At 39.4% G+C, this 57,671-nt stretch carries 56 protein-coding genes (2 of these 56 cut by a window edge); 43 read left to right on the forward strand and 13 right to left on the reverse strand.

From position 1 onward, the window contains the following. The 4 genes from infC to Q0976_RS14860 form a co-directional block, all read left to right on the forward strand. Positions 1-279, forward strand: partial view of a translation initiation factor IF-3 gene (gene infC, locus Q0976_RS14845; protein ID WP_298776254.1) — the 3' portion only. It extends 264 nt beyond the left edge of the window; 279 of the gene's 543 nt are visible here — the last part of the coding sequence; its start codon lies off the left edge, out of view; its stop codon occupies positions 277-279. Between the two features lie 86 nt (positions 280-365). Then, the gene (gene rpmI, locus Q0976_RS14850; RefSeq protein WP_012155497.1) at positions 366-560 is read left to right on the forward strand and encodes a 50S ribosomal protein L35; all 195 of its coding nucleotides are present in this window, start codon (positions 366-368) and stop codon (positions 558-560) included. Positions 561-578: 18 nt separating this feature from the next. Continuing rightward, positions 579-938 (forward strand): 50S ribosomal protein L20, encoded by a 360-nt coding sequence (rplT, locus tag Q0976_RS14855; RefSeq protein ID WP_012325107.1) that lies wholly within the window; start codon positions 579-581, stop codon positions 936-938. A 692-nt stretch (positions 939-1,630) separates the two neighbouring features. Continuing rightward, on the forward strand, positions 1,631-2,077 hold the full coding sequence (locus tag Q0976_RS14860) for a hypothetical protein (protein ID WP_299494644.1): 447 nt from the start codon (positions 1,631-1,633) through the stop codon (positions 2,075-2,077). Between the two features lie 64 nt (positions 2,078-2,141). On the opposite strand, the gene Q0976_RS14865 is transcribed toward Q0976_RS14860, so the two are convergent. The 3 genes from Q0976_RS14865 to Q0976_RS14875 all read right to left on the reverse strand — a co-directional run bounded on the left by Q0976_RS14865 (position 2,142) and on the right by Q0976_RS14875 (position 6,890). After that, entirely contained in the window at positions 2,142-3,185 is a 1,044-nt protein-coding gene (locus Q0976_RS14865; RefSeq protein ID WP_299494645.1) for an alpha/beta hydrolase, read from the reverse strand. A 105-nt stretch (positions 3,186-3,290) separates the two neighbouring features. Continuing rightward, positions 3,291-5,486 carry a SulP family inorganic anion transporter gene (locus Q0976_RS14870; protein WP_299494646.1) on the reverse strand — a complete coding sequence of 732 codons (2,196 nt, stop codon included), beginning with the start codon at positions 5,484-5,486 and terminating at the stop codon, positions 3,291-3,293. 177 nt (positions 5,487-5,663) lie between these two features. Further along, on the reverse strand, positions 5,664-6,890 hold the full coding sequence (locus Q0976_RS14875) for a phosphatidylinositol-specific phospholipase C domain-containing protein (protein ID WP_299494647.1): 1,227 nt from the start codon (positions 6,888-6,890) through the stop codon (positions 5,664-5,666). 369 nt (positions 6,891-7,259) lie between these two features. Here Q0976_RS14875 and Q0976_RS14880 point away from each other — a divergent pair, with 369 nt between their 5' ends. Further along, positions 7,260-7,805 carry a chorismate mutase gene (locus Q0976_RS14880; RefSeq protein WP_299494648.1) on the forward strand — a complete coding sequence of 182 codons (546 nt, stop codon included), beginning with the start codon at positions 7,260-7,262 and terminating at the stop codon, positions 7,803-7,805. Between the two features lie 91 nt (positions 7,806-7,896). Further along, a complete protein-coding gene (locus tag Q0976_RS14885) occupies positions 7,897-8,460 on the forward strand; it encodes a pesticin C-terminus-like muramidase (protein WP_299494649.1) in 564 nt (187 codons plus the stop codon). Between the two features lie 176 nt (positions 8,461-8,636). Here Q0976_RS14885 and trpA read toward each other — a convergent pair whose 3' ends face one another. The 6 genes from trpA to Q0976_RS14915 all read right to left on the reverse strand — a co-directional run bounded on the left by trpA (position 8,637) and on the right by Q0976_RS14915 (position 15,355). Continuing rightward, entirely contained in the window at positions 8,637-9,446 is an 810-nt protein-coding gene (gene trpA, locus Q0976_RS14890) for a tryptophan synthase subunit alpha (RefSeq protein ID WP_299494650.1), read from the reverse strand. Then, positions 9,439-10,638, reverse strand: a complete 1,200-nt coding sequence (gene trpB, locus Q0976_RS14895; protein ID WP_299494651.1) for a tryptophan synthase subunit beta — start codon at positions 10,636-10,638, stop codon at positions 9,439-9,441. The genes trpA and trpB overlap by 8 nt, the downstream gene beginning before the upstream one ends. An 82-nt stretch (positions 10,639-10,720) precedes the next feature. Then, positions 10,721-12,112 (reverse strand): bifunctional indole-3-glycerol-phosphate synthase TrpC/phosphoribosylanthranilate isomerase TrpF, encoded by a 1,392-nt coding sequence (gene trpCF, locus Q0976_RS14900; RefSeq protein ID WP_299494652.1) that lies wholly within the window; start codon positions 12,110-12,112, stop codon positions 10,721-10,723. Then, on the reverse strand, positions 12,109-13,182 hold the full coding sequence (gene trpD / locus Q0976_RS14905; protein ID WP_299494653.1) for an anthranilate phosphoribosyltransferase: 1,074 nt from the start codon (positions 13,180-13,182) through the stop codon (positions 12,109-12,111). The genes trpCF and trpD overlap by 4 nt, the downstream gene beginning before the upstream one ends. Continuing rightward, positions 13,179-13,778, reverse strand: a complete 600-nt coding sequence (locus tag Q0976_RS14910; protein WP_299494655.1) for an aminodeoxychorismate/anthranilate synthase component II — start codon at positions 13,776-13,778, stop codon at positions 13,179-13,181. The genes trpD and Q0976_RS14910 overlap by 4 nt, the downstream gene beginning before the upstream one ends. After that, entirely contained in the window at positions 13,775-15,355 is a 1,581-nt protein-coding gene (locus tag Q0976_RS14915; protein ID WP_299494656.1) for an anthranilate synthase component 1, read from the reverse strand. Before Q0976_RS14915 ends, Q0976_RS14910 begins: the two co-directional genes overlap by 4 nt. Before the next feature lie 651 nt (positions 15,356-16,006). Between Q0976_RS14915 and Q0976_RS14920 the strand changes: the two genes are divergently transcribed. Continuing rightward, entirely contained in the window at positions 16,007-20,686 is a 4,680-nt protein-coding gene (locus Q0976_RS14920; protein ID WP_299494713.1) for an RHS repeat-associated core domain-containing protein, read from the forward strand. Between the two features lie 195 nt (positions 20,687-20,881). Then, the gene (locus Q0976_RS14925) at positions 20,882-25,633 is read left to right on the forward strand and encodes a hypothetical protein (RefSeq protein ID WP_299494658.1); all 4,752 of its coding nucleotides are present in this window, start codon (positions 20,882-20,884) and stop codon (positions 25,631-25,633) included. Between the two features lie 114 nt (positions 25,634-25,747). Here Q0976_RS14925 and Q0976_RS14930 read toward each other — a convergent pair whose 3' ends face one another. Next, positions 25,748-27,199, reverse strand: coding sequence for a hypothetical protein (locus tag Q0976_RS14930; protein ID WP_299494659.1), 1,452 nt, complete (start codon positions 27,197-27,199; stop codon positions 25,748-25,750). A gap of 333 nt (positions 27,200-27,532) precedes the next feature. Between Q0976_RS14930 and Q0976_RS14935 the strand changes: the two genes are divergently transcribed. The 32 genes from Q0976_RS14935 to Q0976_RS15090 all read left to right on the forward strand — a co-directional run bounded on the left by Q0976_RS14935 (position 27,533) and on the right by Q0976_RS15090 (position 53,146). Next, positions 27,533-29,014 carry a carboxypeptidase M32 gene (locus tag Q0976_RS14935; RefSeq protein WP_299494715.1) on the forward strand — a complete coding sequence of 494 codons (1,482 nt, stop codon included), beginning with the start codon at positions 27,533-27,535 and terminating at the stop codon, positions 29,012-29,014. Between the two features lie 195 nt (positions 29,015-29,209). Then, on the forward strand, positions 29,210-30,289 hold the full coding sequence (locus Q0976_RS14940; RefSeq protein WP_299494660.1) for an efflux RND transporter periplasmic adaptor subunit: 1,080 nt from the start codon (positions 29,210-29,212) through the stop codon (positions 30,287-30,289). Further along, positions 30,286-33,378 carry an efflux RND transporter permease subunit gene (locus Q0976_RS14945; RefSeq protein WP_299494661.1) on the forward strand — a complete coding sequence of 1,031 codons (3,093 nt, stop codon included), beginning with the start codon at positions 30,286-30,288 and terminating at the stop codon, positions 33,376-33,378. The genes Q0976_RS14940 and Q0976_RS14945 overlap by 4 nt, the downstream gene beginning before the upstream one ends. Positions 33,379-34,207: 829 nt before the next feature. Further along, positions 34,208-34,972, forward strand: a complete 765-nt coding sequence (locus tag Q0976_RS14950) for an AraC family transcriptional regulator (RefSeq protein ID WP_299494662.1) — start codon at positions 34,208-34,210, stop codon at positions 34,970-34,972. A gap of 152 nt (positions 34,973-35,124) precedes the next feature. Continuing rightward, positions 35,125-35,613 carry a UpxY family transcription antiterminator gene (locus Q0976_RS14955; protein WP_299494663.1) on the forward strand — a complete coding sequence of 163 codons (489 nt, stop codon included), beginning with the start codon at positions 35,125-35,127 and terminating at the stop codon, positions 35,611-35,613. A 21-nt stretch (positions 35,614-35,634) separates the two neighbouring features. After that, positions 35,635-36,240 carry a glycoside hydrolase family protein gene (locus tag Q0976_RS14960; protein ID WP_299494664.1) on the forward strand — a complete coding sequence of 202 codons (606 nt, stop codon included), beginning with the start codon at positions 35,635-35,637 and terminating at the stop codon, positions 36,238-36,240. 2 nt (positions 36,241-36,242) lie between these two features. Beyond that, positions 36,243-36,458 carry a RebB family R body protein gene (locus Q0976_RS14965; RefSeq protein ID WP_299494665.1) on the forward strand — a complete coding sequence of 72 codons (216 nt, stop codon included), beginning with the start codon at positions 36,243-36,245 and terminating at the stop codon, positions 36,456-36,458. A 40-nt stretch (positions 36,459-36,498) separates the two neighbouring features. Further along, positions 36,499-36,858, forward strand: a complete 360-nt coding sequence (locus tag Q0976_RS14970; protein WP_299494666.1) for a hypothetical protein — start codon at positions 36,499-36,501, stop codon at positions 36,856-36,858. Between the two features lie 107 nt (positions 36,859-36,965). Continuing rightward, a complete protein-coding gene (locus Q0976_RS14975; protein ID WP_299494667.1) occupies positions 36,966-37,523 on the forward strand; it encodes a hypothetical protein in 558 nt (185 codons plus the stop codon). A 306-nt stretch (positions 37,524-37,829) separates the two neighbouring features. After that, positions 37,830-38,069 carry a RebB family R body protein gene (locus Q0976_RS14980; protein WP_299494668.1) on the forward strand — a complete coding sequence of 80 codons (240 nt, stop codon included), beginning with the start codon at positions 37,830-37,832 and terminating at the stop codon, positions 38,067-38,069. Between the two features lie 46 nt (positions 38,070-38,115). Then, the gene (locus Q0976_RS14985; RefSeq protein WP_298769878.1) at positions 38,116-38,346 is read left to right on the forward strand and encodes a RebB family R body protein; all 231 of its coding nucleotides are present in this window, start codon (positions 38,116-38,118) and stop codon (positions 38,344-38,346) included. A 97-nt stretch (positions 38,347-38,443) separates the two neighbouring features. Beyond that, positions 38,444-38,659: a hypothetical protein gene (locus Q0976_RS14990; protein WP_298769880.1), complete on the forward strand. Its 216-nt coding sequence runs from the start codon at positions 38,444-38,446 to the stop codon at positions 38,657-38,659. A 30-nt stretch (positions 38,660-38,689) separates the two neighbouring features. Continuing rightward, positions 38,690-39,016 (forward strand): hypothetical protein, encoded by a 327-nt coding sequence (locus Q0976_RS14995; protein WP_299494669.1) that lies wholly within the window; start codon positions 38,690-38,692, stop codon positions 39,014-39,016. An 81-nt stretch (positions 39,017-39,097) separates the two neighbouring features. Next, positions 39,098-39,415, forward strand: coding sequence for a hypothetical protein (locus Q0976_RS15000; RefSeq protein ID WP_299494670.1), 318 nt, complete (start codon positions 39,098-39,100; stop codon positions 39,413-39,415). A 157-nt stretch (positions 39,416-39,572) separates the two neighbouring features. Beyond that, complete coding sequence (locus tag Q0976_RS15005) at positions 39,573-40,529, forward strand: sigma-54 dependent transcriptional regulator (protein ID WP_299494671.1); 957 nt, start codon at positions 39,573-39,575, stop codon at positions 40,527-40,529. A gap of 14 nt (positions 40,530-40,543) precedes the next feature. Continuing rightward, positions 40,544-41,053: a hypothetical protein gene (locus Q0976_RS15010; RefSeq protein WP_299494672.1), complete on the forward strand. Its 510-nt coding sequence runs from the start codon at positions 40,544-40,546 to the stop codon at positions 41,051-41,053. 2 nt (positions 41,054-41,055) lie between these two features. Then, positions 41,056-41,382, forward strand: coding sequence for a hypothetical protein (locus Q0976_RS15015; protein ID WP_299494673.1), 327 nt, complete (start codon positions 41,056-41,058; stop codon positions 41,380-41,382). A 4-nt stretch (positions 41,383-41,386) separates the two neighbouring features. Then, positions 41,387-41,755: a hypothetical protein gene (locus Q0976_RS15020; protein ID WP_299494674.1), complete on the forward strand. Its 369-nt coding sequence runs from the start codon at positions 41,387-41,389 to the stop codon at positions 41,753-41,755. Next, on the forward strand, positions 41,748-42,035 hold the full coding sequence (locus Q0976_RS15025; protein WP_299494675.1) for a hypothetical protein: 288 nt from the start codon (positions 41,748-41,750) through the stop codon (positions 42,033-42,035). The genes Q0976_RS15020 and Q0976_RS15025 overlap by 8 nt, the downstream gene beginning before the upstream one ends. A 398-nt stretch (positions 42,036-42,433) precedes the next feature. Continuing rightward, positions 42,434-42,673 carry a RebB family R body protein gene (locus Q0976_RS15030; protein ID WP_298769896.1) on the forward strand — a complete coding sequence of 80 codons (240 nt, stop codon included), beginning with the start codon at positions 42,434-42,436 and terminating at the stop codon, positions 42,671-42,673. Between the two features lie 70 nt (positions 42,674-42,743). Next, the gene (locus Q0976_RS15035) at positions 42,744-42,983 is read left to right on the forward strand and encodes a RebB family R body protein (protein WP_298769898.1); all 240 of its coding nucleotides are present in this window, start codon (positions 42,744-42,746) and stop codon (positions 42,981-42,983) included. A gap of 69 nt (positions 42,984-43,052) precedes the next feature. Then, positions 43,053-43,292, forward strand: coding sequence for a RebB family R body protein (locus Q0976_RS15040; protein ID WP_298769900.1), 240 nt, complete (start codon positions 43,053-43,055; stop codon positions 43,290-43,292). 122 nt (positions 43,293-43,414) lie between these two features. Next, positions 43,415-43,834, forward strand: a complete 420-nt coding sequence (locus tag Q0976_RS15045) for a hypothetical protein (protein WP_299494676.1) — start codon at positions 43,415-43,417, stop codon at positions 43,832-43,834. A gap of 174 nt (positions 43,835-44,008) precedes the next feature. Continuing rightward, positions 44,009-44,440 (forward strand): DUF4157 domain-containing protein, encoded by a 432-nt coding sequence (locus tag Q0976_RS15050; protein WP_299494677.1) that lies wholly within the window; start codon positions 44,009-44,011, stop codon positions 44,438-44,440. Positions 44,441-44,538: 98 nt separating this feature from the next. Continuing rightward, on the forward strand, positions 44,539-44,931 hold the full coding sequence (locus Q0976_RS15055; protein ID WP_299494678.1) for a hypothetical protein: 393 nt from the start codon (positions 44,539-44,541) through the stop codon (positions 44,929-44,931). A 317-nt stretch (positions 44,932-45,248) separates the two neighbouring features. Next, on the forward strand, positions 45,249-46,151 hold the full coding sequence (locus Q0976_RS15060; RefSeq protein ID WP_299494679.1) for a hypothetical protein: 903 nt from the start codon (positions 45,249-45,251) through the stop codon (positions 46,149-46,151). Between the two features lie 608 nt (positions 46,152-46,759). Then, entirely contained in the window at positions 46,760-47,485 is a 726-nt protein-coding gene (locus tag Q0976_RS15065) for a hypothetical protein (RefSeq protein ID WP_299494680.1), read from the forward strand. Between the two features lie 11 nt (positions 47,486-47,496). Next, positions 47,497-48,567 carry a lipase family protein gene (locus Q0976_RS15070; RefSeq protein ID WP_299494681.1) on the forward strand — a complete coding sequence of 357 codons (1,071 nt, stop codon included), beginning with the start codon at positions 47,497-47,499 and terminating at the stop codon, positions 48,565-48,567. A gap of 36 nt (positions 48,568-48,603) precedes the next feature. After that, positions 48,604-49,257 carry a hypothetical protein gene (locus Q0976_RS15075; protein WP_299494682.1) on the forward strand — a complete coding sequence of 218 codons (654 nt, stop codon included), beginning with the start codon at positions 48,604-48,606 and terminating at the stop codon, positions 49,255-49,257. Between the two features lie 361 nt (positions 49,258-49,618). Beyond that, positions 49,619-51,040: an ATP-binding protein gene (locus Q0976_RS15080; RefSeq protein WP_299494683.1), complete on the forward strand. Its 1,422-nt coding sequence runs from the start codon at positions 49,619-49,621 to the stop codon at positions 51,038-51,040. Positions 51,041-51,169: 129 nt separating this feature from the next. After that, positions 51,170-52,231: a hypothetical protein gene (locus Q0976_RS15085; RefSeq protein WP_299494684.1), complete on the forward strand. Its 1,062-nt coding sequence runs from the start codon at positions 51,170-51,172 to the stop codon at positions 52,229-52,231. Between the two features lie 57 nt (positions 52,232-52,288). Further along, positions 52,289-53,146, forward strand: a complete 858-nt coding sequence (locus tag Q0976_RS15090; RefSeq protein ID WP_299494685.1) for a hypothetical protein — start codon at positions 52,289-52,291, stop codon at positions 53,144-53,146. Between the two features lie 148 nt (positions 53,147-53,294). Here Q0976_RS15090 and Q0976_RS15095 read toward each other — a convergent pair whose 3' ends face one another. The 3 genes from Q0976_RS15095 to Q0976_RS15105 all read right to left on the reverse strand — a co-directional run bounded on the left by Q0976_RS15095 (position 53,295) and on the right by Q0976_RS15105 (position 54,768). Beyond that, positions 53,295-53,498 carry a hypothetical protein gene (locus Q0976_RS15095; RefSeq protein ID WP_299494686.1) on the reverse strand — a complete coding sequence of 68 codons (204 nt, stop codon included), beginning with the start codon at positions 53,496-53,498 and terminating at the stop codon, positions 53,295-53,297. Between the two features lie 88 nt (positions 53,499-53,586). Continuing rightward, positions 53,587-54,039 carry a hypothetical protein gene (locus Q0976_RS15100; protein WP_299494687.1) on the reverse strand — a complete coding sequence of 151 codons (453 nt, stop codon included), beginning with the start codon at positions 54,037-54,039 and terminating at the stop codon, positions 53,587-53,589. A gap of 51 nt (positions 54,040-54,090) precedes the next feature. After that, positions 54,091-54,768 carry a hypothetical protein gene (locus Q0976_RS15105; protein ID WP_299494688.1) on the reverse strand — a complete coding sequence of 226 codons (678 nt, stop codon included), beginning with the start codon at positions 54,766-54,768 and terminating at the stop codon, positions 54,091-54,093. Between the two features lie 339 nt (positions 54,769-55,107). On the opposite strand from Q0976_RS15105, the gene Q0976_RS15110 reads away from it, so the two are divergent. The 3 genes from Q0976_RS15110 to Q0976_RS15120 all read left to right on the forward strand — a co-directional run. Then, positions 55,108-55,620 (forward strand): GNAT family N-acetyltransferase, encoded by a 513-nt coding sequence (locus tag Q0976_RS15110; RefSeq protein WP_299494689.1) that lies wholly within the window; start codon positions 55,108-55,110, stop codon positions 55,618-55,620. 141 nt (positions 55,621-55,761) lie between these two features. Continuing rightward, positions 55,762-56,514 carry a GH25 family lysozyme gene (locus Q0976_RS15115; protein ID WP_299494690.1) on the forward strand — a complete coding sequence of 251 codons (753 nt, stop codon included), beginning with the start codon at positions 55,762-55,764 and terminating at the stop codon, positions 56,512-56,514. Positions 56,515-56,543: 29 nt separating this feature from the next. Beyond that, positions 56,544-57,671, forward strand: partial view of a hypothetical protein gene (locus tag Q0976_RS15120; RefSeq protein WP_299494691.1) — the 5' portion only. 543 nt of this gene lie beyond the right edge of the window; 1,128 of the gene's 1,671 nt are visible here — the first part of the coding sequence; it begins with the start codon at positions 56,544-56,546; its stop codon lies off the right edge, out of view.

Here is a 57,671-nt window from a genome sequence, read left to right on the forward strand (position 1 = left end):
AAGCAGAAACAGATACAGGTGAAGGAAATTAAATTCCGTCCCGGTACTGATGAAAATGACTATCAGGTAAAACTACGCAACCTGAAGCGTTTTCTAGATGACGGCGACAAAGCGAAAGTTACGCTGCGTTTCCGTGGTCGCGAGATGGCTCACCAAAACCTAGGTATGGATCTTTTGAACCGTATCAAAGTGGATTTGGAAGAGTTAGCAGTCGTCGAGTCTTTCCCTAAAATGGAAGGTCGACAAGCTGTCATGGTGCTCGCGCCGAAAAAGAAATAGTAAGGCAACCCTAAAAGTAGCAAGGATCTTTTTAAGATCTTTGCTCGCCTTGCGTTTTATTAATGTCCCAATGCGGAGTTTTAGCAATGCCTAAAATGAAAACTGACAAGGGTGTACAAAAGCGTTTTAAGAAAACCGCTAATGGTTTCAAGCGCAAACAAGCCCATTTACGTCATATTTTGACCAAGAAGAGCACTAAGCGTAAACGTCACTTACGTGCAAAATGTCAAGTAGCCAAGTCTGATGTGCCAGCAATCGCACGTCAACTACCTTACGCTTAATTAAAGGAGCAATGAACAATGCCTAGAGTTAAGCGTGGTGTAACCGCTCGTGCTCGTCACAAGAAAGTACTTAAATTAGCCAAAGGTTATTACGGAGCTCGCTCACGTACTTACCGTGTTGCAGTTCAAGCTGTAACTAAAGCTGGTCAATATGCTTACCGTGACCGTCGTCAAAAGAAACGTCAATTCCGTCAACTTTGGATTGCACGTATCAATGCGGCTTCTCGTCAAAATGGTCTATCTTACAGCCGTTTTATTAACGGTCTTAAGAAAGCCTCTATCGAAATCGATCGTAAGATCCTTGCCGATATCGCTGTTTTCGATAAAGTTGTTTTTACAACTTTAGTTGAAAAAGCAAAAGAAGCATTAGCTAAATAAGTTAATTCGACTTTAAATAAAGGGGCCTTATGGCTCCTTTTTTTATGCTTGCTTGCATTTAAAGCGATTGTGGCAGCCTGCTCTGTTAACCTTTGGTATATTGATTTAGCTACACATACTACTTGTTTGTAATGAACCTGAATTCGGGGTCAGCAGCGTTGCTCATTTAACCTCCTCTCGGTGTGATGGTTTCAACTATTCGCGTCAAACAATCGTGATTGCCATGTCTGTTCATTCATATCCATATGAACGCGGCATTTGTTCATCTGTAAACATCAGATGGTGAGAATGTCTGTTAAAGCAGGCGCAATCAACGACCTTGCCTATCGGATTTTTTAGTCCCGCTGAATGATCATTTATTTAATGTCATTGGTATTAGGTATGAAGCAGCGACTTGATCTCGACACAAATGTTGGCAATTAGCAAAAAGTAAAACAAATAAAAACAATAAAGTAAATTAAGTGTTTTATTTTAAGTGTAATTAAATTTATATCTGGCACTCATTATCCCGAGTTCAGGTTAATGAGCATTTCTAAGAAGGGAGGAGGAGTGGAGATGAATTAACAAAGATTAAAGTTAATTCATCAAGTGTGCATTCAGATACTTTAGTCAATGATAGTCATTATTCACCACTATTCACCACTATGTAATATCTGATGGTTAAATTAATGAAGTTTAAGGAGGCTAAACTGATGAATGACTTTTTCACCGCTATTGTGCCAAAAAAAGGACGCCTTGTAGGAGCGATATTGATTGTGTTGCTTTTATCAGCTTGTACAGCAACAGGATCGACTCAAACAAGGGCCAATAACACGTATAAAGGAAAGCCAATTCAATCGCTAATTGAGCGTATTGGTTTACCTCAGGAAGAGGTGCGTAGCAAAGAAGGTAATAATCAATTTAATTGGTTGATTAAGGAAACGATCCAAGTGCCTGTTACAAGTATCCATAATGGGCCACCGATCATTGAAGGCAGTGATGACGAAATCGATCAGGTTGGTAGCACGTCTTCTGAGCGCATTTGTCAGTTGTCGGTGATGACCGACCCCAATGGCATTATTCAAGATATTGTCGTGAAACAAGATACGCTAGGTACAGAGGCATTTCATTTTTCAATGTGTGAACAAGTATTAGAGTGAGATTAAACATTGAAGGGTAATCGATAATGTATCGATTACTCTTTAATGTTGGGTTTAATAGCTATTATTGAGCCTGTATAAAATGAAGTAAGGTGGGCATGAAACGGTCAAAGGCTTGTATATGGGGCACATGCCCGACATTATCTAGTTCGACTAAGGTGGCGTTTGGGATGATCTTAGCCGTTTTTTTGCCAAGTGTGGCGTAGTCTCCCATGGTTTTGACCACTTTTGGCGTGACCCTTTCTTTACCGTGTGCTGTTTTATCGCTTTGTCCAATAATCAGCAAGGTAGGCATAGTTAAGTTCTTGAATTCATAGACTACGGGTTGAGTGTAAAGCATGTCGTAGATTAAGGCTGAATTCCATGCATATCTAGGGTAATCAGGACTACTCATAAAACTAGCAATAATATCAACATAAGGTTGATATTCGGGTTTCCAATGACCTTGATAGTAGTTATTAATTTGGTATTGCATGATTTTTTCTGGTGTTTTAGCAAGTTCGATTTTATACCAATAATCAACACCCCCTTGCGGATAAGGGACTTTGGTTTTCCAATCTTCAAGTCCTAATGGGTTTTCAAGGATCAGTTTGGTCGTTGAATGTGGGTACATGAGGGCAAAGCGGGTGGCAAGCATTCCACCTAAAGAATGGCCCAACACCATGGTTTTTTTTATCTTAAGGCTATCTAATAAGGCTTTTGTATTTTGCGCTAACTGTTGAAAAGTGTATTGAAAATAAGTGGGTTTTGAGGATTTACCAAAGCCGATTTGATCGGGTACCAATACATCAAAACCATTTAAACTTAATTGTTTAATGACATCTTTAAAATACATACCATTAAAGTTTTTACCGTGCATGAGTAAAATAGTGTGGCCATTTGGGTTATCGGCTTTCACATACATGTAAGCCATTTTTAATTGTTGCTGTTGAACATTTACAGGCAAAAAGTGCACGGGGTAGGGATAAGCATAGCCTTCAAGGTTGATGCCGTATTGGTGATTATTAGCAATCACCTCTGTTGAGGTGGATTGGGCATTAACAGTATTGATGAATAATAGGGCAATAAGGTTGAGCCCCACCATCCCTATTCTTATTATTGTTATCATTGTGACAGCGATCCTTTTTAGGCTGATGTAAGGTGAATAACTCATTAGTGAACATGGTTGTTATAGCCTATGATTAGACTATTAAAAACGTGTTTATCATCGATATTATATTTTTGGCTGATGAAATGCATTAAACTTTACTTCACCCGTTTGAATATCATAATACGCATCAATAAGCCCTAACTGTTGGTTGTTTACTAATGTACGAATAGTTTGACTCTCATGATAAATATGCTCAGCGCTTAAGTAAACATGACGACGCATAACAGCATTGACATAGTCTTTATTTTGGCTAGTGCGTTTCTCTGTTGGAAGATCGGTTTCTTTAGCAATAGCAGGTTCTATTTTCTCGACTAGGCTTTGTAAATGCTCATCTTTGATGCTATCGATAGCGGCGCCAATCGCGCCGCATTGAGTATGCCCCATAACAACAATGAGTTTTGCTCCTGCAAAATGACTGGCGTATTCCATTCCTGCAATAACATCTTCACTGACAACGGTTCCAGCAATACGTGAGACAAAAATATCTCCGATGCTTAAATCAAAAATAAGCTCTACAGGGACTCTTGAATCAATACAAGTCAGTACAATGGCGAGCGGGTGCTGGCCATCTGCTGTGGCTTTTAATTGTTGGGGGTAATTTCGGTGGATCTGCTGATTTAATAAGAAACGTTGATTGCCTTCTTTTAATATGGACAACACTTGTTCGGGAGAAAGCTTTTGCTGGGAATCGATTCCTGTGACGCGAATGATGCTGTCTTGGGTTAGGTCTTCGTATGGGGGAGTAAAGCCTTCAAAATTAACGGTGATATTTTTTGTAGGCGCTGTTTTTTCTTTAAATTCTTTTAGGAGTTCAACAACGTCATGATCGATATAGTTAGTGCCACAGGCATCGATCAGTAATTGAGTTTTTTTGGGGTAACTATTTAGTGTTTTTGCGAGCATTTTTTTATGTAAAAAAGTCACTGATTGGGGTAATAAAATACGGGTAATAATGCCTTCGGGATAATGTTCTTCAACTTGTGTGATATGACAAATAGAATGGCGATAAAGAATAATTAAACTGCTAGCAATAAGCCCAATAACAATACCAGTTAACAAACTCCAGATAAGAATACCAGCCAAAGTTAAAATGAAAGGAATAAAGTACAGCCCACCATTTTGGTACATGGCTTTAAATACGGCAAAACGGCACAACTTATAACCCGTAAAAATTAGAATCATCGCTAATGTAGCCAGAGGAATATCTCTTAACCAACTGGTAATAAATAGTAAAGAAACTAACAGTAATAAGCCATGAAAAATGGCAGATAGTTTAGATTTAGCGCCCAGTGTGACATTAGCTGAACTTCTGATTATCACTGAAGTGATAGGTAAGCCGCCCAATAAACCTGAAATGCTATTTCCTATTCCTTGTGCAACTAACTCTCGATTTCTTGAAGCTCTTTTAGTTTGTTTACTGAGTTGCTCAGCAGCTTCTAGATTCAATAAGGTTTCTAAGGAGGCAATAGCCATGATCATTAAAGCAAAAATATAGATTTGGCCATTGGCCCAAAGACTAAAATCAGGAAACTGTAATTGGCTTAATAAGTCTTGAACACTATTAATTTTGGGGACGCGAACTAATAATTGGTCATCTAAATAAAGAGAGGGGGCGAAGCGACTAAAGCCCCAATTAATCAGTGTTGTTACTATGACCGCAATAAACGCACCAGGGAGAAATTTCGCTAAATTAGTGGGGATCTTGCTCCAAAGTATGAGTAAGATGAGTGTAATGATTGAAATGATTATTGCGCCAAGGTGAATGTGTTTGAGTAAGTAAAGCAGAGGAGTGAGATCCAACGCCATCCCTTGATAAGCATCAATCATACTGCCCCAAGGATTAGCAGTACCATCATAACCAAAAGCGAGGGGAATTTGCTTGATGATAATAATCATACCTATGGCAGTAATAAGGCCTTGAATAACATTAGAAGGCATGTAATTTGCCAATACCCCTGCTTTACAAAATCCCATGATGATTTGCAATATACCTGCAAACAATAAGGCTAATAGAAAAGCTTGAAAGCTACCTAATTGGCTGATGGCTGCAATGACTAAGGTGATCATACCTGCAGCAGGGCCACTGACACTGATGGCAGAGCCACTAAGCATACCAACAATAACACCACCGATCACCGCTGTTAAAATCCCCGCAAATAAAGGCACGCCTGAAGCAAGCGCAATCCCAAGACTTAATGGAAGGGCAATAAGGCAGATAACAATAGAGACAAAAAAGTCATTCTTAATGGTATTAAACATTGGAGTTCCAAGGGGAATAAGACTAAGGTTATTAAAAGTGTAGGATAAATAGACTTGTTTTGAAAAAAGCTAAGTGATAAATAATAGGGCATGACTAAAATAAAAATAGCGCCTAAATGGAATTAGGGCGCTATGATTAAAAAATTATACATTTATAGTGAGTTCATAGTTCATAGTTCATAGTTCATTAGGATTGAGACCGTTAATACGCCACTCTCCTTCAGTGATTTGATCGCTGTAATCCAGCCAAACTTGCGCATGACTTTTTGCTTCCTTAGCCGCTTTCAATTTCTCATTATCAAAACTGTTTGTTGGCACATCAAAATGGAATTGGCTACCGAGTGCCTGGCAAGCTTGTTCTCCTCCGTCCCAAGAACCTGTATTATCAGTTACTTGCCATAGCTTATTTTGGCTGTCATAACAGGCGTAGGCATAGTCATTACCACAGAATTGATCATCCCAGCGGCCATTACTCCATTGCAACGCACAATGTTGGCTGTCACCCACATTATTGGGTTCATTGACATCCCAGCTCCAAATGCCCGAAGCAAGGCGGTTATCCCTGACGACCATATCATCAAGATTTACGATGTTGGCGCCTTGCTGAAAAAAATCAGTGACATCAGAGTCTGTAATATAATTGTCACTGCCGCCAGTGAAAATATCGGCTATGGCTTTGTTAGTCGTTCTGTCTTCCCAAATACGGCCAACGTTACCCAATCCTGTGTATGCCGTATTTTTCCAATTGATTTCATTGCTACAACCGCCATCTCCCCAAAGAATGACTTTTTTCCCTGCCGCTATGACATCGGCTTTGGTTAAGCTATCTGGAATAGACTGGCAACCTTGACTCTGGTAAATCCATTGACCGAAACGCTCATTTATTTGATTAAATGCATCGGTGTGATGGCCTTCCATATGATCTTCAATGTATAAAATAATGACTTGATCTTCACTATCAGCGCTATTCAGCCAATTTTTTATCTCATTGAGTCCTTCAGTGAAATATTTATCATTCAGACTGCAAAAACCATGGCATAAAAGTAAACGTTTAGGATAGGAAAATAAGCTTTCCATCTTGGCTGTCCAGTGCACATCAAGTTCAATAAAGCGAGCGCCCATAAGCAGTTGTTCATGTAAGTTGTGTTTTTGTTGTGGATCGAGATAACGGCAACCCACTGAGAAATTGCAACTTGTATAAGATTCGGAATTATAACTATTGTGTGTGCCTAATATATTATTGTCGATAATAGGAGAATAAACATCAAGTAAGCGTTGTGATGCAAGTGCTTGTCCTTGCCAAGAAGCATTAAAATCTGAAATACTGTCAGCGTTGACATTAAAGCTGAGTTGACAGCAAGCCAGAATAGCAGCTGACATAAATGTAAAAAATGAAGATGTCATTGAGTCGATCCCTTATTGTATAACGGCTATTGATTAAGAAAAAATGGACTGTTAATTCGGACCTTATCGATAGCCGTTCCCTGTGGATCATTGACATAATCATGATTAACTTAAGGCTAATTTAATGACAAAGAAAACACCGAGTGCTAATGTAGTCATTACGCATTAACCTACCTGAATAAATGTTGATTTGTAATCAATATGTTTATTAATTGTTTTTAATGTATGATTTTTTTTAATGCATGAATCAATAAGAGATGTTGATACCTTATTTGTAAGGCTTGTTATATTACGGGACATGATTGCGCGCAGACAAAATGATATGGGATGATTTATCATAAGTTTCTTTATATAAAAAAAGAGGGTTAGATGAAACCATTATTGAAAATGATAATGAAACATTATGGCTTTTTTTGTTTAGTGCTTTTGTTTCCTTTTGCTGCCATGGCTAATGTTGATAATATTTTCCAGACCATTAATGAGCGGTTAATGTACATGGAAGACGTCGCCCTTTATAAGGCGCAGCATCATTTGCCCATTGAAGACATAGCACGGGAGAAAAAAGTGTTAGCCAGTGCAACACACGCGGCGAGTCAACTGGGTTTACCTGCGAATAAAGTGGAGGTTTTTTTCAAGGCCCAAATTGCCGTAGCAAAAGCGATTCAATACCGTTATCGTGCCCAATGGCTGGCGATGCCCACTTTAGCTACTCCAAAAGATTTGCAAACGCAAGTGAGGCCTGCGCTTATTCAGTTAGGTAAGCAGTTAAATACTGAACTGTCAGCGTATGTAAAACAAGGTGGTCATTTCGTGCCGAAACAATACCAATATTTCAGTGATGCGATTAAGGTCAAATACGTCACTGAAGCCGATAAAAAGTTGCTGTTTAATGCATTGATGCAGGTAACTCAATAATTGCTTTTATTATTATCTAAAAGGTAAGATTTTAATGTGAACCTTATTTAAGGGCATTTTATATGCCATCATGCGCTATGGAGATTGATACATGGAAGATTATACCAATATAGATTTTTCTTTTATTGAACAATTGGAAGGTTTTACATTAATAGGTTATGTACCAGATGCGCAGTCAAGTCAATCTGGTGTGACAATAGGCTCAGGGTTTGATATTGGCCAGCGCTCTGTTTTAGAACTGAAAAATGCATTTTCTGCTTCACTTTTTGAAAAGCTCAAACCCTATGCCACACTGAAAAAGATGGATGCTGTGATAAAGTTAGCAGCGCTACCGTTAACCATTTCAACGGTAGAAGCGCAAGAAATTACCCGTTATAGCCATTCAAGTACGATTAATCGAATAGCCAATGAATGGAATGCTAGTCGCTCTAAAATCCCTTTTGAGCAATTACATTGTATCTGCGCGACAGTTATGTGCTCTGTGGCATTTCAATATGGTTCCTTATCTAAGCCGACACCCAAATTTTGGCAACAAGTGACAACGGAGGATTGGCAAGGTGCGCTCAGTAATTTGAGGCATTTTGGTGATAATTATCCAACCAGAAGAAATAAAGAAGCGGATTTATTGCAATCGTGGCTTGAGGCTAGCGTTTAACCATTAACCATTAACCATTAACCATTAACTATGTTATGAATCGATGTGTGATGAAGCACGAATGAACCAAGCAACTGAATCAAGTAACGAAGATGAAAAATGGATAGCGCAATTTATTGAATAAATTGCGCTTACTGGAGAGTTTAAGAAAAATAATGTCAACTAGTATATTGACATTAAAGCTGTGTCCCCGCTTTCATATTACGAGTGAACTCGCCCATTTTTTCTAGTAGTTGAGCCTCATCATCTTTATATCGGGTGATGATTTTGACCACCGCCGAGCCTGAAATTGCGCCTGCTGCCCCCGCGCTAATGGCATCATGCACTTGAGAGGGCTCGGCGATCCCAAAGCCTAGGAGTGGCGGCGGGGCATAGAATTGATTGAGTTTTTGTAAAATATCGCCAATAGGCATGCCAGCCTTAGATTCCGTACCTGTCACACCTGCGCGCGATAGCAAATAGGTATAGCCTTCGCCTTTGCTGCTCACCGCTTTTAATGTGGTTTCATCGGCATTGGGCGGCGCGATAAAAATCGGGGCGATATTGTGAGCCTTGGCTGCCTTAATGAAGGGTTCGGCTTCTTCCACAGGCACATCGGCAATCAATACGGAATCGACGCCAGCCGCTTTTGCTTTGGCATAAAACGCATCGATGCCATTGGCAAACACCAAATTGGCATAAAGCAGTAAGCCCATTGGAATAGTCGGGTGCTTAGCACGGATTCTTGTGATCATCTCAAAACAGATCTTGGGCGTGGTATTCGCGCTTAAAGCACGTAGGTTGGCCGCTTGAATAACCGGGCCATCGGCTAAGGGATCGGAAAAAGGAAAGCCTAATTCCAATGCATCGGCGCCATTGTCAATTAAGGTATCAATGATTTTCAATGACAATTCAGGGCTAGGATCGCCCAAGGTCACAAAGGGGACAAAGGCACCTTGTTGCTTGTCTTTTAATGCGGCAAAGGCGGTGTGATAACGGTTACTCATGAGAATTCTCCTTTGCTTTTTCAGCTAATATATCCGATACGGTGAAGATATCTTTATCACCTCGACCCGATAAATTGACCACGAGTAGGGTTTCTTTGGTGGCCGCTTTTGCAAGTTTTAAAGTATAAGCGAGGGCGTGAGCCGACTCTAATGCCGGAATAATGCCTTCTGAGCGGGCAAGTAATTGAAAAGCGTCAAGTGCTTCATCATCGGTGGCAGATTCATAAGTGGCGCGACCTGTTTTGGCAAGGTGGGCATGTTGCGGGCCAACAGACGGGAAATCAAGTCCTGCCGAAATCGAGTAAGACTCTTCAATTTGGCCTTGTTCATCTTGCATCAACGGGGCTTTCATGCCGAAGAAAATACCTGTTTTACCATGCTTTAATGGCGCGCCATGCATGGGGGTATCGATGCCTTTTCCTGCGGGCTCAACGCCAATCAATGCAACGGACTCTTCATCGATAAAATCAGCAAACATGCCAATGGCATTAGAGCCACCGCCAACACAGGCGATGACCGCATCGGGTAACCTGCCCTCTTTTTCAAGTATTTGCTGTTTAGTCTCTTCACCTATCATGCGCTGAAATTCACGCACTATGGTGGGGAAAGGATGAGGGCCTGCTGCGGTGCCAAGCAGGTAGTGGGCGTTATCGTAACGGGCAGACCAGTCGCGCATGGCTTCATTGCAGGCATCTTTTAATGTGGCTGAGCCTGAGGTGACTGGAATGACTTCTGCGCCCATGAGTTTCATGCGAAACACATTCGGAGATTGACGCTCAACATCCTTGGCGCCCATGTAGATTTTACATTTTAAATCCAATAACGCACAGGCAAGTGCAGTCGCAACGCCATGTTGACCCGCGCCAGTTTCGGCAATGATCTCTTTCTTGCCCATGCGCTTCGCCAGTAGTGCTTGACCCAATACTTGGTTGGTTTTATGGGCACCGCCATGTAATAAATCTTCTCGTTTAAGGTAAATTTTAGCCAATGGATTAGGGCTTAAATTACGGGTTAACGTGAGGGCAGTGGGTCGGCCAGCATAATTTTTAAGTAGATCTGTGAACTCTGCTTGAAAGGCGGGATCGGCTTGAGCCTCAATAAAGGCCGTTTCTAGCTGCTTGAGGGCCGGGACTAAAATTTGTGGTACGTACATACCGCCATATTCCCCAAAATAGGGGTTTAACTTATTCATACCGTGTTCCTCATTGCATTCTTTAAATATTCTATTGTGGTATTCATCATGTGCTTTGATATTTCAATTCTGTACTTTTGCATTAATATTGACGTAGCGCGTTAAACACATTGGCAATTTTAATGGGATCTTTAATACCTGGGCTTTGCTCAACACCGGAATTAAAGTCTAAACCATAAAAGCCTTGCTCTGCGGCGTGTTTCGCATTTTCGAAAGTCAACCCGCCTGCTAGCATGGCCTCTTCTTTATGAAGTGCGGCTTTTTGCCAATCAAAGGTTTGGCCTGTGCCGCCAAACTGGCCTTGGGATTGACTGTCAAATAACAGTCTGTCGGCATGTGTGGGTAAGGTGACAGATAAGGCGTTATTGGCCGATACGGGCACAGCTTTCCAAATTTGAGTATGGAGTCCCAGTGCTGTTAATGCCACTTTTAGCGCTATGATGTCATCATTGGTTTCATTGCCGTGTAATTGTACCGCAAAAAGGTTGAGTGCTTGTGCAAAATGGGCGATGGTTTGTGCCTCTTCATTAACAAACACACCGACAAATTGCAGTTTGGGATCATTAGGCGTTAATTGACTCAGTAGCAGCTTTGTTTGTTCAAATGTGAGTGCTCGAGGGGATTTTTGAGCAAAAATGAGTCCGCCAAATACGGCGCCCGCTTGAGCGACGCTGCGAATATCGTCAATACGTGTGAGGCCGCAGACTTTGTTATTGCCCAGTAATAATAAACGGCAGGCCAGATCAATATCTTCTTGTGCCATCACAGAGCTGCCCACCAAGAAGCCGTTGACGAGCGGGGCAAGGCGTTTAACCTGCTCATGGGTATAAATACCGGATTCACTGATCACCACTCGATCGCTTGGAATACGTGGCGCGAGCTTTTCGGTGACGCTTAAATCTGTTGATAAGTCGCGCAAGTTGCGATTATTAATGCCAATAATCGGTGCGTTTAATTGAATGGCGCGTTCAAGTTCCTCTTCATTACTGACTTCCGTCAATACATCAAGCTGATAGCGTTTAGCCTCTGTGGCTAAGTCTTGATATTGCCCATCATCCAGTACAGATAGCATGAGTAAGATGGCATCGGCGCCTTGATGGGCGGCCAGTTTGATTTGATAGGCGTCAACAAAAAAATCTTTACAGAGTACGGGCTGAGTGACGCGGCTACGGACACGAGGAATAAAGTCCATATCGCCTTGAAAAAATTGCTCATCGGTTAGCACTGAAATGCCCGCCGCATAGCGAGTATACACATCACTGATGGTTTCAAGATTAAAGTCGTCACGAATAAGTCCTTTTGATGGGCTGGCTTTTTTACATTCTAAAATAAAGCCTGCATTAGGCGCGCTCAGTGCATCATATAAACTTCTATCGGAGATGTTTGGTGACAGTGTCTCTTCAGGAAAACGCTTCTTTAACGCGGTAATATGAGCGGTTTTGGTATCGACAATCTTGGTTAAGACATTACTCATGACAATACTTCCTTTGTGACTATGGCTGAGCCTGTTTGACTGGCATTGGCTAATTCAGTTAATAGGGTATAAGCACGGCCACTTTTGAGTGTGCTTAAGGCTAACTCTGTGCCTGCTTTTGGCGTGTCGGCAAGCCCCGCAATATAAAGGGCGCAGCCTGCATTCATGGCCACGGCGTGGGTGTGGGCCGTTTGGCCTTTACCTTGCAAAATAGCTTGAGTGTAACGGGCGTTTTCACTTGGGCTACCGCCTTTGATATCGGCTAGGTTAGCCAGTGGTATGCCAAGGGCTGTGGGCGTTAAATGATACTCGCGAATATGATTGTCTTTAAGTTCATTGACTAAGGTTTCGCCATGAATGGCGATTTCATCTAAACCACTGCCGTGAACCACCATGGCGCGTTTCACGCCAAGGGCTTGGAGGACTTGGGCAATGGGCGCGACTAAATCAGGACTATATACGCCAAGTAGCATGAAGTCAGGAGTCGCGGGGTTGATAAGTGGCCCGAGTACATTAAATAGGGTGCGCGTTTTCAGGGCTTTTCTGACCGGCATGGCATGTTTGATGCCACCATGATAGTGGGGCGCAAATAAAAAGCATAAACCTAAGGTGTTTAAACATTGACAGGCCACTTCTGGCGACATGGTTAAATTAATGCCAAATTGACTCAGTAAATCCGATGAGCCAGTTTTGCTGGTGGCGCTGCGGTTGCCATGTTTAGCCACGTTAGCCCCTGAGGCCGCGGCGACAAAGGCCGCCATGGTGGAAATATTAATGGTGTCGTGACCGTCGCCACCGGTACCCACAATATCGAGAATACCTTTTGCTTTAACTGCTTCATCCGGTGAAGGGAAAGCCTTTGCCACACTGCGAAGGGCATCGGCGGCGCCAGTGATTTGATCGATAGTTTCGCCATGAATTTTCATGGCGATGAGCATGGCAGCAATAGCTGCTTCACTCATGTTCCCATTCATGATCTCAGTAAAGAGTATGCGGGTTTCATCACGGGTTAAAGAGTGTCCTTGGTAGAGCTGCTCAAGTAAGGCTTGTTGGCTGAACGCTTGATTCATGAATTGGCCTCATTAGCTTGAGTCGAAAGAAAAGCTAAGGTTTGTGTCAGTAATTGACTGCCTAAGGTGGTCAGAATCGATTCTGGATGAAATTGAAATCCGACGGCGCGATGTGCTTGATGCAAGATGGCCATGGGCATTTCGTCTGTTGTGGCGATAATATCCAGGCAATCGGGGACTTGGGTTGCGACTAAACTGTGGTAACGGGCAACCGGCAGTGGTGACGGCAAGCCTGCAAATAGGGTTTGCCCTTGGTGAATAGTGGGACTTGCCTTGCCGTGAACCACTTCTTGGGCACGTTCCACTTTACCACCGTAATGCTCAATTAAGGCTTGATGGCCTAAACAGATCCCAAGCATAGGAACTTTGCCTGCAAGTAAGGCAATGAGTTGCATCATGGAGCCCGCATCATGAGGGGCACCGGGGCCGGGTGATAACACCAGTACGCTGGGTTCATTATCGTTGCGCAATTTATCTGCGATAAAATGTGCGTCGACATCATTACGGTAAATAATGACCTCATTACCGAGGCTGCGAAATTGATCCACTAAGTTATAGGTAAAAGAATCAAAGTTATCGAGTAAATAAATTTTCATTGTCCAGCTCCCATTTTAATGGCAGTGATCACTGCTTGGGCTTTTTGACGGGTTTCATCGGCTTCGGCTTGAGGATCGGAGTCAAATACCACACCTGCACCGGCTTGAATATGGGCGGTACCCTCTTTGACAAAGGCTGAGCGGATCACGATACAAGTATCCATATCGCCAAGACCGTTTAAGTAGCCCACGGCGCCACCGTAGCTGCCACGGCGACTCTGCTCGACGCTGCGAATAAGTTGCGCTGCACTGACTTTAGGGGCGCCGGTTAAGGTGCCCATATTCATGCAGGCTTGATAAGCATGCAGTGCATCTAAATCTTGGCGTAATTGACCTGTGACGCGACTGACTAAGTGCATAACGTGCGAGTAACGATCCACTTTTAATAGCTCTGGTACTTTTCGGGTACCACTTTGGCTGATGCGGGCAATATCATTGCGTGCTAGATCCACTAACATGATGTGTTCAGACAACTCTTTTTTATCTAATCTGAGATCCAGCTCTATGCGGCTATCAAGATCAAAGTCAATCTCTCCATCGGCTGTTTTTCCGCGTCTGCGCGTGCCAGCTATAGGGTAAATTTCCACTTGGTTGGTGCTGGCCTCATATTTAATGGCGCTTTCAGGTGATGCGCCAAATAAGGTGAAATCCGGCCCCTTGACGTAAAACATATAAGGACTCGGATTGGTAAGCCTTAATGCTCGATAGGCGCCGAGTGTATTGGGGCAAGGCAAGCTAAAGCTCCGAGAGGGCACGACTTGAAAAATATCACCGTTAATGATGTGGGATTTCAAATCTGTGACTTGGGCTTTAAAATCTTCGTCACTGACATTGACTTTTACCTCATCATCAATAGGTTTGAGCTCTGCTACTTGAGGCAGGGTTTGACTGAGCTGCTGTAAAGCATTTCGCCTTTTTGCCATTGTATTAATGGTGTTTGAATTTTCTTCTTGGTTATTGGGTGTAAAAACATGGGTGATAATATTGGCGTGTTGGGTTTGATGATCCACTAAAATCAAGGTTTCGGCCAGATAAAAGAGATAGTCTGGGCAGGTATTTTCACTATCAGGCACTGATGGCAGAGGCTCGACACTGTCAATTAAGTCGTAAGCGAGTACCCCCCCGAGAAAGAGTTGTTCAAATGCTGGGGCTTGCTTACTGTGCATGTGCTTTACTAAGGCACGTAATCCATCAAGGGGAGAGACAGATGTTAAGCGGGCATCTTCATCCTGCTGTTGGGTTACTTTGGTTAATGTGACAATTAATTGCTTGTCTTGGTGTGAAGTAGACTGTGTTGTACTTTGGGCAGCGAAGAAATCGTTGATGGGGTTAAGTAGTTGAGCACCATTGTCTGTTAATGCGCTAAACGATAACTGATAGCGGTCGCAACGGATCATTAAGGCACTATGGGTCAGCAGCATACTTTTAAGGTGCGCTTTGCTGTCAATTTCAGCAGATTCAAGCAACATAGTATGAGGCGCATCACCAGTGAGATGCTGATAAAGCATGAGGGGATCATCATGATAAGTGATGCTTTCACTGTCTGTAATGACGCTGGCTAAGGTTGAGGGTGTCATAAATATCATCCTGCTAAATCAAAAAACGGCTAAATTAAAAATAAGTTCAGTGTATGCATTTCAATTGATTACGATACCTCGTGTATTGCAGTCTGCTGGTTGAACACATCGCCTTAGCTAAAAATGCAAAAAAGCCCGCAATGTGTGCGGGCTTTTTGTTTAAATCTTGTCTCATTTTATGAGCACAGAGTTTCACACGACCCGCTAAGTTGGGAAGTGCCACCACCAAGAAATGTGTGAAGAAACGTTAAACTGTGTCATAAGGCTCACTATCAAAAATTGACTTTACAAAAAGTGATTAAAAAATGTCATTTATTGCGCTAAATAAAAAGATGGCGCTAACAATCACTATAAGAACATTTGATACCTTACTCTGTCAATTAAATCTTGTTTATTTTGGGGCTTCTTTTGATTTTTAGTGGCTGATACTGTTTTTACTTTAGAATTCAAACGAATTGTTAGCTTCTAATTTACATTTTGACATATTTCATCTTTTGAAAATCCATTGTTAACCAATTTAATTGTTTAAATGCAATTATATATTTCATTATCACTCTGTTACACATTAACGTTACATTAATAAAAGTTAATCATTATACTTAAACTCCTATGTCCTAATGGTTGTCACCCACTTGGTGGGGAGGGGGAGTGATGTTTAATCCAGAGTCCGTTCTTACACGTGTTATTGTGTCGAGTGTTATTTTTACTATGGTGCTGACTTTGTCTGTTTCGGGTCGAGCCATAGCAGTCGATAATACTGCAGAACTACCTTCAAATATTGAAATGATCAGTACCGGTACCACTCCCAGTGATTTGTTTGTGCCTCAAGCGGTGGGAAGCAGTGTCTCATGGACTGACACGCTAGGGCTTCCAGCATTAACGGCGGCGTCAACATCCCCTGTTTCTCCACTGTCATTAAGCTCAGCAATTAATGCCAAAGACGGTAGAGTGGTGACGTCACTGCAGCCATTACTCATCGCTCCAGCAGAGTTTACTGGGCCTTCATTGTTTTTTGTGGTGGCCAACTCCCCGACGCAAACCGGTGAAGAAAGTAGCATGGCTGAATCTGGTACGATTAATGATAGCCGCAGTTGGCAAGTCAATAAACCGCTTATTCAAGGTGAAACGTATTTTTGGAAGGTGATAGATTTGACCAATGGTGTGGACTCCGACTGGTTTAGCTTTTCAGTGGATATCCATCGGGGCGATTTTCAGCCCAGAGATGAGGTGGGACCGTTAACGGTGGGATTAGCATCGGGAGAGCTTGTGGCTAATTTTGTCAGCAGTGGTGTCTATAGTATGGCGGATACGATGCAATTATCATTGACGTATTCATCTGGTGAACGCAGTAATAGTTATCTATCAGAAGGTTGGAATATTGCAGGCTTGTCATCATTAGGTTATGTGCAGGCTCAGTTTGATGATGTGGATAGTGACGGGCAAGCCCATGCCATTAGCTTGATGAGTCTAGCGGGAAGTCGGTTGCGTTTTACCTTAGATGAAAAGACAAATCTATGGCAAGTAAAAACCAGTGGTGCACTTCCTTCAGGATTGTCAGGCAGTTTATGGGTGAACACAGACAGTGAGAATGTGATCACCTCCATTATTTACACGGATATTTCGGGTAATGTCTCTGAGTTTGATGCGAACGGATATTTAACAAGTCAGAGTAAAGTTGGTAAGTTGAAAGATGCCGTTTGGTCTGTTACTTGGACGAATGGTCGAATAGAAAAGATTTATGATCCCGTGAGTGGACGTTTCGCTGCGTTTAATTACACGACATTGGCTGATGCAGATGGACCCTATCGTCCCGGAGAAGGCTTTGTTAGACCCGCTAATGGAAAGTTGACTCGCTTTACTAATTTTGATGGCACTAAGATCACCTTGTGGTATGACAGTAATGGCAATCTAGCGCGCATGGCACAGGGTAATGGTGCGTTAGTGGATTTTGCTTATGACAGTGCGAATAACTTAACCAGTGTCAGGACTTCTGAGGCGGCAGATGCAGATTATTTCAGCGGATTATCCAATGACAGGCGTTATGAGATCCGATATGGAACTGAGAGTGAAAACTTAGGTAAGGTCATTAGCATAATGATGCCCGCAGATACACTGGGGGCAAACAGGTTAAGTCATTTATACCAATATCAGGCAAATACTGATAACAGTGGTAGTACCACAGTAACTCGGCTTGTAGGCAGTAAAAGCGTGCCGTTACAAACGGCATATTATGACCAGTACTGGCGAGTGACGCGTTCAACGGATTTAATGGATAATTTAACTTCAGAGTGGGTTTGGGATGAGAGCGACTTATTAACAGAAGTTAAGCGTGACATGGTGAGCGGTGAAAAATCACAAGTACGCATTAATTATAATAGTTTAGGATTTCAAACACAGGTAATGGGCCCGGCTCCGGCTTCTCAATTTGATGATGCGCCAATATCTACACGTCAGTACGATGAAGGGATTGCACCTTTGGTAATAAGAGCTTGGAACAATGCCGAGTTTTCAGGAGCACCACAGGATGTAGGGACTGGGCAACTCGATTTTGATTTAAACACATTATCTTATTTTACCCCCAGCAATGAAGGCTGGTCAGCCTTAATGAGTACGGTTTTCATCTCGCCAGTGAGCGGTGACATTGTGTTGCAGGGGACGTTATCTGAGTCGACAGGTCATTTCCAATTGTTAGTCAATGACGCTGAAGTGATTGATGGGTCGACAGTGGTGTTATCGAATGTTAGTGCAGGAGATGCAATCCCACTGAATATTCTTGTGTCAGGCAGTGATAGCCCCAGTGGTGCATTATCGCTTGAGTATACCACAGATGGTGAGCACGCTAGTGGCTGGCAAGGCATAACGGCCATGCAATTAACACCAGGTTTAGGTTTAGTGACCTCTGAAAGTAATAGTGAGCAATTATCGAGTAATGGCGGAATGACGACGTTAATGACAACACGCCAATATCAAGACCCTATGTTAGGGAACGTATTGAGTGTGCAAACGGAAGGTAACGAACTGTCATTGGCTTATGATGATGTGGGAGAGTTTGGACGTTTAAAGAGGCAAGCATTGAGTTCGGGGCTTGGGACGAATTTTACCTATTATGGCGCATATGACTCAACGGGAGAACCCAGTGGATTTTGCTCGGGGTTTGACGCGCAGGGCAGTGCGGGGCAATTGGCCAGTTTACAGATAGATTCTGCCGGTAAAGGGCCGATGACAATGCAGTATGCCTATGATAGAGCTGGGGTTAAAATTGGTGAGCAGTCCAGCGATGGTGTGCAGGTGTGTTACGACTATGATGAACGTTATCGGTTAAGTAATATGACGGTGAGTCAAGGGAGGGACACGCTTAAAAGTATCAAGATGGCTTATCACTTTTCTGGTAGCGAGTTAGTGCAGTTAATGGAGAGTAATATTGCTGCCGACAATACGAGCAGTCAACGTTTATCGCAAGTTGATTTAAGAGGCCAGTTAACGCGCAGTCAAGATGAATGGGGCAGTGTGTTTACGCAGGAGATGGATTTAGCGGGACAAACATTGACACAAAAAGTTTCCGGTATGCCCGAAGTGGGGGAAGAGTGGAACGTAGAGCTTGTTTTCACCTTAGATGATGCAGGAAAGCCCCTTACGATAACCCGAAGCAGTAATGGTAGTGTGGCACAAACGCTTGCAAGTATGAGCTATCAATCAGGTGAATTGAGCAGCGTTGATTATGGTAATGACAGTCAAGTGGTGTTTACTCGTAACGCTTATTCTCAAGTGGATTATGGGCAATGGTCACTGCCTAATGGGGGCAAGATAACAGATTACCGATTAATGGCACCAACGGGGCGTGTGTTAGAAGAAACATTGACACACTTTGATGGCAAGACTGCGGTGTTTAAGCACAGTTATGATAGGCAGTTACGCTTGATATCCACGGGGTTATCGGGCACGCAGGCCGCGTTAGGTTCGTCAGGGTATCAGTGGCAATATGATTTTAATAAAGGGCAAGCGGGTAAAGATGGAGCGGTGACGCAAGAGCTTATTTCATACCCTGATGGCAGCAAAGAGCAGCGAGACTTTAGCTATCACAATGCGGATGGGGTGACAGGGGTTGCATCCCAGGTATGGCCAGAGGGTGATGAGACTGATGATGCGCTGACAAACAAGAGTTTGCAGGTCAATTATGATGAGAGTGGTTATGCGATGACCTCAGTCGAGCGATCCGATGGCGCGATATTGTCACTCAATTATGATGAAAAAAATGATTTAATTCAGGCTGATGATAACTTAGGTAATCAAGTGATTTATACCCGAGATGCGCAAGGTCACGTGCTAGCGAAACAATCAAGTTTTGATGGTGTGGACAGCATGTTGTTATACAGTTTAATGGGCCTAAGCTTAGGACAAAATCGCTCGCCCCTTGTGCAAACGATAGCGTTACCCGGTGGGGCCGTGGTGTCAATGATGATGGATGAGTCCCGTCAAAACTGGGGGTATAACTCATTACAAGGCCATCGTTTGTTTGCTCTTGATGTGACACAGAATGAGACACTTGTGAGTGATATGAGCTTATTCAGTCCTTATGGTGAGCGTTTAGGTGGCAGTAATACCAATATAGAAGGGGCGCCTAATCTTGGATTTGACAGTGGCAGCGGTGTTGAAACTGAAGGGATGGTGTTTGATATGGCCTTAATGGGGGCGCGGGTGTACTTGCCCACATTACACAGTTTTACCACACTTGATCCGCAGTTAAATGGGGGGAGCAGTCCTTATAGTTATGCCAATGGCGATCCCATTAATCTACACGATCCTAATGGACATAGTGCGAAAAATAAGCATGAGAATACCAATATTTTAAGTGGTAAGTTTTGGAATGTGAAAAACCCTTACATGTGGGCGTTTATTGCAGGGGCGTTAGTGGGAGTTGTGTTAGGGGTTTTTGCTGTCGGTATTGTTGCGGCGGTGGTGATTGGTTTACTTATTACGCCAATTATAGCAGGAGGCATAGTGGTCGCGATTAGCTACTCGAATGGGGATCATAGCTGGAAAAGTTTGCTCACCAAGTTTGGTATCGCAGCAGGTTATACGGCACTGGGGGCTTTTGTAGGCTATGGTGTGGGTCGAGGAGTGCGTAAAGGCGTGGATAAATATCGTTATCGAGCTAGGGTAAATCGTCAACTTAATAATTGGCAAAATTTCATTGATAATAATACTCGGGCACGTTTTTCTACTCGGGATTGGAGAAGTTCTCGCTATAATTCACAATTAACCACGCCTAATATGACCAGGCAAAACTCGACGACTTCAAGATACAGCAGTATGGGCAATTACGGCATTTAACTGAGGAATATGTAGAGTCATTATATCATAATAATGACTCTATTAAATTCTTATGGAACTGTCTGTGTTTTATTCATTTTATGGGTTTTAAATTAACCCGTTAATCAACATTGTTTGAGAATGATTATGATATTTTTAAGTAGATGTTTTTTTATGTTTTTTATTATGGTTATATCTTTAATAGGTAATATAACTTTGGCAAATGAGTTAATTGAAGCGAATAATAAAAACGCAATGAGTTATTATTATATAGTTTCGCCTATCGATACTGATTGTAGTTTGGCATCATTTGAATCTGGCTGGATAATTGAAAATGAATGGCCGTTACCTGATGGGGTATCTGAAGGGTGTGATTATCAAGTGAGCGTTTATATTAATGGTGGATTAACCAATGCAGATATTGATGTTCAAGACATCATTCATATTGATATGAATCCGGCGACTCAAAGTATGATGGCAATGTCAACAACATCACTCAATAGTGATACTCATAAACAAGGCATGGTATTTTCAGTTTACAGTATGTTGCCTGAAGCGAGTGATACGGCATTAGAACAGTTAACTAAAATATACGACAGAAGTGGTGTTGATAAGGGGGATAGAAGTGAAACCGATGAGTTCCTATTGTATTTATCTGATAAAGAACTGGGCAATGACATTGCTGATTTATTAAACGCCTATCCATCTATTATTCCTGATGATTACACTCATAGACTGTCTATGGATATTGAAGAAATAAAAGATAATACTTTTGATTCTATGTTTTTTGATGATAATGAAAACCCTTTTTCTGGACGGGAGCATCATACACATTATTATTCAATGAAAATGAAACTCGATTACCCTGATATTATAGCAAGAGATAACTTTTATAATAATAAAATACAGCCCAGTGTTGATAATTTAGTTCAGTATCCAGGAAATAGTAAAGTGTTTGACTATGACTGGATATTAACAGGGCCTTCTTTAATTAATTATCCTTTTACCAATGCGTATTGGATAAAAGGCTATGCTTTTTTAAATGTACCTGTTTCAGGTAATTATACTTTTGGACGACGATCGGCTGGAGGCATGAATTTATCGATAGAAAATGTGCATGGGAAAACGATGCAATTGTTAAGTGAAGATGCATGGGCATTAGAGAATAGAGAAACTTATGGTTTTGATGATAATGCGACAAATTGCTCTGATTCGTTAATATATGGATATAAGAATTATACTCAAGAAGTTTGGATGGGACTCGTACACACTCGTTTAGGTGAAACTGAAGGGGCGTACTATGATATGGAACATTTGCCTTATCAACTTTATAGTTTTACGGGCATTAATTGCAGTAATGATTATCAAACGGTATGGGGTCAATCACAATACTTAGAAGCGGGCCAAACGTATTTAATGTCTTTAGGTGCTTGGTCTGGTTGGCGGTCGATAGAACTCATGCTGCAAGTGATTGGGCCCGATAATCAAGAAATAGGTTTGCCTATAAGTTGGTTGACAATACCTGAACCCAGCCTCTTTGATACGAATACGGCATGGCATAACCATTTAAACATAACTGAGAGTTTTGAGGTTAATGGTAATAAATCGCACATTACTGCTGCCAGTAATTATGTATGGGGCCAAGGAACCATTATCAGTCGGTTGGAATGGATAGCGGATAGCAGTAATGTGGATGTTCACTTTTATTTAGATAATGGAGAAGATATCTCAGAGGTATCAAGCATCACTTTAGAAACGGATATCGATGCCGATGTTGTTTCGATTGTCAATACGAGCCAGGGGGATTTATGGGCTGTATTGGTCGTTAATGCTCAAGGCGCTGCGCAATTATTTACGATACAATCTCCTTTAACAGAAAAACCTGTTATGGCTGAAATAACGCTTGAAGAGGAGAAGGTTTATTCAGGTATATTGGCGATAAGTGATTATGGTGAACGTCTTGCACTGGCGCAGTCAGACAGTATTGCTATTTATGAGGTGGATTCTAGTTCTGGTGTATGGGCATTATCGAGTCAAGTTGATGTTGAGGTTGAAACAGGCTCTGAAAGCCGTGGATTAGCATTTTTAAATTATTATCCTAATATGTTGTATGTTGCTAATACAGGTGGCTATATACAAAAATACCTTTATGACAGAGAGTTGAATTCTTGGCATAAAGGGGAGTTTAATGTGTTAGGTTCAAAGTTTGCGATATCGACAGATACCGGTGAAGCAATTGCAGTAATGAATACTCAAGGTGTAGATATCTATAAAATTGATTATGATGGAAATGAAATATACCAGTCCAGCATTAAACCAGTGCAAGACTTTGACAATCGCGATAGTGACATTGCGATTATTGCCGATAAACTAGCTTTACGTGCTACAGACAATGTTCGAATATACAGTGCAATTAATAATGACTGGTCGAAAATTAATCCAAATTGGTACTCGCTGGAAGAAGAAAATAATATATTTGATACTTCTCTGTTTTGGTTAGCTAATTCTGGAATCGCGGGTGATGTTATTCTTGGTCATATAAACGAAGAACAACATTTTGATTTATATCGAATAGGGGTGGATGCAATGTCTACCTATGATGAAATACTGTATTCGGTGGTTATTAATAATAATAGTGATTATCCTGTGTATTCAAGTCAGATGGTTATAGCTCCTGGGCAACAAGTAGAATTATTTACGAAGCGCTATGAAACATTATCAATGAACTCAGGCTTTTATTTATTAAATTATGATGATGGATATGAGGCCGTTAACAATAAATCAGCATACAGCATTCGGATTTATCATGATAGCCAAATTAATATAAATGCATCGAGTTCTACAGAAAATACAACTTATATATACTGCCCATCTCCTGAAAATATAAAAGTGAGTGCGTTAGAATATAATATTAATAAAAGCAGTCAAGATTTTGAAGTAACTGCCTATCCTTATTTAGGAGATAATGATAAGTTAAGTGAAGAGAAAAGATACTCTTTGAATAAAATTCCTTTAGTTAATGTTTCAAGTGTTTCTACTGTTTATAATAAGTCAACAGGAAAAAAAGACTTACTCGATTCAGGTGATAAATTGGAGTTTATTCAGTTTTTTAAATCATCACTGGCAGTGAATTGGAGTACAACAGGATATATGAACCCAGAGGAACCAGAACCAGAAATTTATAGTATAGATACGCCTTATTGTTTATTGGAAGGGATTGCTGTCATGGAAGGGGGGAAGAAGAAATTAATAGAATACAAATTCAATTTTTCAGATGAATATATTAGTAACCCCATTAGTATTGACCCTTATGCTGTTAGGAGTTCATGGGATAAAGTACGAGAGTTAAGTTTTAATCATTATTTATATAAATGCAGTAACTGTGCAATTAGTACAATAGATATTAATGCAGAACAATCTTATTTTACTCCACCGATTGTATTTTCCATTGTCCCAGAGATATCCTCCGTTGATGGATATCCTATTTTAGTCCTTAATGACAATTTTTATAATACGATGATTAGTGGTGGTATTGATAATTTTACTTTAATAGATTTTAATTATTTTAATTTTGGTCTTTCTTATTCTGGAAAAAACCTTAAATTAGCATTGGGAGAGACTGTTCAACTGACGAAAACAGTATCGAATTTATCAAATTCAGTGACGACCCATCCTAGTATGAAGGTGAATTTATTACAGTATGATAATACAACCCAAAGGTTGCATATTATTCTCAATGAGGTGAATGGCTCAAGCTCTATCGATTGGACTTTTGAGAGGAAGCGATTTGACCCTGACGATGGTGATGGTGATGGTATTGCCGATGTCAATGATAATTGTATTAGCGTGTTTAATCCCGATCAAAAAGACAGTGCTGGTTCAACGTTAGGCGATGTCTGTGAAGATAGCGATGGTGATGGCCTTTTGGATGCTGATGAGTTGAATTTATATGGGACAGATCCGAACAATAGTGATACAGATGGGGATGGGATAGCCGATAATATAGAAATTTTCATGTATTTAACCGATCCAAATGACAGTAATGCAGATAAAGATGGTGATGGACTAACTGATAGCGAAGAAGTGCTTATTTATAAGACTAGTCCAATCAGCAATGATACCGACCGTGATGGTATACCCGATTGGGATGAAGTTAAACTCACTAAAACTGATCCTTTAACCCAAGATTTATGTCATGGAGAAAAGCCAACGATTTGGGGAACATCTGGAAATGATAAGTTAACGGGTACTGGTGACAAAGATGTCATTATGGGATTTGGAGGTGATGATACCATTTATGGGAAAGGTGGAACGGATGTTATTTGTGGCGGCAATGGGAATGATTACATTGAAGGAGGAGATGGGGCTGATCTGATTGATGGTGGAGATGGGGATGATACGCTAAAAGGAAATAGCGGTGGCGATTTGATTTATGGTGGTTCTGGAAAGGATAAGATTTATGGTGGCAGTGGTCATGATTACATTTTTGGTGATGACGGGAAAGATACTATCGAAGGGGGAGATGACTGGGATTATATTGAAGGGGGTAAGGGTGATGATATTATAAAAGGTGACCATGGAAATGACTTGATTTATGGCGGTTCTCCAGGTGAGTTTTTGTATAAAGAAGATGAGCAGACCGAAGCGCAGTATCTTGAGGCGTTGAAGGTTAGAATGGATATTCTGGAAGATTCAGGCAATGACACGATCTCAGGTGGTCATGGCGATGATACGATTTATGGTGGTGATGGCGATGATTGGTTAGATGGTGGCGATGATAACGATGAGATTCATGGTGGTGATGGCAATGACACTATAAAAGGTGGTTCGAGCGGGGATTACCTTTATGGTGATGCGGGTGATGATATTATCAAGGGGCAAAGTGGTGGCGATCATATTTATGGTGGAGAAGGAATAGACTCATGTGAGGGCGGAGATGGCAGCGATCATAAATATGAGTGTGAATAATCAATAGGTATTTAACCTAAAAAAGATAAGCTAAAAGTAATGGCTTTCAGCTTATCTAATATCAAAATCTAAACGCAGCAATAAAATAATTTATGTGCTTTAAAAGGCATTTTATTAAGGATGGCTATTGGCATCAATCGGCGAAGTATTGGCATTAAACTCTGCTAAGTTACTAAAGCCATCATTGTCACTGTCAATCAGGGCATCATCGGGGTTTTCATCACTGAGTCCGTTTTTGGCTTCGAACCAATAAGGCAGAGAGTCATTATCTAAGTCCAATGGTGAACCAAAACTTAAGGTTACTGGAATCGTAAAGCTACGGGTGCTAGGATCGGAAAAGCTCGCATGATAAATCGACATTTTAGCCGTCACAGTGCCGGGTTTGATAATGGCATTGGTGGGTAAGTTATATTGCTTATTGGCTGAGCATTTATAAGAAGCGAATTTTTGATTGTATTGATTGTATAAGTCTAAATCGCAATTCATACCATTGATGCTGCCACTGATGTTGGGGAGCACTACTACACTGATTAAATCTTCATATTGGCTGCCTGGTGTGACGGTAAAGGATTGATTGACTCTTTGTTGTAGGGCAACGGTGCCACTAAATGTTCCCATTTTATATTGATAATATTGTGGTGCTGCTGTCCCTAGGCTCATACGGTAATGTTTGTTTGGATCTGTTGTGACACTCAAGTTAGGACGCACACGCACATCCACAATTTGTCCTGTAGTGACGCTTTGATTATTGTTTGTGCCTGCACCTGTGAGTAAAGGCTGCCAGATACCATTAGTATCGAGTGACTCGAAAATCCATTGATTGGGGTTTTCGGTATCATTTAATGCTAAATCGATATTGCCATTCGTGGTGGCTTGATAAACAAAGTAATCAATATCATTGCCACTTTCATGATTTGCTTTAATAAAATTCCTAGATTCTGCTAAATAAGTGCGCGTGGCATAGGTATCATTGACTTCATAGCTGTCAATATTGGTCGCCACTTCTGCGCCAAAATTAATTGTCGCGTTGGTGGCACTGACTGCTTGCATATACCAGTAGTACTCACCGGGCTCTGTGATGACTTTAACCACTTCGTCAGCATTCGCGGCATTGCTAGACGTTCCTAAGTTATAAATGGTGCCATCGATATCTTGATAAACGGATAGGGTAAAATCTGTTTGTGCGTCTTGCCCCACTAGAATAGCGGTGGTTTTTGCCTGTTCAGGTATTGTAAAATGATAACAATAGGTCCCACCTGTTTGGGTGCCATTGAGCGTATAAAGTACCCCAGTATTTAATGTTGTACATAAAGGGGTGTAAGCGAGTGGACTGACGGTATTAGCTCGCTGAAGGTTTTTTGTTTTAAAAATGGATGTTGAAATTTTTTCTGCAGCGAGTAATGCCTGAGGTGTTGAGGTCAAGTTGACTTGGGCATTAACAGGAAAAGCGGTTGTTGAATGATTGATGTTTTGTTTTGTTGACTGGCTATCAAGTAAGGGATGAGCTGAGCTGTTAAATGAGGCGAGTAAAGTAATCAATAATAAAGATTTTTTATAATAGAGCATGTCATTAATCTTCCATTTAATTATAGTCGTTATTACACCCGTTTAAGAACAATAAACGATATGATCTATTACCTGCTTAATGAATGTTATGAAGAAGATAAACTTCAGATCAATTTTCATCTTACTGGGTAAATATTAATCATGCTATTTTCTTATCTAATTATTGTGCGCTCGATTCCATTTTGCTCACTTTTGAGAGAGCGAAAAATCGTCATTTTAAAAGATGGTCAATAGTCACAGTGGTTAATAAAAATAATGACAGAGGATTAAAGTCTAGTGCGTATTTTTGATTTATGATAAAAAGAATTTATCTTGTTCTTACAGTATAAAATCATGAGTATTTATCAGCAGCTTACTGACAATTTTAAAAAAATATCACACTTTCAACATTTGCAAGCCATTTGTGGTTGGGATCAAGCCGCTAAAATGCCCAGCGGTGGCAATCAGGCACGTTCAGAGGCGATGGCGGAGCTGTCGGTTCATATCCATGCTTTATTAACAGCGCCTGAATTAGAAGAAGCTTTTGATAAAGCACAAGGTGAGTCTTTATCAGCCCATGAGCAAGCCAGTTTACGTGAAATGCAACGTCAATGGCAACATGCCAATGTGTTATCAAAAGAGCTTGTGCAAGCAAAATCAATGGCAGGGGCAAAATGTGAACATGCATGGCGTAGCCAACGGGGAGACAATGATTGGCAAGGTTTTGAGAAAAACTGGTCTGAAGTGGTCAAATTGTCTAAAGAAGAAGCGCAAATACGCGCAGAGGCCACAGGCTTATCAGCCTATGATGCCATGTTAGATATTTATGAGCCAGGGACGACTTCAGCCCAACTGGATAGGGTATTTGCTGATGTCAAAGATTGGTTGCCAAGATTGATTAATCAAGTGATTGAAAAGCAAAAGTCAGAGCACTTTATTCCCCCTTCAGGGACATTTGCAACTGAGCAGCAAAAAGCATTGGGTATTGAAGTGATGAAATTACTTCAGTTTGACTTTAATCATGGTCGTTTAGATGAAAGTGTGCATCCTTTTTGTGGTGGTGTACCTCAAGATGTGCGGATCACGACTCGCTATAATCAAGATGAATTTATGCAATCTTTGATGGGGATAGTGCATGAAACTGGGCATGCGCGTTACGAGCAAGGGCTGCCTCAAATGTATGCTGGCTTACCTGCCGGTAGTGCACGTTCCATGGGGATCCATGAATCACAATCTCTATTTTTTGAAATGCAAGTCGGTAGAAGTACCGCTTTTATAGAACACTTATCTCGTTTAGCGGGAAACACATTTGCTCAACATGACCAAGCCATTTTTGATAAAGACAATTTTCAAAAGCTGTATACCCGTGTCGAAAAAGGCTTTATTCGTGTCGATGCGGATGAACTCACGTATCCAGCCCATGTGATTTTACGCTATGAAATTGAACGTGATTTAATGAATGGCCATATAAAGCATACTGATGTGCCTGAATTATGGAATGAAAAAATGAAAGCTTATTTGGGATTATCAACGACAGGTAATTATAATCATGGCTGTATGCAAGATATTCATTGGACTGATGGTGCGTTTGGGTATTTTCCTTCTTATACCCTTGGTGCCATGTATGCCGCGCAATTTATGATGTCAATGAAACAAGAACTCGATGTTAATACTGTTATTAAAAGTGGTGATTTATCCCCTATTTTTAATTGGCTTGAGAAAAATATTTGGTCTCAGGGGAGTTTATTGACGACCAATGAGCTGGTGAAACATGCGACAGGAGATATATTGAATGCGGCTCATTTTAAACAGCATTTAAGTGATCGTTACTTATAATATTTTTTGAACAGTAATGGTCCAAAATAAGGTCAATAGGTTACTTAATCCTGATTTAGCCAGTAAAGCATCTTTACTGGCTTTTTGAATGTTTTTAGTGAGATTATAAATTGTAACCAAAAGTAAAAGATGTTGTTTCATTGAGGGATAAAGGTAAACTTAAAGGATATTAAAAGAGGGTGGTTTGGAAAGGGAATGAAAAAAATATTGTTTGTTATTGTGTTGGTACTGATGGGGCTTAGCTATCAGTTGATGAATAAAAAGGAGGTTGTACAAGCGAAAAGTCGACCTTTAGTCAATGTGGTTGTGGCAAAGGTTGGATTGGGACCGATTCGAGAAGAAGTTGAGGCGTTAGGGACGACTCAGGCCAATGAATCCATCATTGTGACATCGAAAGTCAGTGATGTGATCACAAAAGTGGATTTTAATGATGGTGACAAGGTTCAAAAAGGCCAATTATTGGTTCAACTACATGACCGAGGTCAAGCAGCTCAAGTGACGATTGCTAAAGTCCAGTTACACGATCATAAACGTGAATTTGACCGGATCCGTGAATTAGTGACGTCTCAAACTGTTGCAGGTTCTGAGCGGGATAGATTACAAACTGCCATTGATACAGCCAATGCCCAATTACTAGAAGCAGAAGCAGCATTAGCGGATAGACGGATTAAAGCTCCATTTTCTGGTGTGTTAGGCTTGCGCCAAGTCAGTGTAGGGGCATTAGTTTCTCCCGGTGATGAAATTACCACTTTAGATGATATTTCCATTATTAAATTAGACTTTTCTGTGCCCGAGCGCTTTTTACAAGCCATTAAAATTGGCCAGAAAGTGGAAGCTAAAGCCATGGCATATGGCGATGAGCCGTTTATCGGGGAAGTGACCTCAATTGATAGTCGCGTCAATCCTTCAACCCGCGCGGTGATAGTGAGAACAGACATTCCTAACAAAGATGGTCGATTATTACCTGGCATGTTAATGAAGGTCAAATTAATCAAAACGAGCCGTGATGCACTGATTTTACCAGAGTCTGCCATTATTCCTGTTCAAGACAGACATTATGTTTATGTGGTGGATAGCGAAGGCATAGTGAGTCGGCAATTAGTGGAGCTTGGGATCCGTAAGCGAGGCTGGGTTGAAATCGTTAGTGGGATTAAGCTTGATCAACAGGTGATAGTACGCGGCATTTTAAAAGTGCGCCCAGGTGATAAAGTGGTCGTTTCTTTCAGTGAGAATTTTAGCTTTTTAGAACAAGCTAAGGTTGAGCCCATCGCATGATACTCACAGATCTTTCGGTTAAGCGGCCGGTATTCGCTTCAGTTATCAGTATCTTATTAATTGTTTTTGGTTTGGTGGCGTTTGATAAATTGCCACTTCGAGAATACCCTGATATTGATCCGCCTATTGTCTCAATACAAACTAATTACCGAGGAGCCTCTGCCTCCGTTGTAGAAAGCCGTATCACGCAATTGATTGAAGATAGGATCAGTGGTGTCGAGGGTATACGTAATATTAATTCATCAAGCAGTGATGGTCGTTCCGATATTACCATTGAATTTGGCGTTGACAGAGATATCGAAGCGGCGGCGAATGATTTACGCGATCGAATTTCTGGCCTGCTCAATAATTTGCCTGAGGAGTCCGATCCACCTGAAGTCGAGAAGGCTGATGGGGGAGATGAAGTGATTATGTGGTTAAATTTGGTCTCAGATCAAATGAATACCATGCAGTTAACAGATTATGCAAGGCGGTATTTAGTCGATCGTTTCTCGGTACTTGATGGTGTAGCCAATATTCGTTTAGGTGGAGGTAAAGTGTATGCCATGCGAATTTGGATTGACAGACAAGCATTGGCGGCTCGTAATTTAACGGTAGACGATATTGAGTCTGCACTGCGAGAAGAGAATGTGGAATTGCCTGCTGGCAGTATTGAATCTAAAGATAGGCATTTTACGGTAAGATTGGAGCGCAGTTTTAACAATGCTGATGATTTTGCTAATTTGGTACTCAAAGAAGGTGAAGATGGCTATTTAGTTAAATTGGGTGATGTGGCTAAAGTGGAAGTGGGTTCTGAGGAAGAACGGATCATGTTTCGCGGTAATCGCGAGTCTATGATTGGTCTTGGGATCTCAAAACAATCGACGGCCAATACCTTGTCTGTCGCTCGTGCTGCCAATGCATTAGTGGATCAAATTAATCCAACGTTACCTGCTGGCATGTCAATCAAACGTTCTTATGATAGTTCAGTATTTATTGAAGCGTCAGTGAAAGAAGTGTATCAAACCCTGTTTATTGCCATGTTCTTGGTCATTATTGTCATTTATTTGTTTTTAGGCAGTGTTAGGGCCATGCTGATCCCCGCCTTGACAGTACCTGTGTCATTAATGGCGACTTTTATTGTGTTGTATAGTTTAGGTTTTACAATCAACTTATTGACATTACTTGCCATGATTTTGGCAATTGGTATGGTGGTTGATGATGCGATTGTCATGCTAGAAAATGTTCATAGGCGAATAGAGGAAGGGGACTCACCACTAAAAGCAGCCTTTTTAGGGGGCCGAGAAGTGGGCTTTGCCATTGTGGCGACAACGCTTGTACTCGTGTCGGTTTTTATGCCAATCACCTTTTTAGAAGGGGATTTAGGCAAACTGTTTAAAGAATTTGCAGTGGCAATGAGTGCGGCGGTCATTTTTTCAAGCATAGTGGCGTTAAGCTTAAGCCCAATGATGTGCTCAAAGTTATTAAAACCAACCCGTGAATCATCTTGGCTGGTACAAAAAATCGATGCGGGAATGGATACCGTGTCTAGTCAATATCGAAAAAGCTTAGCTTATGCGATGAAACACCCGTACTTTGTAACTTCCATTGTGCTGATTGCATTAGTGTGTAGTGGCTATTTAATGACAAAAATTCCACAGGAGTTTGCTCCAAGAGAAGATAGGGGGTCCTTGTTTCTCATTGTGAATGGTCCTGAAGGGGCGAGTTTCGAATACATTGAATCTTACATGGATGAAATTGAAAATAGGCTGATGCCTTTAGTGAAAGGTGGAGAAATCAAGCGTTTGCTGATCCGAGCGCCTCGCTCTTTTGGTACCAGCGCCAATTTCTCTAATGGGATGGCCATTATCGTGCTAGAAGATTGGAGTCAGCGTCGAAGTGTGGGGGAAATCATCAATGATATTCGCGGTCGATTAGCTGATTTAGCTGGAGTGAGGGCTTTTCCTGTCACCAGACAAGCTTTTGGTCGAGGAGTGGGGAAACCAGTGCAATTTGTACTCGGCGGCACCAGTTATGAGGAGCTTGCTCATTGGCGTGATATTATGCTTGAAAAAGCCAAAGATTATCCGAGTTTAGTAGGACTTGATGATGATTATAAAGAGACTAAGCCTCAACTTAGAGTCATTATTGATAAGGACAGAGCAGCATCGTTAGGCGTATCAATATCCCATATTGGGCAGACGCTTGAGTCGATGCTAGGCTCGCGTTTAGTGACGACTTTTATGCGGGATGGACGTGAATATGATGTGATTATTGAAGGTGAGCGTGATACGCAAAATACGGCCAATGATCTTGAGAATATTTATGTCCGTTCAGATAGAACGCAAGCGTTGATCCCTTTGTCTAATTTGGTCTCTGTTGAAGAGTTTGCCGATGCGAGTACGCTAAATCGTTATAATCGAATGCGTGCTATTACATTAGAGGCGAATCTTGCGGAGGGCTTCAGTTTAGGTCAAGCGTTGGATGATTTAAATGACATTGCCTATACCTATTTACCAGCAGAAGCGGTGATCAGTTACAAGGGGCAATCATTGGATTATAAAGAGTCTGGTGATTCGATGTATTTTGTGTTTATTCTGGCTTTAGGGGTGGTATTTTTAGTTTTAGCGGCGCAATTTGAAAGCTACGTGCATCCATTAGTGATTATGTTAACGGTGCCTTTGGCGACCTTAGGGGCCTTGATTGGTTTGTGGGTGACAGATCAAAGTTTAAATATCTATAGTCAAATTGGCATTATCATGTTGGTTGGCTTAGCGGCTAAAAATGGAATTTTAATTGTTGAGTTTATTAATCAGTTAAGAGATAAGGGATTAACCTTTACTGATGCCATTATTCAAGCATCGAGTCAGCGATTAAGGCCTATTTTAATGACTGGGATCACCACTGCAATTGGCGCGCTCCCCTTGGTTATGGCTGTCGGCGCTGGCGCGGAAACGCGTTTTGTGATAGGTGTTGTCGTATTATCGGGGATCACCTTAGCGACGTTTTTTACGTTATTTGTTATACCTGTGGCTTATTCTATTTTAGCAAAAGGCTCTGGTTCCCCTGAGCGAGTAGCGAAACAACTTGAGAAGGAATTAGCGCAATAACAGTTGCTATTGATAAAGAATGATTTAAAGGCGCTACGGCGCCTTTTTTATTTTATAAATCAATACTCTCGTGAGAGGCGAATTAACGGATGTATTGTTGGCACTATATTGTGAAAATAACCCTTGTGGTGGGCATAGTGATTTGAATAATTTCTCCTCTTTAATATTATTGCATAACTCAACTCAACTCAACTCAACTCAACTCAACTCAACTCAACTCAACTCAACTTAACTCAACTCAACTCAACTTAACTCAATTCAATTCAACCCAATTCAACCTAATTCACCCCAATTCAAGCCAACTCAAGTCAACCTAATTCAACTCAATTCAAGTCAACTCAATTTAACTTAGTCACCAATGAACAGGTGATATAGCGGGAGATTATTCATTTTAACGTTTAGTGAGCAAATATGAGTATCGATGTGAATGATATGGGGGTTAATAAAATCCATTGCCAATGTTTTTGATAGGCTCATTATTACATGAAAAGTGTAATATTTATTTTGTATAAACAGCGTTGTTTATTTTAAAAGCAGCACTCTCTTACTTTTGATTTTACATAAAACATTCACAATGTTAACATATTTTTATCATTTGTATTATCATTTACGCCTACAAAGGTATCATTTACGCTAATAGAGGAATTGATTGTAATAGCGCGTTAGTTTGTGAGCAGATCACGAATATTTAATCAATGTACTCATACTATTTTAGTTTAGTTCATGTATTGAAGCAGCGAAAATGATTGCAATTCGTATTTTTACTTTACTGAATACATAAGAGTAGTGTTGGCTTGAATAAATGTTAATATTGACGTAAGGGATGTTTATGAGTACAGAGAAGGACGAAGTTATTTTTCTAGGAAATAATGCTGTTACTAAAGAAAGGTGTTCATATTATCTTCATTGTTCAGGGTATAAAGTTAAATATCAATTGGAAATAGATACGAGAGCTGATTCTCGGTATATCATTATATTCGACTCCATTCATCCTGTAATGGATTTTGATTCAGTATTAGAATATTTAAAAGGTAAGGGCTCCGTACCTATATTGGCTCTTATTAACGATGAATTTATTCGGACTGATTTATATCATAAAGGTATTCAAGATTATCTTTTTCATCCGATGAACAACAAGGAGTTGGTTTATCGTATTGAGAATGGTATAGATTATTTTTATAAAAATAAGAATGAAGGCTGTAATCTATCAATTGAGATGAATAAGATGGCTGGTTATCTTCATGATATTGATTTTGAAAGTGCTGAGAAAAAATTAGTTAAAAGAACATGCCAATATCTTATTGACAATATCGATAAGAAATTTTGTTTAGACGGTGTAGCAAGGGCAATGGGTACGAATAGAAGCAAGCTTTCTGCATCATTTAGGCTCATATTAAATAAAAGTGTGTTTGAATGGCTGAGAAAAGAAAGAATGTTACTAGCAAAATATTATTTGGTGAGTACTCGAATGTCGATTCAGCAGGTTTCACTTGAGGTCGGTTATACGAATGCGGCTAATTTCTCTACATTATATAAAAAATCTTTTAATTTATCACCCAGGGAACAAAGAACGATATTGATGATAAATGAATAAAATCATTCGTATTCAAATGTTTTTTTTATCTTACATATTATATTAACTTATATTGTTATTTTATTAAAATTTATCTGTCGAATAAAGAATACAGAACATTATGGGACTGTGATGGCGGAGCTTGCATAATGATGAATTATGGGGAATGAATAGTGAAACAATGGTATGCTATTTATACAGTTGCAAATGCAGAAAAAAAATTGTACAACAGAGTGATAGCATCAGGCATTGAAGCTTATTTACCATTAGAGAGAATGATGCGTCAATGGAGCGATAGAAAAAAAGAAATTACCAAACCCATATTTAAATCTTATTTATTTGTTTATCAAAATACAGATGAGTACCATAAAGTGAAAAGCTTTCCAGGTTTTCTGCAATATGTCAGTTTCGGAAATAAAGTATCGACCATTACTGAGTCTGAAATGACATTGATGAAAGTTATTGTTGAAAATTTTAATCAAAAAGAAATTACTGGGAAGCTTATTAAGGGGGATAAAGTAAAGATCCTATCCGGTCCACTCGAAGGTTATATGGGCGTATTAACAAAAGTTCAAGGTAAAAGTAAAGTTGCTCTACACATTCATCAGTTAAAGCACAGTTTTATTTTAGACATATCAATGAATGATGTCATTAAACTTTAATGAAATTAAGAGGAAAAAATAATGAGTTTATTGAACTTGAAATATCAATCCTTATTAAAAGATTTATTAATTAAGCATGAAGGTTTAGTGTGTGAAATATATCAGTGTTCAGTGGGGAAAAACACGATAGGTGTTGGACGAAATCTCGATGCACAAGGCTTATCAATCAAAGAAGTGGAAGCGTTGATAACCAATAATGATCATAGAGTGGATATATTGCATAAAGATCATATGAAGATGGATGAAATGTGGACACTTGCTGAAATAGCCAGTGATAGTGAGCATGTTAAGGCATTATGTCAAGGCGGGATCACATTCGAGGAAGCCTTATATTTACTGGATAATGATATTGAGTTAGTGGAGTCTCAGTTATTAAAAAATATAAACTTTATTAATAAGTTAGATGATATTCGTAAAGTTGTTTTGTGTGATATGGCTTTTAATCTAGGGATGGCAGGACTGCTTAAATTTAAACGTATGCTAAGAGCCGTGGAATTAGGCAATTATCAAATGGCTGCAGATGAAATGTTAGCGTCAAAGTGGGCTAGACAAGTGGGGCAACGGGCAATTGATTTAGCGGATATGATGAGATCAGGCTCGAATGGAGCAGAACATACTAGGAGCTAAGCATGACAGCACTCGATAAAATGGTGGATGCTATTGCATTGATTAATACCATGAATGTGAGTATCGCCCCTGCGCTGTCCATGGGAAGTTTGTATATGAATATGTCTAATGCTATGGGGATGGCGGCAATGAATCATGTCTTTGCACAACAACAAACCCATATTAGCCAACAAGCGGCTTTAGTTGTTGGAATAAAAAAAATGTATGCTTTTAGTTAAGTTAACTTGATTGATGAATGCAATATTTTAAGGGGATATCATGAGTAATGAAGAAGAAAAAAATAATGCTCCTTCAGCAGAGCAATTATATCAACAATCTATGTCTTTAATTGATGAAGCAATAAAGTCTTGCGGAATAGAAGGGTTTGAAGGTGCTACTCTCGCTATTCCTCAAGTTATTCAAGGAAACGATATCAATACACACCCTATACCACAAGTTTCAGATCAAACATTTTTTAATCAAGCTAATCGTTTATTTGGTGCGCAAGAAAATTTATTCAATGAACCAGAAGAGCTTAATAAAGAAATGACTTCTGATAACAATGAGTATTCTCAAGATGGTTCGGAAAGTAATGATCCTGGGTTAAATTCAATTAATGATATGTTCAATTCTATTTAATTAAATGATATTTAAAATAGGTTATGGCACACAAGAAATATTTATTACCAGTAGAGCAATTAATGATAGAGTATGGAACTAATTTATATTTCACTGAAAGTGATAATATGAAATTATTATATAGGGATTTACCTTGTACATTTTATTCTATCATTAATGTGTTGAACAGATCTATTATTGACTCTCAATTTAATAATGTGGTGTTTAATTTATTGGCAAAAGGGAATGTTACTGATATATTAAATGTCATTCCTAATGATAATGTTCATTGGCAAAGAGTGTTCGTTAATTGTATGGGAAATAATATCAATAACCTCGTATCAGAATTGGTGTGTTTTTCAATGGATAAATGTTTTTATATATTATATGTGACATTTTTTAATGATGATTTTGTTCGTGTAAATCATGATCTAAAACTTAGAGATGATGGTTGTGATAGACATAGTATCTATTTTTCATTGTTGAAAAATTTAATATCGAATGTGGTGATCCATGCTATTGAAAATAAATATACCAGTGTTATTGCTGATGTTTATAATCCGAATATAAAGAAAATGTTTCATCAGATAGGATTTAACGAGGTGAATAAAGCGGTAAATGATTATATTATGCCGTCATTTAGAATGAAATTAACTGACTTTTATTTAGTGAAACGTGAAAAGTAGTCATCAAAAAAATTATTTATGTTTATGATGTCAATCATTTTTAACATCAACCATAATACTTCAAATGTGTAAAGTTTAATAAGTTTAATAAGTTTAATAAGTTTAATAAGTTTAATAAGTTTAATAAGTTTAATAAGTTTAATAAGTTTATTCATTTTCTATTTTTCTATTCATTGGCAAATTGAATAGGAAGTGTGAACAAGCCAATGGCTAATAAGACTGTTAACACTTGATTTAATCATAGTCACAATTGAGTGTCTTTCAGAGTAAAACAAACGATAAATTAATCTTAATAGGAGAACGAGTATGGCAGAGGCAAAACAACCAGAAGCAGTGAATGGCGCCATCATTGACGCTGTTTCAGCCACGAATACTAAAGTGCTTGCAGAAGCGCCAGCAATGGCTATGGGCAGTTTATACCAAACCATAGGCAATTCAGTGGCGATGGCGGCAGCAAATGCGGTTTATGCGCAGCAACAAGCCCATGTGACTTGCCAAGCCGCAACAACGTTAGGCATAACAAAAATGTTTGAACAAAATAAGTAAACCACATTATTGGTAATGTATATTTCATGATTTTCGGAGAGGTATTATGGCACAACCTGAAACGGTGAACGGTGCAGTGATTGACTCTGTCAGTATTGCTAATACCAAAGTGCTTGCAGAAGCACCGGCTATGGCAATGGGGAGTTTGTATCAAACCATTGGCAATTCAGTGGCGATGGCGGCAGCAAATGCGGTTTATGCGCAGCAACAAGCAAATGTGACTTATCAAGCGGCAACAACATTGGGGATCACTAAGCTGTATTCAGCGAATAAGTAAACGATAACGTCCCCATTGATTATTACAGGTGCAGAAAAGCATATTGATGTAGAGGTTATCTGCACCTTCATATTAGAAATAAATAAGGTTAATTAATATGAGTCAAGATGAAAACCAGTATATCGCATCTTCAAAAGCGATTAATGATGAAGTTCAAGAACAAAGTGCAGCGACATTAAGAACATTATCATTGGGGGGCTTAGTGAATGCGTTATCACTGAGTATGTTAAACAATACCTCCAATCAATATGCATCGCAAAACTTAGGCAATTCAGCCATGGTGGCAGCGTGTGAAAAAATCTTAGGCAGTTGAATGATAATTTGCATGTAAGGAGTGAAATTAATGAGTGATTCAGAAAATAATACTCAAGGCGTATCGAGTTGTGTGAGTGGGTTGTTTAAGCCATTAAAAGAAGATACTTCAAATGGCAATACCTGGGCATTTTGTTTCAATAAAATTCAGAATCAAATTAGCTTAAATGTCACGATTAATACGCCGACTATGTTGGTTGATATGAATAATCAGCATCTTGAAGCGCCGTTGGCTCTTGAGGATCTTAACCAGTTGTTAGTATGGCTCTTTCAAGTAAAAACCAGTATGCAGGCGGCGAAAAAGAGTGGATCAGGAAAAGGTACTAACGCCGTCAATGTGACTCCTCCATCAACTTAATGAGAACTGGCCTAAATACGGGTGACATTTCTATTTTCATGATGATCAGTAGAGCCTGAATTGACATCACAAGGAGCGACAATGAACATGAAAAAGCCGGCTGAAAAAACAGATTTTGATATTGGTATTAATCCTCATGAAGCAGCGGGAGCGGCATTGGCACAAACGGTGGCAAATACAGCTCAAGATCAAACGGATCTTATTCGTAACCAAAACATTATTAAAACCACGGTGATGGCAAGCGCTTACGCTAAATGGTTGGCGAACCCTATGATGCAAGATGAGTACAGTGCCATTATTCAGGAGGCAAAGGTGAGCGATCCTAAAACGCCTTTTGATACCGCTACAAAAGTGATGAACGTTTATCAACAATCCTATACCAATAAATTTAAAGATTAAGGCAGTCGAGCTGCATTGGAACATTGTGAGTATGATAACGCTATGTTCCCCCTTTCATTGGTGGAGAGAAGATGCACAAAACCTTGTGTCAATAAAAGGTTGAAACACATTAGGGGGATCCAATTTGGATAACCCATCCAGGATAGGTAGATGAAATATGACGTGCTCGACAACAGTTTTACCCGGCATTATTGGGAATGCAGTTTCTATTCATGCATTGGCGGCACAAATTGATAAAATTGCAGTGACAGATCATCCTGTTTTATTAAAAGGGGAAACGGGAACGGGAAAAGAATTATTTGCGAATGCAATTCATCAATTGAGTGGCCGCACTGGAGAGGTTATTGCTGTGAACTGCAGTGCGATACCGGAACATTTATTTGAATCACTTTTGTTTGGCCATGAAAAAGGGGCGTTCACTGGCGCCGATAAAAGTCATGATGGTTTCTTTGCGCAAGCACATCAAGGAACGTTATTTTTTGATGAAATAGCTGAGTTGCCTCTGATACACCAGCCTAAATTATTGCGAGTACTGGAAACCAAATCTTTTAGTCGAATAGGCAGCGCTGAAAAACGCCAATTTACTGGGAGGATTATTTCCGCTTCCCATGAAAATATGGAATTGAGAGTTAAAGATAAAATGTTCCGTGAAGATTTATATTATCGATTGAATTTGTTTGAGTTGTCTATTCCTTCTCTGGCTCAGCGCCGTGAAGATATACCATTATTAGTGGAACATTTTGCGGGGCAAACTAAAAAGATGATTTTTAGTCAATGTGCGATGGAATTACTGAAATATGCATTATGGCCAGGCAATATTAGACAGCTTAAAAATACTATTGATAAATTGGTTATTCTAGCCGATGACGATTATTTATCGGCTCAGTGTATTCAAGATTTACTTGCCTGCGAAACGGATCCTCATATATTAAAGCAACTGGCAAAAGAAATTATTGAATTACCGAGAGAGAATAAAATAAAAGCGATTTACGATGCGCTAGTGCAAGAGGCGATGGATCAAAGCCAGGGCAATAAAACGAAAGCGGCTTCATTGTTAGGTGTGCATCGAAAAGTGGTTGAGCGTCGTTTGCATCAAATTAATGGCACATTTTAGTGTAAGGGAGCTACATGACAAAACAAAGTAGTGAGAAAAAGCGGGGAGTGAATACTCAGGCACAAACGTCATTTCCTCATGAGCAAGTATTGTCAATAACGGAAGAAATATTAAATAACGAAGTCATTGATAGTATGCCTCTTGATGATATCTCTAATGTCCACGTCAATGAGTCGTTCCAAAATGATCCGTTCGAAGATGCTGTCCAATTGAATGCACAAGCAATGGGAATGGATGCCAGTGAGCATATCGTTAAATTAAAGCAACAAGAAAAAGAAAAATTGAATCTGCTATTCACAGAGCTTAAAGCGCAAGCGGCAAGTCTGTCGACGGTAATGGTCACTTCAGCCCCCAAAGTGGAGAAAAATACGTTGTCATCTTTAGATGGCTTACGTTTAAAAGGGCCACTATTACCGCCGTTGGCGGGTATGCAGAAAATTAAAGCGGTGCATCAAATGGGGTTAGCGGATTTATTGGAGAACATTGGCGACACGATACCTTTCATCGATAATACAGAGGAGTAAGTATGACACGGCGAGTGAATTACGAATTTGAAGCCACCAAAAACAGTCATGGGGAATTTATTTGCGATCTTGTGTCTGAAATTGAGGCCGAGCCTTATTTTGATGAAGATTTTCATGAGGATCACTCTTTTCGTTTTCAGCAAGGAAGCCATTATCAAGCCTTTGATGCCGCGCAAGCTGATCGTGTGTTTAAGCAGAGCTACCGGCGAAACTTTGTAGAAGGTCAGCACGATTATATTGACAACATGCGTAAGCAATTTGATGAGATGAGGCAAGCCATGCTTGAACAAATGGAGTCGTTTACTTTCGTTAAAAATATGAGTAAGTAATACTATGACAGTTGATTTGGATAAAATGTTGACAACAACGGATGATTTCCAAACGGATCAACTGAAAAAATTTACTGAATTTATGGAGACGAGTAAAGGAGTGGTTGCCAGTTTGGGAAGTGTTGAGAAAAAAACAGCACAAGGGGTGAGTCAAATACAGGCAGCATTGTCCACTTTTTTACACGCTAAAAAAGGAACGGATAGTTTACCGATTTTAGCCTTACAGTACGACAAAGCTTACATTGAGGTAATGGCAAAAGTGGTACTTGAGTTTGATGGATATCAAGATCCTACCTCATTTTGTGATTACATTGATGTGCGGTCAAAGCAAATTACCCTGGCCATGAAAAAAGGCAAAGTGAGCCATGAGTGATGGAGAAGAAAAAGAAAATGCAACGGAGTTAATCCAGGCAAATATTAATCAGTCCATTGCGTCGGCTGTCGAAAGTGCCACTGATTTGTTGCGTAATATTAGCACTATAGAAACAACTGTGATTGGTGTTGCGTCAGCCAAATGGCTGGCAGAGCCTGCAAATGTTGCCTATAAAGAAATCATTGAAAATGCCACGCAAAATATAGCTTTTGCAGTGGAGAATCTAGCCAATGTGGGCACAGCAGGTGCCAGTGTGTTGTCAGAATTGAAGCCTAAATAAACAATAATAATGTGTGAATAAAATATTTTATTTATTTATAAAAACGAATAAAAAATAATATTGTTTATATTTTAATTATCTCATTGGCAATGTTTATTGAGTCTATTTTAATATTTGTTGGCATATGAGTGGCGGCTTTATTTATATTTTAATAGCGACTTTATTTGCGTTTGTAAAATAAAGATGAGTTTTATTTTTAATTATTCGCTTATTGATTAAATCGAATTGTGATAATCCATCTCCCTATTATAAATATTGGGGGTATGGTCCAGCAATAAACTGAATAAGATGTTTGTTCAGTGTTATCTAACGTTTTCTCAATATTTTATCTTGAGGTGGAATATTAAAATGAGGAAGCTATCTATCAGTGTAATTTAACCCCCTAAAAGGAGAAATGTATGGCAGAGGCAAAGCAACCAACCACAGTAAACGGTGCAATTATTGATGCTGTATCCGCTACAAATACTAAGGTATTGGCTGAAGCACCCGCTATGGCCATGGGCAGTTTGTATCAAACCATTGGTAATTCAGTCGCTATGGCGGCTGCAAATGCGGTTTATGCTCAGCAACAAGCCAATGTAACTTGCCAAGCGGCATGCACTTTAGGTGTGACAAAAATGTTTTCTCAAAATGGATAATCAATTGATAAACCGCCGTTAAATCTTATCGATTGATTATGTTAACTCGTCATAACAAAGGAGACCAATTATGGCAGAAGCAAAGCAACCGACTGTAGTGAATGGGGCAGTCATTGATTCAGTATCAGCAACGAACACCAAAGTATTAGCCGAAGCACCTGCGATGGCAATGGGGAGTTTGTATCAAACTATTGGTAATTCAGTGGCTATGGCAGCGGCGAATGCCGTTTATGCCCAGCAACAAGCCAATGTGACTTGCCAAGCGGCAAATACGCTAGGGATCACTAAGTTGTTTTCAGACAACAAGTGATCTTAATGGGGAGTAACATCCACATTATTTAACTTTTATGAATATTATTACTTAAAATGGAGAAAAAACATGGCAGAAGCAACTCAACCGACTGTCGTCAACGGTGCAGTGATTGATGCAGTATCAGCAACCAATACTAAAGTGTTGGCTGAAGCGCCAGCAATGGCAATGGGCAGTTTATATCAAACGATTGGTAATTCTGTTGCTATGGCGGCTGCGAATGCAGTATATGCGCAACAACAAGCTAATGTCACTTGCCAGGCGGCAAATACGTTAGGGATCACTAAGTTATTTTCGCAAAATAAATAATGGCTGAGTGTAGGTAATGCTTATCCTCACTAGGTTTGGTGAGGATATTTTTAATTAAGGCAGGGTCAATCAATATTAAGTTGAGAAGTCAGCATAAGAGAAAATGAATAAGGGAGAAATATATGAGTGAAACGGGCAGTGAAAAAGCAAATCAAAGTGCAGATAAACCTGAGGGGAAGACTCAAGAAGCTCATGATACTGTATTACAAAAAAGTGGTGCTTTTAGTGGTGTGAGCGGCCATTTTAAATCTGGTTGTGAGGATAATGTCCGTGGAGATCAATGGGCATTTAATTTCAATAAAGCGAAAAATGAAGTGGATCTTACCGTGACCTTAAATAGCCCATCAATGCTTATGGAAATGGGTCACCAATATTTGGATACAACATTAAGCCTTGATGATGTCAATCAGCTTATTAGGTGGTTATTTCAAGTTAAAACGACGGTTAAACAAGCCATGAATAAGGCCAGCATCAAACATGAAACCACTAAGGGCGGTGATCAAACGGAAGCGCCGGCACTCAGTGCACCAGCTAAAAGCTAAGTGCTCTGGCTAAAATCTAAGTGCTAAAAATAAAAATGCAGTGCATCGATTCAAGGCTAATTCACTCGCATTAACGTGTTGTGACTCTGTAAGAAAGTGGTAAGGGCTCTTACCTAACCAATTAAAACTCAGTGCATTAATCATTAATGACTGAGGTGAATATAGGAAACCATCATGCTTTATCATCAACAAGCATTGTTTACTGCTTGGCATTGGCCCAACCAATCATGGGTTAAAGCAAGGCAGGGCACTTGGCCAACACATGCTTTAGTGCGTGATCGCTATTTTGGTAATCTTCCCGTTGAATTAAAAGCGGCTATGGAGGCCATTACTGGGGAAAACCTACAGCGCGTACGTGTGCATTATAACTCACCCAAACCCGCAACAGTTCAAGCCCATGCCTATGCTCAAGGACTTGATATTTACCTTGCGCCAGGACAAGAACACCATTTACCCCATGAATTAGGTCATGTTGTACAGCAACTGAAAGGTATGGTTAAACCCACACGAACACTCAATGGCTTTGATATTAATGATGATGAACGTCTTGAACAACATGCGACCTTATTAGGTGAGCAAGCATTAAAAAGAGCGGTGATCGGATAAAGTAATTTTTATCTATGTGATTTAAAAATTACTTTTATGTTTTTTAGTGCATCAGTGACTGTTTTTCACTTAATTGACTTTAGAGTAGGTGAGTTTTCATGAATATAACATTTATTATAATCGTACTGTTTTGTTTGTTTACTATGGGGTGCATGTCTTCATATGAATCGCTCTATGGCACTGTGATTCCATTTGAGGGTGGAAAGTATCAATCCATTGTCCTTGCGAATGATAAAAAGGCGGTATTACGACAAGCAGCACATGACGTCAGTGTGTTTTGTAAGCAACAAGATGACAAGTATGAGGTTGTTTTATCGCAAAAAACGACCTATCGTGCACCTGATAAAGTGGACATTGGTAACCAATTCATTAATGCAATTGGGGATATCATGATTGAAAATGAAAATAGAAAGCATGGTGATGCATTTGAGACCACGACTTTTTTTCAGTGCAAAAAACAAAGTTATCATCATAGAAAATTAACATTGTAAGCTAATAATACTCACTTTTCTCTGATGTTTTCTCGATTCCAAAAAGAAATGATCTTCTTACCTTTATTTAATTCAATGTGTTTTTTTCAATGAATAATTTTTTATGAATTGCGCTTTATGACTCCTGTAACGATCTGTTCATTGTTCATGCATTCATTCCTAGTTTTAGTTAATCAGTACTAAATCTAGGTTGCTTATGTAATGAAAGAAGCCAGACCAAGTGGGATATTGGAAATATTTCAAACGCAAGATTCAGCCTTGTTGTAAAAAATAGTCTGCTAACAATTGCTAAAGACCAATTTAAGAAGGATTATAATATGTATGCACAAAAGAAAAAACCAGTACCAATACAAAAAAAGACACCAAGTTTATTACACCACACATTAAATACACCACTTGTTTGTTATGCATCAGACACTCATTTATTAGGAGTCATACAGAGAGTGCGAGCTCGAGGGCTTTATCAAACGAAAGAAGTAACCAGACTGAGGCAAACAGCATCACCTCATAATGAAATCATTGCGGTACCGCAAGGGGCTCTAGTTGATATTGTGGATGATAGGGTGAATAATTTTGCTGTCAAATTAATCCCAAGAGATCATCGTTGGGGGTTATACAGAGGGCAAGCTGGATGGATAGCAACGACTCGATTACAAAATGATCCCGTTGCAAATGGGACAGCGCCTTTAGATAATGCCACAATTAATGGTTATTGGACCACGTATCGTAATAATAATGCGCCTGCGCTATTTAGCCTAGCGAATTTGCAATATGTTTCAGTCAGTAATGGTGTTGTTGGCAGTATTTATTTTGAAGATGCTGCGACAGGCAATAATGGCCGTATACGCCTTAATCATCCCTACGGACCTGCTGTTGAGTCTCATGTTAATCCTGTGGAAGTGTATACTCATAATAATGCCAATACGGCTAAACCTAGCAGTAGCAAACGAGGAGAAGGCATGGTTGCAACAAGGCTATTTATGATAAATAATGGTTGGCATAATCCACCACGAGTAGGTGAGTATGTGTATGAGCTTTGGGCAAATGGCCCAAATGTGGCAGCCAGTCACCCTTCTCGAGGGCAGTACACTGCGCCTGTTAATTTTACTCAAAATATGATTAATGTGCTTTATCATGCGGTGCAAACGGAGCAAATTGGTAATAGCATCATGAGTAAATTGCGTAATCATGCCAATATGGCCGCTCAAATTAATGCATAAGCGAAACGGTATTGTTAATCTGTGGTTTTTACTAGTTTATTGAGTTTAAAGTTTTTAACAGCGGGGGCTACACTAAGTTGCTAGGTTTACTTCTTATGGGCAAAGACTTATAAATCATCAATTGCTAGGCACTCAATAGCGAAAATAAAGGGGGACGTGATGTGAGTCATTCAATTGGTTTCAATAGATAAATTACTTGGGTATCTCACATTACTTGTTTTTAACTTTGTAGTTAGCGGTGAACAAGCTCAAGCAGTATCAGAGAAGTAAGGGATCCCTGTATGGCATTTTGAGTAAATACAATATATTGATTATTTGATATAGATAATCAATATATTAAATAGTACAGGCTATTTTCATAGGAATAAAGCTTATCTCTTTTCATTATAAATAACTTCCTGTATTGTCGGTTATACAATAATATTGATGAAAATAATCTAGCTTATGATGAATAAACGTCTTGATGATTAGTTTATGGGGTGCTGCTTACTTATTTTGATATTCACTTTTTAAATATGCTATTAATAAATCAAGGTGGGTATTTATTTTTCTTATCTATTTCAGTATTGCTGCCCCCCATAACTTATTTAAATTAAGAATTTTTTATTATGAATATACGTAACCATATTGAACTATTAACAGAGAAACGCACCTATTTCCTTAGTGTTGGATTATCGATTATTTTAATTACTTTAAGCATATTAAACATAGTCTTTATTATTGCGGGTTGGCAATTAAACCAATTATGGACCTTATTTGGCGCATTATCCATGATACTCCTGCTGATTAATGCACCTAAGAATATATTAACTTTGCTAGTGTTAATGATTTTGTCGACGCTGGTGGTGGATGAAGAGTCTTTATTAGAAGTGGCGGCCAGTATTCAAGGAGAGCCGTTAACTAATATTCGAGATAGCCGCCAATTTGAAGCACCGACGATGGCATCAGTAAATCAAGTGGAAGTTAAATTAACAGATAAATTAAACACATTATTGAAAAGCAGGAAGGATTCAGAAGAAGTGATTCACAGCTTGGAGTCTTACCGTACAGAATTACAAGTTAAAACCGATTTATCGGGGCTTGATGAGGTGGATAAAGCTGTCATTCAATCGTTTTCCAGTCATGGAAAATTAACCGAGAAGGCATTTTTTTCGGTAATGAAAAATCAAGGCTACACCGATGAAAGAGCGATTACCTCTTATAAAAAACTGGCTACAGCTGATTACATTGCTAGCTCGCCAGATGATTTTAAACAAGCGCAGTTAACCAAACAAGGCATGGCACTCGTTAGGGCATTAAACGCCGAAAAGGGCAGTCATCACCAGCAAAAATAAGGAGCCATTCATTGAAAACTGGAATTATTCAAACTTCGACGGATGAACAACAAGTTGAAACACTATTAAATAGAAAAGTACCAACTTATCGGCAAGCATACAGTGATAGAACCGCTTGGTTAATGGCATGTCTATCGGAACTAGCATATGTGCGTTTTAATCCTTTGATCGGAGATGATGCCGCTAAAATACAGTTAGTAGCTCAAGTGGGTGAGTTAATGGGCGAGCAGTCACAGTCATCTTTACTGCAGATGATCCAAAGCTTAGGTTATGATCATTTAGCGGAGAGAAAACTGCTAATAAGTGAGTTAGAACGGTTACGAATGAAGCTTGTTGAAACATTTGATGAAGGTGGAACCCAAGCCATTTTAGTGAGTTGTCCACAATTTTTAATACTCTCATTTCGGGGGACTGAGTCTGATAGTTTAGAGGATATTAAAACCGATGCGAAAGCTGTAACGACCCAATGTTCGTCGGGAGGTCGGGTGCATGTAGGCTTTAATCAGGCTTATGAAAAGGTGGAACAGTCGTTAACGCTTGCATTGAATAAGATTGGCCAAAAACAAAAACCATTATTGATCACCGGTCACAGTTTAGGCGGCGCTCTGGCGACGATTGCAGCTAAAAGACTTATTCATGAAGGAGGTATTGCTGCTTGTTATACTTTCGGCTCTCCGCGTGTGGGTGATGAAACTTGGGTAATGTCAATTAAAACACCAATTTATCGACTCGTGAACGCAGCTGACTGTGTCACTATGATGCCCCCTGGGGCGGATACAATTACAACATTGAGTTGGTTATTACGCTTTATGCCTAAATTTGGGGAATCATTACGATTGACGTTACAAAAGAAATTTGGGGGGTATTATCACGGAGGGGATATGCGTTACATGACACATTGTGATAATGGTGATTATCAAGGTGTTCAGTTGCTTGTGTCTGTGAGCTTTTTTAGACGTATTAAAGGGTTTATTATTAAAAATGTTAGCTGGAAAAAGCCATTAGCAGATCATTCTATTCGGATTTATCGTAAGAAATTGATGATAATTGCCCATAAACGGGCGAGTGTCGATCAGAAATAATTTATTGATAGCCAAATCCTATAAACGAGCCAATCTATGAATAATCAATATAAAACATGTATCGAATTAGTTCCTCCACTAAAAGAGTCGATTTCATTTAATCAGGACAGCTTAAGACGCCAGCTTATTCATCATGAAGGCTTGATGTGTGGTCTTTATTTACCGCGAAATAATCAATTTTTTATTGGTGTTGGGCGTAATTTATCTCGTGATGGCGTCAGTGAAAAAGAGGCCAGTTATTTAATCAGTCGAGATGTCAGAAGAGCTAACTCCCTACTTGATGTAGAAGGAAAGCTATCATCCCCCAAGTGTCAATTAGTGGAGGGTGATTTAGCGCTATCTTTAGCCGCACTAATATCAGATCATCATATTGGGGTGCATTTGTTTGACAATGGGATCACCCAACAAGAAGCGCATTATTTACTTGATAATGACATAAAGCGGATTGATTTTGAATTAAGTATGGCTTGGTCACCTTTTTCAAGCTTGCCTTTTCATCATCAAGCGGTATTGATCAATATGGCTTTTGATATTGGGGTGAATAAAGTATTACGGACTCGAGACTTATTAGCAGCGTTAGCAGAAGGAGCAGCTCATTTTGCAGCAATAGAACTAGAGGTTTCAGATTGGGCTAAAACGGATCGTAATAGGGCAAAAGAGCTCATTGCTCAATTAAGGTTGCCAGGCTAAGTGTATGAGAATTGATTTTATTTTTTTTGTTATTTTGATTTGGTTATTATTAATTATGATCGAAGTGAAGAATGTCACTCAAGATATTTCTTGGTTAATACATATCTTTCCGAATTAATGGATATATGTCTGCGAGATAAAAATGACCTATTGTTTTATTTTTATGGATGCTTTTCTCCAGTGCATAATATCAATATAAATGTTTATTTTAAACTCAACTTTTTATCAGAATAAAATACGTCATTCATGGTTAGTTATGGGCGGTATTTTGTTTCTTATGGATGAAAAATACCCTTAGTACTATTTGGCATTGTCATTGCTCTGTTAAAAGTGGTTTTTGGTTAATTAATATTGGCGTCTTATGCTGAACAATAATGTCCTTGAGTTGGATCAGGTGAATGACAATTTGTCTTTAAATAAATTGAATATTCAAGATTTAGAAAAAGAAATGGCGTGGTGTGAGGAAATTATAGACACGCGTTTGAAAATATATTTTAAACAAGAAGTGAATTATTCATCGGTGTTTGACATAACCAAACCCGATCTGCAGTGTTCGCTATCAAACTTTGCTCAATGGGTAATGAAACATGGCCTTGATTTTGAAGCAAGGTTAATACTTATATTGGCTCTAGTTCCTGTATTAAAACCTAAAATATTGGACGTATTAACCTGCCAAAATGAACTGACTTTGCGACCGTTTACTGAATTTGCTTGTGTTGAAGACAACGGAACTTGGTATGCCACAGGGGAAACTGTCAGTTTTTTATTAGGTGGGGATAGTTTACGTTACCGTATTCAAGTGCAATCAATATTACAGGCAAAGGGTACCCGTGGACTGCTAGGGATATTAAGTCTGACTGCCACAGAAATTGATCCTTTATTAATGAAGTCGCCTATCAGAGTGCAGCCTAGCTATATACAGTCATTAATAACTTCACAAGTTTATCGTCCAGAATTATTGACTGGTTTTTGTGCCACTAAGATGGAAAGCGCATTGAGTTGGCAAGATTTAGTGTTACCCAGCAGTGTCGTGGAGCCTTTGAAAGATATTCAGTTTTGGGCTCAACAAGGAAAAACCTTATTGGATGACTGGGGATTGATGAATAAACTAAGGCCTGGGTTTAGAGCGTTGTTTTATGGACCACCAGGAACAGGCAAGACGATGACGGCTTGTGTCTTAGGAAAATCAATATCCTATCCCGTTTATCGAATAGATCTTTCTAAAATTATTTCCAAATACATAGGTGAAACTGAAAAGAATTTAGAACATATTTTTACTCTCGCAGAAAATAAAAATTGGATTTTGTTTTTTGATGAAGCGGATGCGTTATTTGGAAAGCGCACACAGGCTTCAGGGGCCAATGATCAATTTGCTAATCAAAATGTGGCTTATTTATTACAACGAATTGAATGCTTTTCTGGGTTAAGTCTATTAGCCACCAATTTTAAAGATAATTTAGATGACGCTTTTTTTAGGCGTTTCGAGTCGGTGATTTACTTTCCTCTGCCAAGTGTGGATGAACGTTTATGTTTATGGCGTCAAGGTTTTTCAAGTCAATCAACACTGGAATCGACTATCAAATTAGAGCTGATTGCCAGTGAATATCCCCTTTCTGGTGCTGAGATCATGAATGCTATCCGTTACGCCTCTTTACAAGCATTGAGAAGAGGGAGCAGTGAAATTATGCATGCCGATCTTTTAGAAGGGGTTCGTCGACAAACAATACGTGGAGACAGCATTAATGATTTTGCAGGAAAGCCCCGCCTCGATCTGTTTGGTTAAAGGCTGTGATCTTCACTTTTTTATGTTGTTTAACAGGTTTTGATTGCGAACATCTATTTATTAAAGAGCACCAGCCCCTAATAAAATACTTTCAACACATATTTCATTGATGACTAAGGAAGAAAATATATGCAACAGCAACAAACAAGCTTATCTACAGTGACGCCAGTTGAGTCAGCAGTCCAGTCGAATATTGCTGGCTTAGAGGGAGCCGGAATAGAAGTGCCTCACTCTACCTTGCCGTTAACTGAAAAAACATTGCTAGCCGTTGATAGACTAGAAGGTGAGCATAAACAAGAAGGAGGTGAAGTAAATTTGCCTATTCAAGCACAAGGAGTGAGTGATGCTACAGTACAAAGAACGCCAGCTTTAACAAGCCATACAGAGCCTAAATTTATTTATGCTTCGGGCCGATTAAAGCCTCATTTTACCAATTTGGGATTAGAAAAAGAAAGTGAAGCAGCAACTAAATTATTAAATTTAAAACCGAATGACTTTTATACATTGTTTACTTATAAAGATGAGAATGATAACCAGCCATATCGCTATCTTGCCGAGCAAGTTAGCTGGATTTTAAGCATAGATAATCAAGATGCTTATGTGTTATTACCTAATAGTCATGATGAGTTGAATGCGTTTATTAATACCCTTGAAGTGACTGAAAAGCACAATGTGGCTGATGAAGTGTTATCGGTTGCAATAGGTGAGTTAGGACCCGTTGCACCGGATGCATTAAGTAATGGTCAACCTTTGCACATGGTAAGGTGTTATCATTTGTATCATTTTACGACAGCAGAATTAATGTCAGAACTCAGTGTACATAACACCACGACAACGGCTATACGAGATGTGTTAACGGCCTTAGTACCCAAACCTAATGTGGGTGAGTCAGACAGTGAGCGCGCAAAGAACTTTTTGGCTTATCGTTATGCCACTATTTATGCGAAAACCGCTGGATTAGAACCGAAAAAAGACAATAATGCTACCGATGATAAAGACAGTGATCAGTTTTTAGAGAATTTAGAAACAAAGCCGTCGAATACCTCTCCTGGTAGAAGGATTATCGATGTTATTTTGACTTACCAACGTAATGTGAGTGGGCGAAAAAGTACTTATTACACCAGTGTTGATGTCACTGACCTCTATCCTTTCCTTCATTCTAATTTAATGGATTATGTGCCTTCTAACTAAGGGAGCAACGATTCAATCAATTTATGACTATTTAAATCAATGAAGAGTGAGTAAAAGATGAATGAAATAACACCCAATAGTGATGATAATCAACTCACCTATTTATATATTAATGGATATATAAAAGCAGATTTTCCCACCAAAGGATTACAAAAAGAATTTGAACGTTGTTGTCATTGCATCAGTGATGAAGGTGAAAAGCGACAATTTTTACCAGTGCAATCAAAGTCAGGTACCGAAACAATACAAGATGGCTTTAATCAGCAACTCTATGATCTGGTGTCGAAAGCAGAATATCATTATATTGCTCGCCTGATGACCTGGCGTTTTACCAATAGCTACGGACATGACATTTATAATTTAACCCCAACGGAGTCACAATTACCCACAATGATTGAGGCTATTAAACCCAAAAAAAATAAGCTTGCTAAACCTATGGTACTGGTGGGTTATAGCCAAACAAATCTCAATGGTGACTTGCCAGTAGTGGATGTAAGGAGGTTAACGAAAGTCAGTCCTTCTTCTATTATTAAATCAATTAAAGCAACCCTACCTAATATTGATGTGGATAAGTTGAAACTCATTGTGGCTGAGATCTTATCATTAAGCACTAACAGTGGCGATAACGATCAAGACCGAGCACTGAATTATATTTTGTATCAAAATTTAGCGATTTATTCGAGGAGCTATGAACTGCTTTATGGAGAGAGCAGTGGAGGACAAGCTTCTCCTAATGCGAGATTGATGAACATTCAAGTAGTGCCTTTGCAAAGTGGTGATAGGCATGTCATTAAAGTTATTTTTGAATATCAATCTAGCCAAGGAGGGACGCAATATTGGTATTCTGCAGTGGATGTTACGGATGAATATCCTTTTTTATTAGAATCATTTGAGCGTTTTTTACCTCGATATTAACTTTTATTGTTATTCACCCGTCTGCAAAATAATAAGGTTATTTAAATACTTTCAACGGTTATGATAGGGCTGTTGTAATAGTATGATGAATAACCTTATCTTTCATTTCCTCTCCTCTTTTAATGTCCATTCCCTTTTCTTTTTTTGATTACTTCATCATTTTATCGAGTATCTGTTGCATTTCCATAGCATGAATATGGTGTTGGTTTTTTATTTTATCACACTGATTTTGCGTAGTTTGTTTTAATTTATCCAGTGCGATGCTGTCTTGTGTGCTTTTGAGTATTTGGGCCGTGTCCAGTTGTTGGCTGGGCTGCCAGTACCAATCAAAAATATTGTCAGTGTTCGTCATATTTACCTCAGTAGTTCATGCTGTTTTAATATAAATGTGCGTTATCTTTGGGATCCCGCACAAACGTGCCTTATTTGCGTTATTATCCTTAATTTTTTACGGGATAAATCGGCGTAATGTTAGGATTGGGTATGGGAAGATAAGGATGTTGTTTAACGAGTTGGATGTAAAATTTTTGAATAAAATAGTAAAGTTCGATGACATCTTGTTGGTGTTTTTTGCGTTTGACTCTTTCTTTACCGTAATCAAAGCGTCCTCTAGCACTTTCAGGATCGAGACACCCCATATAGAGTTGACTTAACCCAAATAATAAACTGGAGTACTGCTGGCTAAAATCGACAGCTTGTTGTTTTTTATCGTGAGTGGCTGTTTTAGGGTAGAGATAATATTCATTAACTTGAATGAGAAATGATTTCATTTGTTGTTCAAAGAGAAGTAAATCTTTTTGATATGGTTCATCCAATGCGTTATTGGCCATAATCCGAGTGAGTAATGTATTTAAATTAAGAAACCAAGCCCCTTTGAGGTACTGATCAGACATTGTTGTGACTCCTTTTATAGATTGATGTGTAAATGAACATGGCTTTTGTCTCTAAACTTCTTTGTCATCGAAAATCTGTTTCAAAAAAAAGGACTCTTTTTTCTGATAAGGTTCTGATTGAGAATGATGGGCGCGATGCGTATTTGGCAAAGATTGATTGCGACTTTTATTTAAAGAAGAAAGTGGAGGCGTCATCGTGCTGTTTTCATCCCAAGGAGTTGATGCTGCGTTAAGTTCAGGAGGGGGGGATTGTATGCCTTTCCTCGTCTCTTGGAAGTCATTATTATCTTGTTCGGGTATGTCTTTTTGCTTCTCTTTTGTGTCCAATAATGAAGGTGACTGATCATTATTTGTTTGTTTTGTCTGTTGGCTTTTAACCCATAACGCTTGCCGTTGAGTTTCAGTGTAAATCTGCGTCAGTTGACTCAGTTGTTGGTAAAAATCTTCAACTATCTGATGAAATTCAGTTAAATTTTGTTTATTTGGATTATTTGTGCGATCAAATTGTGTATTGAGTGAGATGATTATTGTCATGACCTCTGCCGCTTCTTTTATAAGCGACTCAACGAGAGCTTGAGAGAGGGATTGCGTATTTTGTTGTAATTGTAATATAGCAAGCTTATTTGCCCAAAGAATGAGTTTTTTTTTATCTGAGGGCATATATTCTTCATGGATAAAAAGCTGTTTTATTTTTGAGAGTAAAGGTAAATATTCTGGTATTACCATCATTTATTCCTATTAAGTTAAATATACTACGATGATTTAAAAATAACTCAATAAGTAGGCCATATTAATTATTTGGATGTTTCTGTCCGTTAATAAATATATTTTGGTTGAAAATAGGCGTTTTTTTTATATTGAACTGGATTTTGATGTTTTTATTATCATCCTGATGTTGTTTTTTCTGTTTTATTAATATATTGAATATTAAACTTATCGCTAACTGAGTATATATGGCTGATATTAACCTATTTGTCAATATCAATGGATGGTTTTGACCATATAATGAGGTTGGCAAACTTAATGCTATTAATTACATGGATTAATAACAAATAATTGAGTTGTCATATGTATACTTCTTCAATAGAAAAAAAAAGCTTAACAGAGGTTAACTTAATTCCTGCTGATCCTAATATTGCAGAGGCTATGTTGCCCATGATGACAAATAATATTTGTCAGCGATTAGCAATTGAACCTATCGAAACAGTTGAGGAGATGGCGTGTTTTATCAAAGGGAGTTATTCGCTGCAGAAGTGGCGTTTTTTTATTGAAAACAGTGTGTTAGGTGTTATAGGTGGGGTGGCTTTTGGGTTGGTTGGCGGTAAACAACAGCCTATGACAGCAATATTAAGTTATTGGATTGGTGAAGAGTATCAAGGTATGGGCTTTGCGACTCATGCTTTAACATTATTGATGAATGTATTAGAAAATGAAGGGGTAAAGCATTATTTAGCACAGGTTTATCCTGATAATATAGCTTCTCAAAAAGTACTAATGAAATTAGGGTTTGAATGTCTGGATCCTAATGTTGATATAGAGGGGTTTTCAGGGTTAATTGATTTTACATTAACTTTAATATAATGAAGTGTATTATTTGATATATTCCATTATAAGATATTTTACTCCAACAGTGAACTTTTACTGGTCAATAAATTCCATTTTATTGGTTTGGCATATATTCTGCTCAATGAACGCTATCATTTAATGTTAATAAGTGTGGTTATGAGTAATAAAATAAATAAGGTCGGTTGGAAGAAAAGGCTCTTTTTTATTTTTGGTATTATATTTGTCTGGTATCTTGTCGAATTGTATATTAAACCTTTATCTTCAGATGAACATTTTGTGCAAGGATTTGATGTATCCCATTACCAAGGACAAATTCATTGGCCAAGGATAGATGTTAGTCAGTTTCCTTTTGCTATAGCAAAAGCAACGGGAGGTGAAACCTATGTCGATCCTCAGTTTTATGTTAATTGGCATGGGATGAGGCAAAATAAAATCATTCGTGGCGCATATCATTTTTTTTATGCAGCCGACGATCCGCAAAAACAAGCGATGAAATATTTGTCGGTGGTTAAGCAATTTATGCCAACAGATCTCCCTCCTATATTGGATATTGAAATTACCGATAATATGAGTGAAGTGGCATTGCGCGAACGGAGTTTAGTTTGGCTCGAGTTTGTTGAAAAACAAACTCAACGACGACCGATTATTTATACCGATTTGTTTTTTGCCCAGCGATATTTAAATGATCCTCGTTTTAGTCGATTTCCGTTATGGGTTGCCGCTTATCAAGCCAAATTAATTCAGCTTCCGGCCCTTTGGGTAGATGAGGGGATATGCCAAAAAACCTGGTGTCTATGGCAGCACTCACAAAATGGCCGAATTAATGGGGTGAATGCGCCTGTGGATTTAAATCACTTTAATGGTACTTTTCCTGCTTTGTTAAAATTCATTAAAGATTCACATCAATAATCAGGTATGGATGATAAGGAGAAAAAGAGATGTTAGTCATTGCGGGAGAAAAATATACCTGTACCGCAGTGAATAATGCGGTTTCATCTCAGAAAACCTTAACGGAGTTAGTCAATGAAGTGTTCAGTGAAATGCTTATTGAGGTTAAACACCAGTTAACTGCAATGGAAAAAAAGCAACAAAACGAAGCACTCACTGACAAACTTTTATATCACGTTTTAAAACAAGTTCTTAGTAACTTCATGGCCTTGCCTATTGCTTATAAAAAGCCATTAAGTCGATGGTTAGACTGTGAGTCTTATATTGGAAAAGATAAACCTAACTATCAGTATATGGCTCCTCAAACGGGGCGAGATTACCTGCAGCGTGAATATCTGTTTTGGCATGAAGCTGCTATCGCTTTAGATGCGTGGGTACAAAGTGCGCCGTGTCGAGCATACGAAAAAAATCTTGCGCTAGCGGTTTATGATAATCCATACACTGATGTGTTAATCAATAGCTTAATTCATCAGATCCATGAAAAAATTATTCAAGCGTTACAAGATAAAGGTTCCGTTTTTTATGATGTGACCATGGAGTTGTTAAGCGGTTATACCTTGTTACGTATGGATCAAGACGGTCAACTGCAATTGGCTAAACCCTTCGATCGATATCAGCAATGCTTAAGGCAAGAAAGGGAGCCGCAGGGATTGAATATTAGCTTTATTTCTCCTTCGCTTACCCAAGATGCTCCCATGAATATTCTCAACGAACCTCAAGGGTATCCACTTGAAAAAAAAGTCGCTCTTATTCTTGATTTAGCTGGCTATTTCGGCGCCCAGCAAATAGGGGCTCCTCAAACTGCTGGTCAAGATTTGCTTGATATCGATTTAAAAGCAGATTGCAGTGTGAGTATAGGGTGGGCAGAGCAGGGAGAAGTGCAAGCGTGTTTTTTTGATATGAGTGTGCAACAAAGTCAGCAAGTAAGAGGAGTGGGGCAAAATAATGTTTGCCGAAATGAATTGGCCTTATCGAGTTTATTTGCTCGAAAACAGCAATTGTTTTTATGGGCTGGGCAGTCGACTTCTGTGGTGAAAATGCTTAAATTGGCTCGCTGGGCAGGCGGAAAGAGAGAAGAATTGACGGCTCTGTCTCAAGCTTTAATGGCATTTTTTAGG

Origin of the sequence: uncultured Shewanella sp. (genome assembly GCF_947501665.1) — a bacterium.
Classification (GTDB): Bacteria; Pseudomonadota; Gammaproteobacteria; order Enterobacterales; family Shewanellaceae; genus Shewanella.

Coding starts and splice junctions, on each gene's coding strand:
- rpmI (WP_012155497.1), top strand. CDS start 366: ATGCCTAAAATGAAAACTGACAAGGGTGTACAAAAGCGTTTTAAGAAA.
- rplT (WP_012325107.1), top strand. CDS start 579: ATGCCTAGAGTTAAGCGTGGTGTAACCGCTCGTGCTCGTCACAAGAAA.
- Q0976_RS14860 (WP_299494644.1), top strand. CDS start 1,631: ATGAATGACTTTTTCACCGCTATTGTGCCAAAAAAAGGACGCCTTGTA.
- Q0976_RS14865 (WP_299494645.1), bottom strand. CDS start 3,185: ATGATAACAATAATAAGAATAGGGATGGTGGGGCTCAACCTTATTGCC.
- Q0976_RS14870 (WP_299494646.1), bottom strand. CDS start 5,486: ATGTTTAATACCATTAAGAATGACTTTTTTGTCTCTATTGTTATCTGC.
- Q0976_RS14875 (WP_299494647.1), bottom strand. CDS start 6,890: ATGACATCTTCATTTTTTACATTTATGTCAGCTGCTATTCTGGCTTGC.
- Q0976_RS14880 (WP_299494648.1), top strand. CDS start 7,260: ATGAAACCATTATTGAAAATGATAATGAAACATTATGGCTTTTTTTGT.
- Q0976_RS14885 (WP_299494649.1), top strand. CDS start 7,897: ATGGAAGATTATACCAATATAGATTTTTCTTTTATTGAACAATTGGAA.
- trpA (WP_299494650.1), bottom strand. CDS start 9,446: ATGAGTAACCGTTATCACACCGCCTTTGCCGCATTAAAAGACAAGCAA.
- trpB (WP_299494651.1), bottom strand. CDS start 10,638: ATGAATAAGTTAAACCCCTATTTTGGGGAATATGGCGGTATGTACGTA.
- trpCF (WP_299494652.1), bottom strand. CDS start 12,112: ATGAGTAATGTCTTAACCAAGATTGTCGATACCAAAACCGCTCATATT.
- trpD (WP_299494653.1), bottom strand. CDS start 13,182: ATGAATCAAGCGTTCAGCCAACAAGCCTTACTTGAGCAGCTCTACCAA.
- Q0976_RS14910 (WP_299494655.1), bottom strand. CDS start 13,778: ATGAAAATTTATTTACTCGATAACTTTGATTCTTTTACCTATAACTTA.
- Q0976_RS14915 (WP_299494656.1), bottom strand. CDS start 15,355: ATGACACCCTCAACCTTAGCCAGCGTCATTACAGACAGTGAAAGCATC.
- Q0976_RS14920 (WP_299494713.1), top strand. CDS start 16,007: ATGTTTAATCCAGAGTCCGTTCTTACACGTGTTATTGTGTCGAGTGTT.
- Q0976_RS14930 (WP_299494659.1), bottom strand. CDS start 27,199: ATGCTCTATTATAAAAAATCTTTATTATTGATTACTTTACTCGCCTCA.
- Q0976_RS14935 (WP_299494715.1), top strand. CDS start 27,533: ATGAGTATTTATCAGCAGCTTACTGACAATTTTAAAAAAATATCACAC.
- Q0976_RS14940 (WP_299494660.1), top strand. CDS start 29,210: ATGAAAAAAATATTGTTTGTTATTGTGTTGGTACTGATGGGGCTTAGC.
- Q0976_RS14945 (WP_299494661.1), top strand. CDS start 30,286: ATGATACTCACAGATCTTTCGGTTAAGCGGCCGGTATTCGCTTCAGTT.
- Q0976_RS14950 (WP_299494662.1), top strand. CDS start 34,208: ATGAGTACAGAGAAGGACGAAGTTATTTTTCTAGGAAATAATGCTGTT.
- Q0976_RS14960 (WP_299494664.1), top strand. CDS start 35,635: ATGAGTTTATTGAACTTGAAATATCAATCCTTATTAAAAGATTTATTA.
- Q0976_RS14965 (WP_299494665.1), top strand. CDS start 36,243: ATGACAGCACTCGATAAAATGGTGGATGCTATTGCATTGATTAATACC.
- Q0976_RS14970 (WP_299494666.1), top strand. CDS start 36,499: ATGAGTAATGAAGAAGAAAAAAATAATGCTCCTTCAGCAGAGCAATTA.
- Q0976_RS14975 (WP_299494667.1), top strand. CDS start 36,966: ATGAAATTATTATATAGGGATTTACCTTGTACATTTTATTCTATCATT.
- Q0976_RS14980 (WP_299494668.1), top strand. CDS start 37,830: ATGGCAGAGGCAAAACAACCAGAAGCAGTGAATGGCGCCATCATTGAC.
- Q0976_RS14985 (WP_298769878.1), top strand. CDS start 38,116: ATGGCACAACCTGAAACGGTGAACGGTGCAGTGATTGACTCTGTCAGT.
- Q0976_RS14990 (WP_298769880.1), top strand. CDS start 38,444: ATGAGTCAAGATGAAAACCAGTATATCGCATCTTCAAAAGCGATTAAT.
- Q0976_RS14995 (WP_299494669.1), top strand. CDS start 38,690: ATGAGTGATTCAGAAAATAATACTCAAGGCGTATCGAGTTGTGTGAGT.
- Q0976_RS15000 (WP_299494670.1), top strand. CDS start 39,098: ATGAACATGAAAAAGCCGGCTGAAAAAACAGATTTTGATATTGGTATT.
- Q0976_RS15005 (WP_299494671.1), top strand. CDS start 39,573: ATGACGTGCTCGACAACAGTTTTACCCGGCATTATTGGGAATGCAGTT.
- Q0976_RS15010 (WP_299494672.1), top strand. CDS start 40,544: ATGACAAAACAAAGTAGTGAGAAAAAGCGGGGAGTGAATACTCAGGCA.
- Q0976_RS15015 (WP_299494673.1), top strand. CDS start 41,056: ATGACACGGCGAGTGAATTACGAATTTGAAGCCACCAAAAACAGTCAT.
- Q0976_RS15020 (WP_299494674.1), top strand. CDS start 41,387: ATGACAGTTGATTTGGATAAAATGTTGACAACAACGGATGATTTCCAA.
- Q0976_RS15025 (WP_299494675.1), top strand. CDS start 41,748: ATGAGTGATGGAGAAGAAAAAGAAAATGCAACGGAGTTAATCCAGGCA.
- Q0976_RS15030 (WP_298769896.1), top strand. CDS start 42,434: ATGGCAGAGGCAAAGCAACCAACCACAGTAAACGGTGCAATTATTGAT.
- Q0976_RS15035 (WP_298769898.1), top strand. CDS start 42,744: ATGGCAGAAGCAAAGCAACCGACTGTAGTGAATGGGGCAGTCATTGAT.
- Q0976_RS15040 (WP_298769900.1), top strand. CDS start 43,053: ATGGCAGAAGCAACTCAACCGACTGTCGTCAACGGTGCAGTGATTGAT.
- Q0976_RS15045 (WP_299494676.1), top strand. CDS start 43,415: ATGAGTGAAACGGGCAGTGAAAAAGCAAATCAAAGTGCAGATAAACCT.
- Q0976_RS15050 (WP_299494677.1), top strand. CDS start 44,009: ATGCTTTATCATCAACAAGCATTGTTTACTGCTTGGCATTGGCCCAAC.
- Q0976_RS15055 (WP_299494678.1), top strand. CDS start 44,539: ATGAATATAACATTTATTATAATCGTACTGTTTTGTTTGTTTACTATG.
- Q0976_RS15060 (WP_299494679.1), top strand. CDS start 45,249: ATGTATGCACAAAAGAAAAAACCAGTACCAATACAAAAAAAGACACCA.
- Q0976_RS15065 (WP_299494680.1), top strand. CDS start 46,760: ATGAATATACGTAACCATATTGAACTATTAACAGAGAAACGCACCTAT.
- Q0976_RS15075 (WP_299494682.1), top strand. CDS start 48,604: ATGAATAATCAATATAAAACATGTATCGAATTAGTTCCTCCACTAAAA.
- Q0976_RS15080 (WP_299494683.1), top strand. CDS start 49,619: ATGCTGAACAATAATGTCCTTGAGTTGGATCAGGTGAATGACAATTTG.
- Q0976_RS15085 (WP_299494684.1), top strand. CDS start 51,170: ATGCAACAGCAACAAACAAGCTTATCTACAGTGACGCCAGTTGAGTCA.
- Q0976_RS15090 (WP_299494685.1), top strand. CDS start 52,289: ATGAATGAAATAACACCCAATAGTGATGATAATCAACTCACCTATTTA.
- Q0976_RS15095 (WP_299494686.1), bottom strand. CDS start 53,498: ATGACGAACACTGACAATATTTTTGATTGGTACTGGCAGCCCAGCCAA.
- Q0976_RS15100 (WP_299494687.1), bottom strand. CDS start 54,039: ATGTCTGATCAGTACCTCAAAGGGGCTTGGTTTCTTAATTTAAATACA.
- Q0976_RS15105 (WP_299494688.1), bottom strand. CDS start 54,768: ATGATGGTAATACCAGAATATTTACCTTTACTCTCAAAAATAAAACAG.
- Q0976_RS15110 (WP_299494689.1), top strand. CDS start 55,108: ATGTATACTTCTTCAATAGAAAAAAAAAGCTTAACAGAGGTTAACTTA.
- Q0976_RS15115 (WP_299494690.1), top strand. CDS start 55,762: ATGAGTAATAAAATAAATAAGGTCGGTTGGAAGAAAAGGCTCTTTTTT.